Below are 57,338 nucleotides of genomic sequence, written 5' to 3'. Positions count from 1 at the left end.
CGATGAAACGTCGCTGGGTACGCGAGGTCTCTCTCCAGATGGCCAGATCCAGGAGCACGTGCCGGCATCGACGATGGCCCCCGCGGACCGGAAGCGGCATTGACGACGACCGGTCGCACCGCTCAGAAAGATCCACGGCCGCTGCAGCGGTGACTGTTCGATTGCGAGCGCAAAGCTCAGCGCATGATGTTCGTTGCTGTGCCCTTTTCCCGTCCGGCCGACGATGATTGCAACAGGCCCTTCCAGGTGAGCAGCATTTCTTGCGCGTGCGACCAACTCTGTTGCAGAGGCCGATGTCGCTGGCGCCAGGGATGCGTAGGGCGCCAATACGGTCTGGCAATACCTGAATGCGGCACGGCTGACCGCACCAAGACAGGCAAGCTGGGCGGTCCGCGGATGAAGGTGAACCGGGCCCGTTACGGCCGACGATAGCGCATTTACACCAGCCGCAAACAGTTGCTTCGCGATCAAGCGCATTTCGATGATCGTCTGCGCCGAACTCTGGGGGGATGTCATACCTGTTCCTCTCGCAGAGTGGCGTCCTGTTTCATGGATCCGGACTACTGGACAAGGATGGCGCGAAAGTCGTTGACATTGGTGCCGGTCGGTCCTGGTAGGAAAAGATCCCCGAGTGCGTGGAAGGCAGACCAGCTGTCATTGTTGGCGAGGAGCTGGGCTGGATCCCTTTGTTTTTCGAGGAGTCGCCTCACCGTTGTACCGTCGGCAAAAGCTCCCGCATTGTCTTCGGAACCGTCGATACCATCGGTATCGGCGGCAAGTGCCGAGATGGTTTCCAGACCATCTATGCGACGAGCCAGGGACAGCAGAAACTCGCTGTTGCGCCCACCTTTTCCGTTACCTCTGATCGACACGGTGGTCTCGCCACCGGAAAGAATGACGATCGGCTTTCGAAACGGGCGGTTCCGGCGCGCGACTTCGGCGGCAATCGCTGCATGCACCGCGCCAACGACCGAAGCTTCCCCTTCAATCGCGTCAGAGAGGATGACAGCCTCGACCCCAGATCTGCGCGCTGCCTCAGCGGCGGCTTCGAGCGAGGTGGCAGCGGATGCAACGAGCCTTGTATCATTCCGGGCATAGCGGGGATCGTTGGGCAGCGGCGCATCGTCCTTGCCGTTGCGGATATGGCGGAGAACGGCCTCAGGCAAATCGAGGCGATATTGATCGATGAGACGGAGTGCGTCGAGGCGGGATGTTGTGTCAGCGATGGTCGGTCCAGACGCGACAAGAGCGAGGTTGTCGCCTGGAATATCGGACACAACCAATGAAACAACACGTGCCGGATAGGCAAGTGCAGCAAGGCGGCCCCCCTTGATGCGTGAGATCTGCTTGCGGATGGCATTCATGGCGCCGATCGGGGCACCTGAGGCAAGCAATGCCTTGTTGACCGCCACTTCGTCGGAAAGCGTCAGATCCCCGGCAGGTGCTGGAAGGAGAGAAGAACCGCCACCGCAAATCAGCGCGACGACCAGGTCGTCCTCCGTCAGCCCACGGACAGTCGACATCAGTCGGGCCGAGGCGGCAAGCCCGCCCTCATCCGGTACCGGATGAGCCGCTTCGAGGACCTCGATGCGATCACATGGAACGGCAAAGCCGTAACGCGTGACCACGACACCAGAAAGCGGCCCGTCCCACAGCTTCTCGAAGGCGCGCGCCATCTGCGCGGCTCCTTTGCCGGCTCCGATCACCACGGTCCGCCCTTTCGGCGTTTCCGGCAGGCAGCGTTCGAGCATCCGGTCCGGATCGGCGGCCGCGACCGCGGCATCGAACAGTCCCTCCAGAAAGGCGCGGGGGTCGGCAATGGCCGGCATCGGGATTCTCCACTGGTCAGAACGGCCGGGAACCTCGTTCCCCGGCAAGGTCACGGTCACGCGACAGCGTGGTTCGCCATGCGCTCGAGCGCCCTGACGAGCCCGGAATGATCGAGCCCGCTGTCACCATTTGCGACGCACTGGTTGAAGAGTTCCTGTGTCGCGGCGGTATTCGGAAGCGAGATGCCGAGTGCCTTGGCGCCTTGCAGCGCAAGATTGAGGTCCTTCTGATGGAGCGAGATGCGAAAGCCCGGGTCGAAGGTTCGCTTGATCATCCTCTCTCCATGCACTTCAAGGATGCGCGACGACGCAAAGCCTCCCATGAGGGCTGACCGGACACGTCCAGGGTCCGCTCCCGCCTTCGACGCAAAGACGAGCGCTTCAGAAACGGCCTCGATCGTCAATGCGACGATGATCTGATTGGCGACCTTTGTGACCTGGCCATCGCCGCAATCGCCGACAAGGGTGATGTTCTTTCCCATCAGCTCAAATAACGGTAGCGCCCGCTCGAAGCTTGCCTCCGAACCACCCGCCATGATGGAGAGCGTGGCGTTTTTCGCGCCGACCTCGCCACCTGAGACGGGGGCGTCGATGTATTCGGCACCTGTCTTGCGTATCTTCGTCGCGAAGTCTTTCGTTTCGATCGGCGAGATCGAACTCATGTCGATGACAAGCTTGCCGGCCGACAGACCGAAGGCAACGCCGTTTTCTCCGAAGAGCACATCCTTGACCTCGGGCGTATCAGGCAGCATCAGGATGATCGTGTCGACGGCTTCAGCAAGCGCCCGCGGTGTTTCGACGAACTGCAGGCCGTTATCGACGAGTTCCTGTCGCGGCGGGATGGAAAACCTTGAGGTGACGATCGTGTGCCCGGCGTCCTGCAGGTGACGTGCCATGGGGGTGCCCATGATGCCCAGGCCAATAAATCCGATTGTTGCCATTTTCTAGCTCCTGATCTTAAGAATGCTTGCGCTTTCGGTCGCTTTGCTTGCAGTGGCGAGCCATGCCAGGCCTGCCTCGGTAGTTGTGCGCGGTTTGTATTCGCAGCCGATCCAGCCGTCGTAGCCGAGGCTGTCCAGCGCATCGAAGAGGAAGGGGTAGGCGATCTCGCCCGTGCCCGGTTCATTACGGCCTGGATTATCGGCCAGCTGGACGTGGGCTATCCGTCCCTGGTGTTTCCTGAAGGTGGCGATCAGTTCACCCTGCGTGCGTTGCTGGTGATAGAGGTCGTATTGAATGAAGAGATTTTCACTGTCGACTTCAGCGATGATCGATGCCGCCTGATCGGGCGTATTGAGGTAGAAGCCCGGAATATCGAAGCGATTGATCGGTTCAATCAGAAGCCGGATTCCGCTTTTGTCCAATTCGCGGGCAGCGAAGGTAAGGTTTTTGACAAAGGTCGCCCGAAGCACGTCGTCAGGTACGCCAGCTGGAATGATGCCAGACAGGCAGTTCACCTGCCTGCATCCGAGCGCAGTCGCATAGTCGATCGCAGAGGCGACGCCGCGACGAAACTCGTCCATGCGATCAGGCAGGATCGCAATGCCGCGCTCCCCAGCCGCCCAGTTGCCAGCTGGCAGGTTGTGCAGCACCTGGGTCAAGCCATGACGGGTAAGAGCACTGCGAAGCGTCTCCTTGTCGAAGTCATAAGGAAAGAGAAACTCGACGCCCTCAAATCCTGCTTTGGCGGCATGCGAAAAGCGTTCGAGGAACGGCACCTCGTTGAAGAGCATGGTTAGATTGGCCGCAAATCTCGGCATGGGTCGTCTCTCTGTTGGAGGCAATTTGATGCGGCGGTCTCACTGCATCTGGTTTTGGTTGATCGCCTGTTTCAATCCAGGAGGGCAAGCGTGGCAGTCGGCGCATCCTCGCCCCGCTCGGCGAGTTCCTCGAATTCGACGACCGCATTGATGTCGGTGCCCATGGCGATGTTGGTCACGCGCTCGAGGATGAACTCGATGACAACAGGGACCCGATGCTCCTTCATCAGTGCCTTTGCCGCGGTGAACGCTTCCTGGAACTCGTTCGGACTGCGAACACGGATCGCCTTGCAGCCCAGACCCTCGGCGACCGCTACGTGGTCGACGCCGTAGCCTGGTTCGGCATCGTCTAAAGCGTTGATGTTTTCGAAGGCAAGGCTCACCTCAAAATCCATGTTGAACCCCCGCTGGGCCTGGCGGATCAGGCCGAGATAGGAGTTGTTCACGACCACGTGCAGGTAGGGCAGCTTATGTTGCGCTCCGACCGCAAGCTCTTCTATGAGGAACTGGAAATCGTAGTCGCCGGAAAGTGCGACGATGGGTCGATCGGGATCGGCAGCCCGGACGCCGAGCGCTGCCGGCAACGTCCAGCCAAGCGGGCCTGCCTGGCCGCAATTGATCCAGTTGCGCGGCTTGTAGACATGCAGGAACTGAGCGCCGGCGATCTGGCTCAGACCGATGGTCGAGACATAGCAGGTGTCGCGATCGAACGCCTTGTTCATTTCCTCGTAAACGCGTTGCGGCTTCAGTGGCGTCTGATCGAAATGGGTCTTTCGCAGCATCGTGCGCTTGCGTTCCCGGCATTCTTCTGCCCAGGAAGACCAGTCACGCAACTTGCCGGCAACCTTCCACTCCGTCGCCACATCGAGGAGGAGCTTCAGAGCGGCGCCCGCATCGGACACGATGCCGAAGTCCGGAGCAAAGACGCGGCCGATCTGCGTGGGCTCGATATCGACATGGACGAACGTCCGCCCTTCGGTATAGGTCGCAACGTTGCCGGTATGCCGGTTTGCCCAGCGGTTGCCAATGCCGAAGACAAAATCGGAAGCAACAAGCGTGGCGTTGCCGTAGCGATGCGACGTCTGCAGGCCGCACATGCCGGCCATCAGGGGATGATCATCCGGTATCGTACCCCAGCCCATCAACGTCGGGATGACAGGAACACCGATTATCTCGGCGAACTCGACAAGGAGATCCGAGGCGTCGGCGTTGATGATGCCGCCGCCGGCGACAATCAAGGGTCGCTCGGATGCATTCAACATCGCAAGGGCTTTTTCGGCCTGGGCACGCGTCGCAGTTGGCTTGTAGGGCTCGAGCGATGCGTAGGTTTCGATATCGAACTCGATTTCGGCGAGCTGGACATCGACTGGCAGGTCGATGAGAACCGGACCCGGGCGTCCGGACCGCATGACGTGGAACGCCTTCTGGAAGACGAAGGGGACAAGCGCCGGCTCCATGACTGTCACCGCCCACTTGGTGACGGGCGCCGCGATCTTTGCGATATCGACCGCCTGAAAATCCTCCTTGTCGAGCCGGGCGCGCGGCGCCTGGCCGGTGATGCAGAGAATTGGAATTGAATCCGCCGATGCCGAGTAGAGACCGGTAATCATGTCGGTCCCGGCCGGTCCTGATGTCCCGACGCAAACGCCGATGTTGCCAGCGCGGGCCCGGGTGTAGCCCTCTGCCATATGGCTTGCGGCCTCGACATGGCGAGCCAGGATATGGCGGATCGAGCCGCGGGCCTTCAGGGCGGAGTAGAAGGGGTTGATTGCCGCGCCCGGAACACCGAAGGCACAGTCGATGCCCTCCTTCTCCAGAACCAGAACCGCTGCATCGACAGCTCGCATTTTCGCCATGGGAAATCCTCCATTTCTTGACTGCAAGCGTAGCCGATCGGCCTGAGGAAGCAACCCAGAAATGGAAATCATTCCCACTATGCGGAAATAAACATATTCAATAAAACCGAAACAATCGGCTCGCGGCTTGCTTGTTTGGGCCAACAGGAATCTTTTGCTTCAGATGCACGCCGCTGCGTGACACAGGGATGGCGTCGCGTGACCTCGCCCGAAGCGCTTTTGCGAAGGTGACGCCCCCGCGTTATGGCTGTTCCACTACCTCCACCGCTATATTAGTGATATCTGTATTAGCGGCCATAATGACCGTTTGTGGAGGCAATCATGACACCTTGGGAGATCGATGCCCTCGAGATCGCGAATTGCAATTGCAGCTTCGGATGCCCCTGTCAGTTCAACTCGTTGCCGACGAACGGCAATTGCGAGGCAGCAGTAGGATTTGTCATAAAATCCGGCTTTCACGGCGATGTCCGCCTTGATGGTGTGAAGATGGCGATGACCGCCAAATGGCCGGGTCCGATCCATCTCGGCAACGGAACGATACAGCTCGTGGTGGATTCGAACGCGACCCCGGCGCAACGCGATGCGGTCGCGACGATTGTCTCGGGCGGCGATACCGAAGACATGGCGACCATGTTCTGGGTGTTCAGCAAGATGTCTCCGACCAAACTCGACGTGTTGTCCAAGCCGATCGATCTTGAGGTGGATGTCGACAAGCGCACGGGTCACGTCCGTGTGCCCGATTTCTTCGAGATGGAGGTTCAGCCGATCCGCAATCCCGTGACAGGGGCCGAGCATCGCGCGCGGATCAATCTTCCGCACGGATTCGAATATCGGGTCGCCGAAATGGCTAGCGGCACGACTCGCACCTCCGGTGCGATTTCACTCGAGAACAACAAGGACACGCATGTTCATATCTGCCGGGTATACATGAACGGCAAGGGTGTCATCGAACACGCCGCCTGAGAACCGCCATGCAACGATCGACCGTCGAACGCCTCCTCGCCCGCGACCGGATGATCGTGGTCGCGGCGCTTGCCCTTTCCGTGTTCATATCTGCCTGGTACATCCTCCAGGGCGCGGGAACGGGCATGTCCCCGACAGACATGTCGGCCGAAACCGGCCCAGCGGGAGCGCTTCTTGCGGGCATTCCGGATATGATTGGCCCTCATATGTGGTCGCTTCGATACGCGGTAACCGTCTTCATCATGTGGTGGCTTATGATGGTCGCCATGATGGTGCCAAGCGCCGCGCCAACCGTACTTCTCTACGGAGCGCTGCAACGGGAACGAGGTGCGGGGCCACCCCTGGAATTCCTGGCTGGATACCTCGCGATCTGGGCCTTGTTCAGCTTTGCGGCGACGATAATCCAGGCAATCCTGGGCGCGGGAGGCATGATTTCCGTGATGTACATGAGCCTGGCAACGGCCTTCATGGGAGCGGTGGTGCTTATTGGCGCGGGGCTGTTCCAACTCTCACCTTTGAAATCAGTCTGTCTTGACCACTGCCGGAGTCCGGTCGCTTCTCTGACCAAGCATCGGCGGACCGGCAGAGCGGCCGCATTCCGCATGGGTCTTCTCCACGGCAGATATTGTCTAGGGTGTTGCTGGGCACTGATGGCGCTTCTGTTCGTCGGCGGCATCATGAACATCTGGTGGATTGCAGCCATCACCGCCTACATCGCCGTCGAGAAACTCGCTCCGGGCGGAAAGTGGGTCTCACGGATCATGGGCGGAGCGCTCATCGTCTGCGGACTTGTACTTCTTTTGAAAACGGCCGAGGCCGTTTGAAACAAGCACTCGAATGCATTCCTGACGGAAGTTCGAACTGCCTGACGCTTAAACCTCGCAGAGCCAACAATGGGCGAAAGGCTCCGAACGACGGGCAGTGTTGCCGGGCAAATGCTGATCATCAACAGCAATGAGGGCAACGCATCCTCTGAAAAAAAGCGTCGCGCGACCGACGATCCGTCGGACTTCGCAGCTGCAACGGCCAGCCCCGGTTGGCTTCGACGATTTGTCGCCACCGTCTGTCGCGCTTCCCTGACGATTTGCATTCTCTTACAATTCCGGCCAATCAAGAGGAGTTCCCGTCATGAGCGACGACGCTTTCAACATGTCGATCCGGAAGTTCTTGAAGGAGGTCGGCGTGACCTCACAGCGCAAGATCGAGGAGACCGTCCGCAATGGGAGAATCGGCGGCAAGACCCTGAAGGTTCGAATGACGTTGACTGCGGATGACACCGATCTAAACCACGTGGTCGAGGGCGAGATCGAATTACCCTAGTCCGACGACCCGACCGTGTCTCGTTGATCGAGAACGACCTTGGGGGTGAAGGATGGTTAGGTCACCCGCTTACTTCTCCTTCGCAGGTGTCACGCTGCCCATAGAATTACCAGGACCCTCATGCCAAAGAAGCAGAGCGCTCATCCCAAACCCATTCAAGACCCTACGACAGGACAGTGGCGAGCAAGGAGTGCGTGAGTCCGAAGCAATAACATGCGCCAGTCAGGATCATCAGGAAGCAGACGACGTTTGCTCCGATCCTCATCATCGCTAGGTCCTATCATTGTCTGGCCACTGGCGATTTTCATCGTGCCGGGCAGAGGTCTCGTTGGCTGTTCGTGTTTCTACTTACCTGGGACGGTAGCGCTCCCGGCAGGCCGTGCGCGATATTAACGGTCGCTGCGCTCTTCTTTCTCGGCCACCAAGAGCGCCAGCTCCGCAGCCAGTTGTCCAAGGCTGAAAGGCTTCAGGAAGCATCGAACGCTGCTGAAACGGTCCGGAATGTCGTTTGGATTTCCACCTGAAGTAAACACGAACGGTACCCGCGCTTGATCCAGCTTGTCTGCGACCTCGTAAACCAGCTCGCAGCTGCCGAGACGGATATCCAGGACGGCAAGATCGACGGTCGTAGCCTCTAGGTTCCGCAGCCTGGTTTCCAGATCAGGGTATGGCCCGACAACCTCGCTGCCCTGCTCTTCGAGCGTCAGGGCTACGTCGCTTGCCTGCAAGTAATCGTCCTCAACCACGAGCACACGCTTGGAGAATAAGTCCGCAAACTGCATCTGAACTCCCCCAGTGTTTGTGTGTTGTTCAAAAAACCGGCGGTGCTGCAGGAGGCTTAGACCTCGCCCTTCCGATGCCACCGAGACCCACTATCGTCGTGCTGAGATCAATACGCAATCGGCTTTTCCTCCGCTCAAAGGAGTTCCGCTCGATGGAGTGAGAACAGGCATAGGCGCGATGTCATCTGGACGCATTGATACAGAAACGAAAGATTTCAGCCTGGTGCACGAGGATGCGTCGTGCGGAGGGATCGAAACCGTCGCCCCACGATGGTGGATCAGTGTGGTTGCGCACAGGTTAGAGCCTCGCCCAGCCATTTTGCCGCATGCTCAGCGGCAAACGTTCTTCTCGTCCTTAATGGCAAAAGGACGTTGTATCGATCCGCCGTCGGTAGTTCATCTGCCTCAAGCGCGACCAGCGTGCCATCGTCGAGGAAGGTTTGGATCAGGAGGCTCCACCCGAGTGCTACGCCCTGCCCGGCGCGGGCGGCCGCGATCGACTCGGTGTAGTGATTGAAGCGTAGCGTTGGCTTTACCCGCAAATTCCGGCCCGTTTCGTCCGACCATTGCGACCAGGAAAGCCATGACCGGTCCTGGGCATCGGTTTCGATAAATTCGTCGGCATCAGAAAGTGCGGGCGCGGCACGGCGCGCGAGGTAGTCCGGGGAGCACACCGGGATAATGACATCAGCCTGCGAGGCGACAACCTTTGCATCAGTGAACGGCGGTATTCCATAACGAATGGCAATGTCGATGCCGCCGGCATCAAGGTCGATCCTGGCGTCCTGGGAGACGACCCTGATTTGAACGCCAGGGTTCTGTCGTCGGAGGTCTGCCAATCGGGGGAGTAGCCAGAAGGAGGAGAACGCAACCGTCGCGCCAATCGATACGACGTCCTGCTGCGACGACCTGACCACATCGACCGTGTCGGCGATGTTGGAAAGACTTTGTGCAAGTGTTGCTCCCAAGATCAGGCACGCAGGGGTCGGCTCGATCGCGCGGTGCTTGCGGACGAACATCGGAACCCCGAGTTCCTGCTCCAGCGCCGCGATCTGTCGGCTGACCGCGGCTTGAGTAACGCCCAGTTCTGCGGCCGCCGCGGTGAAGCTCCGATACCGAAGGACGGCTTCGAGCATCATCAGGCCCGTCAGCGACGGTATGCGTCTGCGAAAACTCATGATCGTCCCTACGCATTACACAAAGTTATGCATGCGTGAGAATTAATGCCGTTGAGGGCCATGCGATGCAAGAGCAAACTGCCACGCATCGAACCATAAGAGGTCATCATGCTAAACAGGCTCCCATCCGACATCTCTGCACTTCTCGAAGCACGTGCCGATGGATATTCGCTGCCGGCCGGCCTCTACACGCGAGAGGACGTCTTCGAGGCTGATATCGACGTCTTCTTCCACAAACACTGGATCTGCGTCGGTCTTGACTGCGACGTCCCCGAGCCGGGCGATGCGACGGTTGTCGACATCGGCAAGACAAGCCTCATCCTGCTGCGCGACGACGACGGCGAACTGCGCGTGCTTCACAATGTCTGCCGTCATCGCGGCTCGCGCCTGCTCGGCGCCGGAAAGACAATCGTTTCGAAGCTCGTCTGTCCCTACCACACCTGGACCTATGAACTGACGGGCGAACTGAGCTATGCCCCGCACATGGGCAAGGAGCTGGACAAGCGGTGCCACAGCCTGAAGTCGGTTAACTTCAAGTCGATCGGTGGCTTGATCTATGTATGTTTGTCCGACAATCCGCCGGAGGACATCGCAGGTCTGGAAAAGGCGATGATCGAGCGCCTTGCACCTTATGACATTCGAAATGCCAAGGTCGCGCATCAGACCGACATTGTCGAAGATGGCAACTGGAAGCTCACGTTGGAAAACAATCGCGAGTGCTACCACTGTTCGGCCAATCATCCTGAACTGTGCGTATCCTTCGTCGATCTCGACTTCGGCTTCGACCCCGAGACGCTGAGCCCCGAGGACCGCGAGCAGGCCGAGGGACACTTCCGGCTGTACGAGGAGCGGACGAAAGCTTGGGAGGCCGACGGCTTCCCGTCGGCTGCAGTCGAACAGCTGGTCGATTGCGCCACCAACTTCCGCACCCAGCGGCTCATCATCGCAGGTGCGGGCGAATCCCAGACCCACGATGCGACCGCAGCGTCTTCCAAGCTGCTCGGTCAGATGACACGCAAGGATCTCGGCGACACGCATCTGTGGGGTCACAACAGCTGGAACCATTTCATGGGCGACCACGCGGTCGTCGCGATCGTTATCCCGCTCTCCGCCGGGCAAACGCTCGTCAGAACCAAATGGCTCGTGCACAAGGACGCCGTCGAAGGCAAGGACTACGACCTCGACAAACTGACCGATGTCTGGATCGCAACCACTGACCAGGACGCGGATCTAGTCGCCCGCTCACATGCAGGCGCCCTCGACCCGGCTTACCAGCCTGGGCCCTATTCCAAGTTCTCCGAAACCAACCTCGACAAGTTCGCCACCTGGTACATTGATAGGATGCGCGCTCATGGGTATTGAGTTCCAAAAGATGATCCCCGCCGAAACCGTCGTTTGGGACCCTGAGACCGACGAGACGCTTGTCTGTCTCGATGTCCATCAGGAGACGCACGACGTGAAGAGCTTCACCTTCGCGTCTCCGGAGGGCAAGCGTTTCAACTTCGACGCCGGGCAGTACTTTCTGTTCGACTTCCCGATCGGCCCGGACGGGGAGTCTCGCTGTTACAGCATCTCGTCATCGCCTCATCGCGAAAATGCGTTCACCGTGACGGTCAAACGAGTGCTGGGCGGCAAGGTCTCGAACTGGCTGCACGACAACCTGGTCCCCGGCACGACGGTCAAGGGACAGGGGCCGCTCGGTCATTTCATCCGTCCGAAGGGGCAGAAGACGAAGCTTTTGCTGCTCTCCGGCGGCTCGGGCATCACCCCGGTCATGTCGATCACGCGTGATCTGGCAGACCGCTACGAACCCTTGGACATCGTTTTCCTTCATGCAGCTCGCACCCCTGCAGATCTCATCTTCCGCAATGACCTGTCTGGGCTTGCTACGCGGATGAAAGGACTGCGCCTGCAGTTGCTGCCGGAAACGGTTGCTGGTGAACTCAGCTGGCCCGGATTGACCGGACGGATCTCTCCGGAGTTCATGAAGTTGGCAGTTCCAGATATCGCCGAGCGCGTGGTCATGTGCTGCGGGCCTGCACCCTTCATGGCGGCTGCCCGTTCGATCACAGCCGCCCTGGGTGTCCCCTCATCGAACTATATCGAAGAGAGCTTCGACGCAGCTGTCATCGACGAGCCGGGCCTCAACGTCGAGGTGCAGCCTGCCGGAAAGATCTATCAGGTCGAGTTCTCTAAGCAGAAGAAAACCTTGGCAGTCTGTCCAGATCAGACAGTGCTTGCTGCTGCGAAAAAGGGCAGCATCAGGCTTCCGTCCTCCTGTGCGAACGGCGTCTGCGGCACCTGCAAGTCGAAGCTGGTCTCCGGTTCGGTCGAGATGAACCATAATGGCGGCATCAGGCAGCGCGAGATCGACGCGGGGATGTTTCTGCCGTGCTGTTCAAAGCCACTGAGCGATCTTGTGATCGAACGGTGATAGAGGCTTGATCCGAGGGCATACAGATGCTGCGTAGCGAGGAGAAGTCGTCGCAATCATCAGCCGCGCCCGTCTTCAAAGACGATCGCAAGCTGACCTATCTCAACCCAGAGGGAGCGGACCGTCCGCTGATCAGTCCGATCCCTCCATCGACCCTCGACAGCGCCAGGCGGTATCGTCTCGGGCGCCTGCGAGCGAAGATGGAGGAATCGGATTGTGCAGCCCTTCTGCTCTACGATCCCGTCAACATTCGATATGCGTTCGATTGTTCGAACATGAGCATCTGGACCATGCATAACCCTTCTCGATATGCGCTCATCCTCGCGAACGGACCGGCGATCATGTTCGAATTCGAAGGATCGGAGCACGTCAATGGTGGGCTGCCTGGCATCGACGAGGTCCGGACGTCAAAGTCCTTCCTCTTCTTCACTTCGGGCAATCTTGTCGAAGCCCGGATGAAGGCGTGGGCGGAGGAGATTGCCGACACCGTTCGCTCTCACTGCAGCAACGGCCGGATCGGTGTGGATCGGCTCGAACCGGCGCCTGCCCACGAGCTTCAGAGCCATGGCTTTACCTTGCTGGACGGTCAGGAGCTTGCGGAACGCGCACGTTCGATCAAGAGTGCGGAAGAAATTGAGCTCATGCGGTGGACGATCCGGGTCTGCGAGGCCGGCATGGCACGAATGTACGAGGTTTCCGAACCGGGGCGCACGGAGCGTGAGATCTGGGCCGAACTTCACTTCGAGAATGCGCGCAGCGGCGGAGAATGGCTCGAGACAAAGCTCCTGACAGCGGGACCCCGCACGAACCCATGGTACCAGGAATGCTCCGATTACATCATAAAACGCGGTGACATGATCTCCTTCGACACGGACATGATCGGTCCGTACGGCTATTGCGCCGATCTTTCCCGCTCATGGACCTGTGGGCACGCTGCGATGAATACAACGCAGAAGGAACTCTATTCGGCAGCGAGGGACCAGATCGACCACAACCTGTCGATCATCCGAGCCGGCATGTCCTTCGGCGAATTCAACGACAAGAGCTGGCGCATTCCAGAGACGTACATTCCTTATCGCTACACTTTGGCGGCGCACGGAACCGGCATGGCCGACGAGTGGCCCGGAATCCTTCTCCATCCCGACTACGATGACGCATTCAGCGGCTTGATCGAAGAAGGAATGGTCCTCAATATCGAGAGCCTCATTGCCGAGGACGGTTCCGAGAGCATCAAACTCGAGACGCAGGCGCTTGTCACACGCCATGGCGCGGAACGTCTGGATAGCTTTCCGTGGGAGGATCTCTGACGTCGCGACGGCAGGGCGTGCGGTCATATCTCGACGACTGTCGGAAACGGACTTAGTCCATCATTCCGGTAGGTAGCATGCCTCCAGGGTGTAGGAATTAGCGCATGACGATCGAAGAGTTGTTAGACCTTCAGGAGGCAGGCTCAAGAGCCCGGATACTCTGTCTTAAGGCACATGAAAATCCATACCTTCAGCAGGAGCGCTTGCCGAACGGGACGATAACTCTCCTGGAGATTGGACGGCGCGTCACGATGCCTGGAAATTCGGTTGGGAGGCCGAAGACGCCAGTCGCGAGGGCAAACTCTCGAAATACGTTCGCGAACTCATTCAATCGTCGGTCAAACCGCTTGGCGCGCGAACCTCACCGTCGAATACGTCCTGACAAATAACAGTTGCGTGATGCTCGTCCGTTGCCGGCACAGTTTTGGCGCTTGAAAAACGACCACCCGTTACGGCGAATAGCGGCAAGAGCAACGCAGGTTTAGGCTCTCCTGTAACTATCAGGGAAAACGCGACCGGAGCGTTACCCCCGCGCTTTGCACAGAGCAGATTTGACGACATGCGTCGCTAAGGGCTGCCCCGGTCGGCGGCGGGCCAATCGTTTGATGGTTCATCGATGACGTCAGATGCTAAAACATCGTCGGCAGGATCCGGATCTTGTTCGAGCTCGTCCCGAAGCCGTCCTACTTCCTTCATGATCTCCTGAAAAACATCCTGTTGCTTCACGCCCAGTGCGACGTACTGATCGACAAGATCTGCGATCTGCGTCGCAAGGTCGGCGCGCCATGTGGAGGGGGCGGTTTCAATATGATCGACCATCGCATCTATCCTGAAGTGCAAGACCAGGTCAGTGTACCGTGTTGGACGATGGCGCATTGATCCTGGTTGCCCATTTGCCGACGTACTTGCCGATCAGGAGCGTCGCAATGTCTTCACTGTCGAAGCCCTGTTCAAGAAGCCCTATCGCGGCCTTGCAGAGTGTTTCGGACGACGCCTCATCCGGCTGAATTTCGTAGAATGAATACCACTGTTTCACCGCTTTCGAGATCAAAGCTGACTGTCCATCACGTCTGGTCATGTGCGATCCATCCTTTTGGTGATCGTCAAGAATCTAGCGCTGCCTTTAGAGTTGTCCACGCGCTTCGTGTTTAGTCTTCTCAAGGAATAGATGAAGAATGGGCGTCTTCACCGACCTGGAAATAGTCCTTGTTTCAAGCTGGTGGTTCACCTGAAGTGAGGGGTGATCAATTCGCCAGCGTTAAACGACCGTCCTGCTCAATAAGCGTCGAATCGGGATAGCATCGCTTTTAGTTGCTCGTTCTGGATACGAAGCTTTTGAGCCAGCTGCTTTCTCAGTTCGTTTATCTCATCTTCCAAGCGTATTGGTTCGACGATGGAATCCATCTTCGGCAATACCTTGGCTGCTCCGCGCGTATTGCGCCGTCTCACCTTTATGGGAGGCTTCGCACCTGCTGTCTGATGCGCTGGCGCCTGTACGTCCGTTCGCTCGATTTGTGTTGTTTGGCCCGTGCCGTCCGGCTTGTTGCCCACATCAGTCTTCAACAACTCGGCGGGCTCGGACGGCTTTTCATCTCCATTGACATTGGCAATGAGAGAAATGTCGGGAGCATGCGTTTCAAGCGCGTCAAGGGCTGCGGTCGAAGCCGCCAGCTCCGCGCGCAAGCTCAACCTGTCCTTCGTCACCAACCTGATCGTTGTCGCCAGCACCGGCTCGATATCGTCCGTCGAGGCAAGCCCGGAAATCGGCCTCAACTCAGGTAATGACGTCAGTCGTGCAAGGCCATCGACTGAGCCGATTGAAGGCGCGACGGACGGCCCCTCCTCGGCGGGATGTATAATGGAATGTGGCGATGCCTGAGTTGCCGGAAGCGGACCGGCAGCCTCTCCCGCATTGGACCCTGGCAAAGCCTGGATTTCACGCTCGGCCTCATCAGACAGTTCCGGCTTGCCCCGGGATACGATCCCGGTGATCAGTTTCCACGGTGATCTCATCGATCCGCCTCCCGACTCGGTGCCCCACAAGTATGATACCGGGCGGGAGACCGGGCTTGCAATGCCAGCCCGGTCATCAGTCTGATCGCTGTGGAGAAGTTAGTATTCTATCACAGCTAAGACGTTCAAATCACGCAGCGCCGAGCCTCTTGCGCAGGTCTGCATTCTCCGCACGAAGTTTCTCGGCCAGCGCCTTGCGGAGCTTCTGATTTTCCTCTTCAAGCTTCAGCAGATCTGCAAAGTCGTCCGACGCAGGCGCAACTGCCTGAGCCTTGCGGGGCCCACGCTTTGCGGGTAGCTTCTTTTCAGCCGTTTTGACCGAAGCAGCTTTCTTCGCTGCCACAGGCACTACCGGAGCAACGGCCTCCGCCTTTTCTACGCTCTTTCGGCGACCCCGCGGCTTCTTCGCCGGTTCACTCACCGAAGTGGAGACGGCCGCTTCAGCGACCGTTTTCGGCTTACGCGGCGCGCGAGTCTTCTTTTCTTTTGGTGCATTTGCAGGTGCAGTAGCGCTGTTGGCAGTGGCATTCATTTCGTCAGCCATGTGAAACTCCTTGATAAGCGAAATGTCTTTTGACTGTGCAGTCGTGGTAAAGATACGCACAGTATTCTTTACAACTTGTTGACTATGGATTCTGCGCCTTGACGGCCCGTGTGAGACAAGACTGGTCGACCTCCACTTACCAGCTGTGAAGCAACAGCTACGACAACCGCCCTGACCGGATTACAATCGCGTATTTTCTAGGATCGCCGTTGCAAAGCTGAACAAGTGGTTGGCATCTCGCTCAGCGACCCTTTTGATTTTCGATAAGGTGTTTCAGTTTTTTTATGGAAGCCAACGGTTCCTTCTTACCCTACCGTTCAGTTTGTCCCTCGGGAGACGGGACATTTGCAGAGGTACGGAGGAGACGACCTTGGCAGCAATCATCGAGGAAAACGTAAGAAAGCCCAACCCGGAAGACGAACGGCTCAGCATTTGGGCAAATATAGCATTTGGCCTGCAACACGTCCTGACAATGTATGGCGGCATTGTCGCGGTGCCGCTGATCCTTGGTCAGGCGGCAGGATTGACGTCTGGCGACATCGGTCTGCTTGTCACGGCATCGCTTTTCGCCGGGGGATTGGCAACCATCCTGCAAACAGTCGGGCTTCCCTTCTTCGGCAGCCGCCTGCCGCTCGTCCAGGGCGTCTCGTTCTCGGGTGTGGCGACGATGATTGCCATCTCGGGCAATGGCGGCATTCCCTCCATCCTGGGTGCAGTCGTTGCGGCTTCGCTGATTGGCCTCCTGATTACGCCCGTCTTTTCGCGCATCACTCGCTTCTTTCCGCCGCTGGTGACGGGGATCGTCATCACGACCATTGGCCTGACGCTCCTGCCCGTGGCGGCGATGTGGGCGATGGGAGGCAATCGGAACGCGCCCGACTTCGGCAGTACGGCGAATATAAAGCTCGCAGCTGTGACACTGGTCATCGTGCTGGTCCTGAGCAAACTCGGAAGTGCATCGATATCACGGCTATCGATCCTGCTTGCCATTCTTATCGGCACGGGCATCGCCTACGCGGTGGGCATGACGGACTTCTCGCACGTGGGTGACGGCCCATTCTTCGGCCTGCCCCAGATCTTCCACTTCGGCTACCCGACCTTCGAACTCGCCGCCATCATCTCGATGTTCATCGTGATCATGGTGACACTCGTCGAAACGTCGGCGGACATTCTCGCTGTCGGCGAGATCGTTGGAACGAAGGTGGATTCCCGAAGGTTGGGCGACGGGCTCAGGGCCGATATGCTTTCGAGTATCCTTGCACCGATCTTCGGCTCGTTCACGCAGAGCGCCTTTGCCCAGAATGTCGGCCTGGTCGCCGTCACCGGCGTCAAGAGCCGGTACGTCGTTGCCACCGGTGGGATCTTTCTCGTTGCACTGGGCCTGCTTCCGGTCGTGGGACGCGTCGTTGCCTCAGTGCCGAGCTCGGTTCTTGGCGGTGCCGGCGTGGTATTGTTCGGAACGGTCGCAGCGACCGGTATCCGCACCCTTTCCAAGGTCAATTACGAAAACAACATGAACCTCGTCATCGTTGCGACGTCGATTGGGTTCGGCATGATCCCAATCGCAGCGCCCGGCTTCTACGAGCATTTCCCAGCCTGGTTCGCCACGATCTTCCATTCCGGGATCAGTTCTGCCGCGTTAATGGCGATCGCGCTCAACCTTCTGTTCAACCACCTGACGTTCGGGAATTCCGATCAGCAGTCGGTCTTCGTCGCCGCGACGGAACGCACAATCCGTTACCAGGACATCGCCCGTCTGCACGATGGCGACTATTTCCTCGACGGAAAACTCTACGACGCCAAAGGAAATGAGGTGCCGCTGGTCGTTGCAGAACCACATCACCGGAGCGGAAGGACAGACGGAAAAGCTATCGCCACACACGCTGTCTGACAGGAGACAACATGACACAGCCAATAGACCAATATGAACTTCTCTGCGCTCTTCTCAGCACCATGGAGAACGGCATCATTCCGTCGACGGAAGCAGGTGTTTCCGCCGGCAACAAGATTTTCGGCGCCGCGCTGATGAGGAAATCCGACCTTTCGACAATCCTTGTCGAGACGAACAACGAGACAGAGAACCCGCTTTGGCACGGTGAAGTCCACACGCTGAAGCGCTTCTACGAGATCACAGGCACAGATCGTCCCGATACGCGCGATCTGATCTTCCTGTCAACACACGAGCCGTGCTCGATGTGCCTCTCGGCAATCACCTGGGCAGGCTTCGACAATTTTTATTACTTCTTCAGTCACGAGGACTCGCGCGACGCGTTTTCGATCCCGCACGACCTGAAGATCCTGAAGGAGGTCTTTACCCTGGATCCTGGAGGCTACAACAGGACAAATGCGTTCTGGAAAGGCGTTTCGATCCATGGCCAGATTGAGAACCTTCCCGAGCCGCAGCGCTCTGAGCTGGCGGACCGTGCCGAGGCCATCCGGCAAAAATACGACGAGCTGTCCGCAATTTACCAGGCAAGCAAGGGTGACAATGCAATCCCGCTGAACTGAGAGGCTCTGCCTGGCGAATTGTTTCGATGGTAGAGATCTCAAACAGTCAGATGGCGACGCGCTTCCGGTGTGTCGAGTGTTTCGGCAACTCCCTCATGAACGATCTCGCCGCGATCCATGATGTAGACATAGTCGGCAAGCTCGCGGCAGAAATCGAGATATTGTTCGACGAGCAGGATCGCCATACCGGTCGTGTCGCGCAGGTAGCGGATCGCCCGGCCGATATCCTTGATGATGGAGGGCTGGATGCCCTCCGTCGGCTCGTCGAGCACCAGGATCTTCGGCCGCGTCACCATCGCCCGGCCAATCGCCAGTTGCTGTTGCTGCCCGCCTGACAAATCGCCGCCGCGCCGTCCGAGCATCGACTGCAGCACCGGAAACAGGCTGAAGATATCATCGGGAATGGAGCGATCCCGGCGTCCGAGCGGGGCAAAGCCGGTCTCGAGGTTCTCCTTGACGGTCAGCAATGGAAATATCTCCCGACCCTGAGGCACGTAGCCGATTCCCTGCTTGGCGCGGGCAAAGGGCGGCATTCCGTTAAGCTTCACATCGTTGAAGCTGACACTGCCGGCCGACAAGGGATGCTGGCCGGTAACGGCGCGAAGAAGTGAACTCTTCCCCACGCCGTTACGCCCCAGCACGCAAGTGATCTTGCCCAACTCGGCCTTGATGGAGATGCCGCGCAGCGCCTGTGCCGCGCCATAGTGAAGGTTTGCATTCTCGACTGTCAGCATCTCAGCGCCCCAGATAATTTTCGATGACCTTCGGATCGGCGCTTACGAAATCGATCGATCCCTCTGCCAGCACCGACCCTTCGGCAAGGCAGGTCACCTTGACGCCGAGGTCGCGGATGAACCCCATGTCATGCTCGACGACGACCACCGACCGCGTCCTGGCTATTTCCTTGAGCAGGATCGCGGTTTCCGCTGTCTCGGCATCGGTCATGCCGGCAACCGGCTCGTCGACCAGAAGCAGCTTCGGCTCCTGCGCCAGGAGCATGCCGATCTCCAGCCATTGCTTCTGGCCATGCGAGAGGTTGGCTGCGAGTTCGTCACGCCGATGGGTCAGCCGAACCGTTTCAAGGATCTCCTCGATACGTGCCTTGTCCTCGCTTGAGAGCCGGTAGAACAGTGTGGCAAAGACACTACGCTTGCGGTTCAGCGCCAGTTCCAGGTTGTCCCAGACCGTATGGCTTTCAAAGACCGTCGGCTTCTGGAACTTGCGGCCGATGCCAAGCTGGGCGATGTCGGCCTCGTCCCGCTTCGTCAGATCGACGTCGCAGTTGAAGAAAACCTCGCCTTCGTCAGGTCGGGTCTTGCCGGTTATGATGTCCATCATCGTCGTTTTGCCGGCGCCGTTCGGACCGATGATGGCGCGCAGTTCGCCGGGCTCGATGACGATCGACAGCGAATTGAGCGCCTTGAAACCGTCGAAGGAAACCGAGACATTGTTGAGATAGAGAACGCTGCTTGGTTTGACGTCAGGGATCATGATTGCTCACTCCGCCGGCTGGACTTTTGCATCGACGCGCTCGCCCTGAAGGACAGGCGGTGCGGCCTCCGTCATCGGCTTGCGGCGCGGGAGATACTGGGCGATCGTGCCGACGATGCCCTTGGGCAGGAACAGCGTGACGAGCACGAAGAGCCCGCCAAGCGCGAACAGCCAGAACTCGGGAAACAGACCAGTAAAGATCGTTTTGCCGCCATTGACCAGGATGGCGCCGATGATCGGGCCGATCAGCGTCGAGCGTCCGCCGACAGCCGTCCAGATGACGACTTCGATGGAATTGGCAGGGGCAAACTCACCAGGGTTGATGATACCGACCTGCGGCACGTAGAGCGCGCCGGCAACGCCCGCCATCATCGCGGAAACGACGAAGGTGAAGAGCTTGAAGTGTTCCACACGGTAGCCGAGGAAGCGCGTGCGGCCCTCCGCATCGCGCACGCCGACCAGCACTTTTCCGAATTTCGAGCGCACGATGGCCGAGGCAATCATCAGGGAGAGCGCAAGGAAGATCGCTGTGGCGGCGAAGAGGGCGGCGCGCGTTCCGTCCGCCTGGACGCTGAAACCGATGATTTCCTTGAAGTCGGTCATGCCGTTATTGCCGCCGAAACCCATGTCGTTGCGGAAGAAGGCAAGCAGCAGCGCGTAGGTCATCGCCTGCGTGATGATCGACAGATAGACACCGTTGACCCTGCTGCGGAAGGCGAACCAGCCAAAGACGAAGGCAAGCAGCCCCGGCACCAGGAGAACCATAAGCGCGGCGAACCAGAACTTGTCGAACCCATACCAGAACCAGGGCAGTTCCTTCCAGTTCAGGAACACCATGAAGTCAGGGAGGACAGGGTCGCCATAGACGCCGCGCGGACCGATCTGGCGCATGAGATACATGCCCATCGCATAGCCGCCGAGCGCAAAGAAAGCCCCGTGGCCAAGCGACAGGATGCCGCAAAAGCCCCAAACGAGATCGAGCGCCAGTGCCAGCAGCGCATAGGTCAGATACTTGCCGAACAGCGCCATGATGTAGGTCGGAATGTGCAGCGGATTGGCCGGGCCGGTCATCAGGTTGAGCACGGGGACCAGCACGGCCAGTCCAAGCAGAATGACGATGGCAACGATGATCTTGCGGTCGAGAGACCGGAGCAGGAAGGCCGTAATCATGCTTCCACCGCCCTTCCTTTGAGTGCGAAAAGCCCGCGAGGACGCTTCTGGATGAAAAGAATGATGAGGACGAGCACCAGGATCTTGCCGAGCACGGCACCCGCGAAAGGCTCGAGGAATTTGTTGAGGACGCCGAGTGACAGGGCGCCAACCAGCGTGCCCCAGAGGTTGCCGACGCCACCAAAGACCACGACCATGAAGCTGTCGATGATGTAGCTCTGGCCAAGGTTCGGCGAGACGTTGTCGATCTGCGAGAGGGCAACACCTGCGATACCCGCAATGCCGGAGCCGAGCGCAAACGTGAACGCATCAATCCAGCCGGTACGGATGCCCATCGATGACGCCATGCGGCGGTTCTGCGTGACCGCGCGCATCTGCAGGCCGAAGGCCGAGCGCTTCAGGAGAAAGAGCAGTGCAAAGAACACGGTGATCGAAAAGACGATGATCCAGAGGCGATTCCAGGTGATCGAGAGACCGCCAAGCTCAAATGCACCCGACATCCAGCTCGGATTGCGCACCTCGCGGTTTGTTGGCCCGAAGGCCGTGCGAACTGCCTGCTGCAGGATCAGCGACACGCCCCAGGTTGCAAGCAGCGTCTCAAGCGGACGACCATAGAGGTAGCGAATGACGACGCGCTCGATCACGAGGCCGACAAGCCCGGTAAACAGGAAGGCTGCCGGCACGGAGAAGGCGAGCGAGTAGTTTGCGAGCTCCGGAAACGCGGAGCTGATGTACTCCTGCACGACATAGGTCGTATAGGCCCCGATCATTACCATTTCCCCATGCGCCATGTTGATGACGCCCATGACGCCGAAGGTAATGGCAAGGCCGATCGCTGCCAGCAGCAGCACCGATCCGAGCGATAAGCCGTACCAGACATTCTGCCCGACATCCCAAAACGCCAGGCTGCGGTTGATGGCGTTGATATGTGCCTCGATTTCACCCTTCAGCTCCTCGGGGGCTGTCGCCATTGCAGAATTGAGGATGGTCAGGGCCTCACGCCCTCCGCGCGCCGTAACCGTGTCGATCGCCGCCTTTTTCTCTTCGGCGCTGACGTCGCTCTTCAGCACCATGACGGCCCGTGCGGCCTCCATGGCATTTTTGACCTCGGCGTCCTTCTCTTCGGCGAGTGCTGCGGTCAAGAGATCGAGGTTTGCCGGATCGGCGTCCTTGAGCAGGCCTTGGGCTGCCGCAAGCCGTGCGCCTCGATCGGGGCTCAGCAGCGTCAGCTGGCTCGTGACGGTGGCGATCACCGTGCGTAGCGAATTGTTGATCTTGACCTTTGACATGTAGTCTGGATCGACGTCGGAAACGACCTGGCCGGAAATCGGGTCTGCATAAGTCGGCTCGTCCTCGGAGCCACCTTGCACCAGCACAGGACCGCCGGTCTCGGAATTCACGTAGAGCTTTCCGCCGCTCAAAAGCTCGAGGATTTCGCCGACACGCGGGTCCTTGGAGGCAACCAGTGCCTTGATCGCGGCTTCGCGCTCGGGGAAATCACCGGCGCCCAAGGCATCGATCAGGGGATGGATATCGTCCTGCGCTTTCACAGCCGCAAGGGCCGGCAAGGCCAGGCACAGCGTAAGAAGCAGGATTTTGATGGCGCGATACATCGGCTTTCTTGCCTCGGTCATCATTGGCCTTCCGGCGCAATCGGGAACATCGTCCTTCTGTCGGCGCAATCCGACGGATCGATTGCCGCTCGTCTCGAAGGCTGCATGTCTGGGGATGAACCTTCCGCCCGGACAGGAGCCGCCGGGCGGAAGTCTTCAGGCGTCAGAGTGACGGGGTGGAACGCACTCAGGAGCCCTTGCCGCCGCACTTGCCCGAGGCAACGTTGAAGTTGCCGCAGTTCATGGGCTTGCGCCAATCGGAGATCAGGTCCTTGGAATCGGGCAGGTAGTCGGACCATTCGTCGCCAACGACCGCCGGGGTCTGCTGAACGATTTCGAACTGGCCGTTCGCCTGGATTTCACCGATCAGAACCGGCTTAGTGATGTGGTGGTTCGGCATGACGGTCGCATAGCCGCCCGACAGGTTCGGAACTGTCGTGCCAATGATCGTGTCGAGAACCTTGTCCGTGTCAGTCGTGCCGGCAGCCTGAACAGCCTTGACCCAGGCGTTGAAGCCGATATAGGCGGCTTCCATCGGGTCGTTCGTCACGCGCTTGTCGTTCTTGGTGAACTCGTGCCACTGCTTGATGAACTTCTTGTTCACAGGGCTTTCCACCGACTCGAAGTAGTTCCAGGCCGCGAGATGGCCAACGAGCGGCTTGGTGTCGAGACCGGCAAGCTCTTCTTCGCCGACCGAGAAGGCAACGACCGGAATATCTGTCGCCTTGATGCCCTGGTTGCCGAGCTCCTTGTAGAACGGAACGTTCGCGTCACCGTTGATGGTCGAGACCACGGCGGTCTTCTTGCCAGCCGAGCCGAACTCCTTGATCTTCTTCACTTCCGTCTGCCAGTCCGAGAAGCCGAACGGCGTGTAGTTGATGATGATGTCTTCCTTTGGAATGCCCTTGGATTCGAGATAGGCTTCCAGGATCTTGTTCGTCGTGCGCGGATAGACGTAGTCGGTGCCTTCGAGCACGAAACGCTTAACGCCTTCCTTTTCCATCAGATAGTCGACCGCCGGGATTGCCTGCTGGTTCGGCGCTGCACCCGTGTAGAAGATGTTGCGCGAGGACTCCTCGCCTTCGTACTGGACCGGGTAGAAGAGGATCGAGTTGAGCTCTTCGAAGACAGGCAGAACCGACTTGCGCGACGACGAGGTCCAGCAGCCGAAGACGGCCGCGACCTTGTCCTTCTCGATCAGCTCGCGCGCCTTTTCGGCAAACAGCGGCCAATCGGACGCCGGATCGACGACGACGGCTTCGAGCTTCTTGCCGAGAAGGCCACCCTTCTTGTTCTGCTCGTCGATGAGCATCAGCATGGCGTCTTTCAGTGTCGTTTCGGAGATCGCCATCGTGCCGGAGAGCGAGTGCAGGACGCCGACCTTGATGGTGTCGTCGGCGGCAACGGCTCCGTGGAAAGCGGCGGTGGCCGACATGACGGCGCCGAGTGCGGCGCCCGTGATATAGGACTTGAGATTCATCTGGTTGATCCCCTCTTCTTGTTCGACAACAGGCCGAAAGCGGCAGTTAACTGTTGCTTAGCGGACTATCCGGTGCTGCGGTGCGAAAGCGTATACGCAATATGACGTAGGAGACGGGGCGAAATGTGCAGTTTTGTGCTGCGCCGCACCTTAAGCCTCGTGTCATTCCGTGTTACGAACGCATGACAAGGGGAACAAAGGGGCTGGCACCAAGGCATGGCAGCGCGGCAACGCATCATTCCGGTCAGGCGCGAATACAATCGCTGGGTGGCAAACCAGACGCTGGAAGACTATGCGCTGCGCTTTACGGCAAAGAGCGCCCGGCAATTCTCGTCGCAACGCATCTCGCAAACGGCGATCGGCGCCATTTCATTTCTCGCGCTCGAAGCGATCGGCGGCGCGATCACTCTCTCTTATGGCACGACCAACGCCTTCTTCGCCATTGTCGTCGCCAGCCTTGCCATGCTTCTGATTGGCCTGCCAATCAGTCGCTATGCGATCCGGCACGGCGTCGACATCGATCTTCTGACGCGCGGTGCGAGCTTCGGCTACATCGGCTCGACGGTCACGTCGCTGATCTATGCCAGTTTCACCTTCATGCTGTTTGCGATCGAAGCCTCAATCATGTCCGGCGCGCTGGAGCTGACGCTCGGCATCCCGCTATGGATCGGGTACATCATCAGCGCCGTCATGGTCATTCCGCTGGTTACCCACGGCGTCCGGCTGATCAGCCGGTTTCAGTTGCTGACGCAGCCTTTCTGGATCGTCCTCAACGTCCTGCCCTTCCTCTTCATCGCCGCGATGGATTTTGAGAAATTCGACCTCTGGCGGGCCTTTGCCGGAATCCGCCATGCGTCCGGACCGCCGGGCACGATGGCACCTTTCGATCTCGTGGAGTTCGGCGCCGCCTCTGCCGTCATCCTGGCGCTGATGTCGCAGATTGGCGAACAGGCCGACTTCCTGCGCTTCTTGCCGCCGGAGAAGCAGCGGAACTGGCGACACCGCCTTGCCGTGTTTCTGGCGGGCCCCGGCTGGGTCATCATCGGGGCGCCCAAGCTGCTGGCCGGCTCCTTTCTCGTCGTCCTTACCTTCGCGTCCGGCGTGCCGGTCGATCGTGCCGCCGATCCGGCCCAGATGTATCTGACGGCCTTCGGCTACATGATCCCGTGGCACAACGCTGCGCTTCTGCTGATGGCTGCCTTCGTGGTCGTCTCGCAGTTGAAGATCAACGTGATGAACGCCTATGCTGGCTCACTTGCCTGGTCGAACTTCTTCTCCCGCCTCACCCACAGCCATCCCGGCCGCGTCATCTGGCTCGTCTTCAATGTGGCAATCGCGCTTCTGCTGATGGAGCTCGGCATCTACAAGCTGCTTGAGGAAACGCTCGGCATCTTCTCGATCATCGCCATGGCCTGGCTGTGCACGATCTCGGCCGATCTCTTCATCAACAAGCCGCTTGGCCTCGCCCCTCCGGGCATCGAATTCAAGCGCGCCCATCTCTACGACATCAATCCGGTTGGCCTGGGCGCCATGACGCTGTCGGCAGGCATAGCACTTGTCGCCCATTTCGGCGTCTTCGGCCCCGTCGCTGCCTCGCTTGCACCCTACATCACGCTGCTGGTTGCACTGATTGCCTCGCCGGTGATCGCGTGGGCCACGAAGGGCAAGTTCTACCTCGCTCGCAAGCCGCGTCACAGCTGGAAGAACCTCACCAACATCACCTGCTCTGTGTGCGAGCACCCCTTCGAACCGGAGGACATGGCCTGGTGCCCGGCCTATGCGGCACCGATCTGCTCGCTCTGCTGTTCACTCGACAGCCGCTGCCATGACATGTGCAAGCCGAAGGGCCGTTTCAACGCCCAGGTCGGCACGGTCGCGAAGGCGGTTTTGCCTGGAACGGTCGTCGAGAAGCTGACCACTCGCCTCGGCCGCTACGGGATAGCCGTGGTGCTGGCCCTGACGGCCGTCGGCGCAATCCTTGCGATGATTGCCCATCAGGTCTCTGCAGCCTCACCGGAAACCGCCGAGGTGGTCAACCGAACCATCCTGATTGTCTTCTTCGTCTTCGCCGTCATCGCCGGCGTCGTCTGCTGGTTTTATGTGCTGGCGCATGACAGCCGTGTCGTTGCCGAAGAGGAATCCTCGCGCCAGAATACCCTGCTGCTGAAGGAAATCGCCGCCCACAAGAAGACCGACGCCGCGCTCCAGACCGCCAAGGAGACCGCGGAAGCCGCCAACCGGGCGAAGAGCCGTTACGTCGTCGGTCTCAGCCACGAATTGCGCACGCCGCTGAATGCCGTGCTTGGCTACGCGCAGATCCTCGAGCGCGACGACACCATTCCCGCGCCACGACAGTCGTCGATCAAGGTGATCCGCCGCAGCGCCGAGCATTTGTCCGGCCTGATCGACGGTCTCCTTGATATTTCCAAGATCGAAGCCGGACGGCTGCAGGTCTATTCCAACGAGATCAATATTCACGATTTCCTGGACCAGATTGTCGACATGTTCCGTCCGCAGGCCGAGGTGAAGGGGCTGACCTTCCATCACGACCGCTCCCCCGTCCTGCCACACTTCGTTCGCACTGATGAAAAACGCCTGCGCCAGATCCTCGTGAACCTGCTCTCCAACGCGATCAAGTTCACTGACGAAGGCAGTGTCAGATTCGATGTCGGCTACCGCAGCCAGGTTGCAACCTTCACCGTTACCGATACCGGTCGTGGCATTGCCGAGAAGGATTTGGGCCGTATCTACGAGCCGTTCCAGCGTGGCGAGGCCGATAGCATCAGGCCGATGCCGGGCCTCGGTCTCGGGCTGACGATCACACAACTCTTGACCAACACGCTCGGCGGCGAGATTTCGGTGATGAGCGAGAAGGATCACGGAACGGTCTTCCGCGTTCGCCTCATGCTTTCCGCCGTGCTTCGCGAAATGACGGTGCCGCCACAGGAAAAGAAGATCGTAAGCTACGACGGTCCCCGGCGCACGATCGTGGTCGTGGATGACAACGAGGACCATCGCGAGATGATGCGCGAGGTGCTTGTCCCACTGGATTTCGTCGTGCTGACCGCGGCAAGCGGGGCCGACTGCCTGACGTTGATCGAGGGCATTCAGCCCGATCTGTTCCTCGTCGATATCTCGATGCCGGGCATGAATGGATGGCAGCTCGTTTCGCGGTTGCGAGCGAACGGCCAGATCGCGCCAATCGTGATGCTGTCGGCCAACATCGGCGACGCGGCCGCTCACCGCGACAGCGACGACAGCCACAGCGATGCCATCGGCAAACCGGTGGACATCAAGCAACTGCGTGACAAGCTTGCGGTGCATCTGGGCCTGAAATGGATTTATGCGGAGTCGGCTTCTCCCTCGGCACCTGCCGGGCGCGACCGACCGTTGATCAGTCCGGGTCTTGCCCACGTCCAGGAATTGTTGCGGCTCGCCGAAATCGGCTACATCAGAGGAATCGAGGCAAAGCTCGCCGACCTTGCCAAGGTGGAGGCAAATCAGCCATTTACGGAGGAACTCCGTTCCTTTGCGGCATCATTCGATTTGAATGGCCTCATGAATTTCCTGCACCGGTTTGACGAGAAGGTAGATACCCTTGGCTGAGCTCCCGCGCGATATTGTTCTCTTGGTGGATGACTCGCCTGATGCCCTGGGATTTTTGGCCGACGCTCTGGAGCAATCCGGTTTTTCCGTTCTGATCGCGACATCGGGCTCGGCTGCGCTGAGCATCGTGGAACGCATTACGCCGGACCTCATTCTGCTCGATGCAGTCATGCCATCCATGGACGGCTTCGAGACCTGCAAAAAACTCAAATCCAACCCGGCGATCAGCCAGATACCGGTGATCTTCATGACTGGTCTGACGGAAACCGAACATGTGGTTCGTGCCTTGGAATCCGGCGGCGTCGACTACCTGACCAAGCCGATCAATATAGACGAACTGCGTGCGCGGATCGGCGTGCACCTGCGCAATGCCCGTTCGACGCAAAGCGCACGTGTCGCGCTGGACGCCGCCGGCCGGCATTTGCTTGCGGTCAAGGGCAACGGCGACATTCACTGGTCGACACCACAGGCAACACGTCTCGTCAACGCGGCGATGGATCGAGACGATGCCATGGACACGGTTGTCGGCAAGATTGCCGATTGGATGAAGACAGGCCCAGCTTCCGGCCGCGACGGCGCGTTTTCCCTTTCGCATGCGGGCAAGGACGTGCTTCAGCTTGCCTTCCTGGGCGCGATCGGAGCGGATGAATATCTGTTTCGGCTCACCGCAAACAATGCGCGCGCCGATGACGAGGTGCTGCGCCGGCATTTCTCGCTAACGCAGAGAGAATCCGAAGTGTTACTTTGGATTGCAAAGGGCAAGGCCAACCGCGATATCGGCGAGATCCTGGGCCTCTCGGCACGCACCGTCAACAAACATCTCGAGCAGATCTATGTGAAGCTAGGTGTCGAAAACCGTGCCTCGGCAGCCGTCAAGGCAGCCCACGTCCTGCACGAGACATGACGGATCAGAGGGAGGGAGCCGGTGGACTGAACCATGCTCAGGGACAGACCCTGCGCCCGTTCAGGGGGCGGCACCGATACCGGCTTCCTGGCCACGAGATTGGTGATGCGAGCCATCGGCGCCAGGCGCAATAGGACTTAGGTCGTGCGGGAGGCTGTCGCAGGAACTCTCGGTTTCCTCGGCAGTTATTGCACGGTGGAGAACCCGCTCCAGTGTCGACAGAGGAGACGCTCTTGCGAAACGGCCTGGCTTTATCCCTGCTCGTCGGGTTCCCGGTTTGCGCCCTCGCGCAGTCGCCGGATCTGGAGGCTACCTGTCAGTTGGTCGCCAGGGGTTTCTTCATGACGGACAAACGTCCGGTCGGGACAATTCGGTCCTTTCCGGAACTGAAGCCACCCGGAGTGAGGATGACCTGTTGCGCGCGGGAAGGCGTGGCTGCGCCCGACATGACCGATACCTTGTGCGAATTCGGCAAGACTAACAAGCCGCACCATCTTGTCGGGTTTTGTGTGTCAAGCACATGCTATTCTCCGAACGAGGCCGATGGTGATCGAAATGGCCATTTTGACGAGGCCCGAATTCTTCTCGACCTGTCGGAAAAACAATAACGGTGCCCGTGGAGGGATACGATCATGGCTGCCCACCAGCGCGAATGGATCAATGAACACGACGATCGGCCTGCCTCGGATCTCCTGCGTGCAGTCAAGATCGCCTTCAAGGCCCATATGGGACAGACCGACAAGACCGGCGAGCCGTATTTCCTGCATTGCAAGCGGGTGGCTGACGCGGTGAGCGGTGGTGAGCGTGTCGTCGCCTACCTGCATGACGTCGTCGAAAAGGCACCCGAGTGGACGCTGGATCGTTTGCGGGACGAGGATTTCACGCCTGCGGTCATCGAGGCCGTCGACGCACTGACCAGACGATCCGAGGAAAGCGATGAAGAGTTCGTCACGCGTGCCCTGGCAAATGAGTTGGCCCGGCCCGTCAGGATCGCCGATCTGAAGGACAATCTCGCCCAAGCCAAGGAGAGCGGGATGGACCCCTCCAAGTATCAGGAAGGCCTCAGACTGGCCGCGCAGATCTGCTGCGAGCCAACCAGACCCGCCAAGGATCCCCCTTAACGCCGTTCTCGATGTAAACCGAAGCCCGCCGGTCTGGCGAGCGCTACGAACCGACGAAGCGCGGTTCAATTTTGTACGCGATGGGAGCTTAGGAAGGCTTTTCAAGAGGCGGTCTATCTCAAGACTTGGAAGAACATCGAGAAAGCGCCTCAAAAGCCGTTTTCTGGCGAGATGATGCGACGCGTTGCTCCCGAACTCCACCGTCGAGCAGCTCTTGCTGCCGAGCGGGAAGAGTCATGCCCAAGGGGCCGAGGAGATCCTGCAAGAAGCCCGCCGCGCATGATACCCCTTAAAAGCTTGCCTCGTCGCACGCCGCGGCCTTCGGCAGCGCTCCGGCGTCGGCAATTGGCTGTAAGCCCCATTCTCCTTCCTGCAACCTTGAATTCCCGCCGTGATCAGCAAAAGAACCTGTTCCCTGGTCGGGGAAGACCGAGATGTTCACGCAGCGTCGACCCCTGATAGTCATGGCGGAATAGGCCCCGGCGTTGCAGTTCGGGAACAAGCTGTTGCGTCACGTCATCGAGGCCTTGCGGGAGAAACGGAAAGACGACCGTGAACCCGTCTGCGGCCTGTTGTGTAAGCCAGGCCTCCATCTCATCTGCAATTGTTTGCGGCGTCCCCACGAAAGCAAGCCCGGCATAGCCGCCGTAACGCTGGGCAAGCTGGCGAACCGTCAATTTCTCTTCCTCCGCCAGACGAATTGCCTGCGCGCGTCCGGTCTTGCTGGCATTGGTCTCCGGTATCGTCGGCAGGGGCCGGTCTGGATCGAAGCCCGAGGCATCGTGTCCAAGTGCGATGGACAGTGAAGCGATGGCACTGTCGTAGTGGACGAGGCTGTCGAGCATGTCGCGCTTGGCCCTCGCCTCCTCGACCGTGTCACCGATCACGATAAATGCCGCGGGCAAGATCTTCAGGTGCTCAGGGTTGCGACCGAACGCCGGCATTCGTCCTTTGATGTCGGCATAGAGCAACTTGGCAGCAGCAAGGTCACGAGGGGAACAAAAGACGAGCTCAGCAGTCTCGGCGGCGAGCTGGCGACCAGGTTCCGATTGGCCAGCTTGGACGATGACCGGCCAGCCCTGGACGGGTCGGGCAATATTGAGCGGGCCACGCACATTCAGCTCGGCTCCCTTGTGATCGAGCACATGCATTTTCCCCACGTCGAAGAAGATGCCGCTCTCCTGGTCGCGTATGAAGGCATCATCGGCAAAGCTGTCCCACAGACCTGTTACGACGTCGTAGAATTCACGCGCCCGTGCATAGCGTTCGCCATGCTCGACATGCTCGTCCAGACCAAAATTTCGTGCCGCGTCGGGGTTGGAGGTGGTCACGATGTTCCACGCGGCGCGCCCGTTGCTGATGTGATCAAGCGAGGCGAAACGCCTCGCCACATGATAGGGCTCATCGAAGGTGGTCGACGCGGTGGCCGCGAGGCCGATCTTTTCGGTGACCGAGGCAAGAGCTGAAAGCAGCGTAAACGGCTCGAACGATGTGACGGTGTGACTGCGCACAAGCGCATCGACAGGCATATTCAAGACAGCCAGATGGTCGGCCATGAAAAAGGCGTCGAACTTTGCGGCTTCAAGTTTCTGGATGAACGACTTGATGTGGGCGAAATTGAAATTCGCGTCCGGATAGGATCCGGGATAGCGCCACGCGCCGGTGTGCAGGCTGACCGGGCGCATGAAAGCTGTAAGATGGAGAGATTCTGCCATGACGCGAAGCCTCTGATATCGATCGGTGTAGAGGTAACCCATTCATCTCTACCAGGCTAAGGCACATCATTGCGCCAATGACAGCGTGCGTGAAAAATCTGTTTGAAACAGACGCTGCAGGTTCATCATCTCCCGATTTCCACTCCATTTTTCGGCCAGGTCGCCTCCCCTCGCCTCGAGGGGCAACGACCTGGCCATCCTCACTTCGACAACAAACTGCCGGCAGCAGTCACGACGTAGGCGATATCGAAAAGTAATGAGGCATGGATCAGTCTTTGCGGCGACACAAGCGCAGTCGCATTGTGTGGTCTGCTTCGCCGTTGTATTCTCGAAGAACTCAGTGCATAGCCGGAGCCAAAGTCTGGTCACGTGTTTCAGCCATGAATATGTCGCTGCGGATCATGCAACTCATTGTCGCCCTCGGTATGATCGCCTTCACGGTCGCGTTGCTGATTGCGATGCTGCTGTTGCTGCCCTTGCGTCTGACCTGGCTAAAACGAAAGATCGCCGGTCACATGCAGCAACGAATGGGGCCCATGCGCGTGGGATGGCATGGGCTGCTACAACCGATGGCGGACGGCATCAAACTCCTGACGAAAGAGGACATCCGGTGGGAGCCGACCGATTCTTCTTCAAAATAGCCCCCATCCTCGCGCTTGCTCCTCCCTTCGCCGCGGACCCTTTATGAGAGAGCGCCGACCACTATTACCGCCTTCATGTCTGTCGGTCCGAAGGCCGCGGGCTTCGCAGTGATCCCGCGCGTCTTCCTCAACCCCCTGGTCGCAGCCTCGAGTTATTGCCCGTAGGGATCGAATATTCTCTTGGGGCTGAGCAAAACGATGCAGCAATGCCGCCACATCGCCGCCAGCCACCGAGTGCTTCGACATCCCGCCGTTTCCCGGCGACAACGATGTGATCAACCACGTTGAGCGAGAGAGTTCCAATAATACGAATATTGCGGCAAGATCAGTGCGGAGAGCGGCCGGCGCATGCGGTTGGGAAGTGACAGTTTCCATAACGGCGACGGCGTCTCCTATGAGGAGTGCGTTATCGCAGCCTCACTTTGCCAGAGCGACGACCGCTATTCACTCCCCATGGGATTTTAGCTTAGCTTAGCTCCTTGGGAAACAATGAGGGGTTCGAAAATACCGATGCTTTTGCGGTCATCACGCACTGCTTGGCCACCTTTTGCCCTAGTTCTATGGCCATACTCGATAACGCTATTTCTCCATATATAAAGGCAGTTGAGGGAAAATTGGCGGGGTGTTGTGGCCGGTTTTTTTGGCCGCTTTCGTCGCCGGAGTGAAAACTCGAGATTCGCACGGCCTTTGCTTCCTATCTATATTACAAAACAGCCAACGGACAGCTTCTCCAGCAATCGCCGAAAACTGGACTTGGGCCGCTCCTCGCCTATGTGCAGTGCGGGATCTAACAAATGGGAGTTGCCAAGTGAGCCGTATCCTCATCACCGGATCGACCGATGGCCTGGGATTGGCCGCAGCACGAGAACTCATCACAAATGGGCACGAAGTGGTGCTTCACGCCCGTTCTTCAGAGCGGACGAAGGCAATCGGCCAACTCGCCGCGAAGTCTCTTGGTGTCGTGGTGGGCGACCTTTCAAACGGCGCCGAAACAAGATCAATGGCCGATCAACTCAACACAATTGGCCGAATGGACGCTGTCATTCACAATGCTGGAATTTACTCCGAGCCTGCGCGCGGTGACACTCCCGAAGGGCATCCCAAAGTCCTGGCTGTGAATACGCTTGTGCCCTACATTTTGACGGCGCTGATCGAGCGGCCGAAACGGCTCGTCTACCTCAGCAGCGGGATGCATCAGAGCGGCGGAAGAGAAATCGAGGATATCGACTGGAGACGCCGACCCTGGAACACCGGTCGCGCGTATTCAGAAAGCAAGCTCCATGTTGCAGCGCTTGCTGCCGCTGTCGCACGTTACTGGCCCGAAGTGTTGAGCAACGCCGTCGATCCCGGGTGGGTCCCGACAAAAATGGGGGGTGCCGGCGCTCCCGACAATCTGAGGGAGGGCTATCAGACACAAGTGTGGCTGGCGACAAGCGACGATGAGAAAGCCAGGAGCAGCGGAGGCTATTGGTACCATCGCGAACAGCGGAAGCCCGCAGACGAAGTCACGGATCCAGATTATCAGGACGAGTTGATCAGGAAGCTTGAGACTCTGACCGACGTCAAGCTGTTCTAAATGGCCGGAGAGCCGACGCGACGTTGGCTGACGATACAAAGAAGATAAAAGCAGGGGTCTTCGTCCGCGACTGCCCTTCCGCCGTTGAAGGGAATGGACGAACTCACCCGAGCATAACTCTCGTCGGAACACATGTTCGCCATTTGAGTTACCTCAGCATGGAGGATTGACTCATGAGGAATGCGAAAGAGCATTCGGCCAGCGACGGGACCATCAGCGCGCATCGTCCTGGTTGTCGTATTTCGGCCGTCCGGATATTGATGTGGAAGCGCATGGTAATGGCGAATGTTCGCAACGGCTCTTCTACGTCCGAAGTACTCCGTCCACCTATCAGACGAACTCCATTGGCCGAGATGTAAATCTGGCGGCGCGTGGATTAAAACCAATTCATAGGCGGAAAATTCCTGCTCGGGCGCCCCATTCAGTGCTTAAGGATCTGGCGCAGGAACAGCTTTAACCGCTCATGCCGCGGATTTGTGAAGAAGTCGTCCGGATTTCCCTCTTCGACGATCTGGCCAGAATTCATGAAGATAACCCGGTCAGCGACAGCACGGGCAAATCCCATCTCATGAGTGACGCAGACCATGGTCATGCCGTCCCTGGCGAGACTGGTCATGGTATCCAGCACCTCCGACACCATCTCCGGATCAAGCGCCGAGGTCGGCTCGTCGAACAGCATGACGGCCGGCTGCATGCAAAGTGAACGGGCGATCGCCACTCGCTGCTGCTGACCGCCAGACAGCTGGATCGGGAACTTGTTTGCCTGCTCGGGAATACGGACCCGTTCCAGAAACTCGATCGCCGTCTTGCGTGCCTTTGCCTCGGATTCGCCCTTGAGCCACATTGGCCCGACCATGCAGTTCATGAGCACAGTCATATGCGGGAATAGATTGAAGTGCTGGAACACCATGCCGACATTTTTGCGCACATCTCCAACATTGCGCATCCTGTCGTGCAGTGTGATGCCATTGACGGTAATTTCGCCCTGTTGATGCGCTTCGAGGCGGTTGAAGCAACGGATCAAGGTCGATTTTCCCGATCCCGACGGACCGCAGACAACGATGCGTTCGCCCTTGCTGACCGTCAGATTGATATCCGTCAGCACCTGGAAACTGCCGTACCATTTTGACACGTTCCTTGCTTCAATGATGTTGTTGCCATTCATCGGATTTTGCTCCTGGCATAGTGGCGCTCGATGCGGGATTGGATGAGTTCCAGGCAGATCGACATGATCCAGTAAAGCATGGCGGCGGAGATCAGCATCTCCATGTGCTGGAAGGTCTTCTGGCCGAGCGTGCGGGCAAGGAACATCAGCTCCCAGACGCCGATGACCGAGACGAGCGAACTGTCCTTCAGCATCGAGATGAACTGGTTGCCTGTCGGCGGGATGATGACAGGAAGAGCCTGCGGCAGGATAATCTTGCGCATCGTGATGCCGAAACCGAAGCCGATCGAGCGTGACGCTTCCCATTGACCGCGATCAATGCTCTGGATCCCGGAGCGGAAAATCTCGGTCATGTAGGCGCCGTAGCAGAGCGATAGCGCGAGAATGCCGGCCGGAACCGCATCGATTACGAAGCCGAGCTGCGGCAGGCCGAGATAGATCAGATAGACCTGCATCAGAAGCGGCAGACCGCGAAAGAAGGAGGTGTAAAAGCTCGCGATTGCATAGGCAAAACCGTTGGTGGAAAGCTTGGCGACGGCGCCCAGTATCGCAATGGCCGAAGCAATGACGATCGATACAGCCGAGACATAGACCGTTGTCACCAACCCCTGTGTAATCAGGAACGGCAGCTTCTCCTCAATGAAGGGCAGGCTGAGATGAAAGGTTTCGAAGAAGGCCAAGAACAACAACAGCAGCTCGAACCAGACGATGGCGATCTGCACCCTGAGAGGTGCAAAGCCGATCAGCACCACGTTCAATGCAAACATCACCGCGACGACGAAGGCAATCGCAAACCGGCCATAGAGACCACTTGTCACCGGATCACCGATGACGGGTCGCATCAATTCCCCCATCGTCGTGCCGCTGAGGTTGAACATCAGGAAGACCGCAAGCACCAACGCAAACAAGGTCGCAACGAACCATGGTTTGTGGACGATTATCTCGGACTCAACTGTATCGGGATAAAGCATTTCCTGTCCCTTCGGCGGAAAAGACGGCCCGGCTTCCCGGACCGTCGGATGCACCAGTTATTTTATTACCGTGTAGTCGACGCCGTACCACTTGACCGACAGCTTGCTGAGCGTGCCGTCGGATTGCATCCCTTTGACGGCCTCGGCGATCTTGTCGTTGAAATCCTTGTCGCCGTGCTCGATCGCGACGGCGAGCGGCTCGTAAAATACGGGATCACCGATCCGCTTGATCGGATAGCCGGCCTTCTGTGCATCGAGGATGCTTGGCAACGAAGAGACGACGGCATCGAGACGGGTCCCGTCACCAAGACGCAGGTCGTCAAAAGCAGTTGTCGAGTTGGCATAGGACTTCACGTCCTTCGGTTTGAACTCGTACTTGAAGGGCGGCGCGCCGGCGGCATCGAGCGTTAGCTCGCCCTTGGCATAGGCTTCGAAGGTCGAGGTGGCAGTGGTACCGACAACCTTGCCATCGAGATCCGAAACCTTGGCCGCCTTGCTGTCGTTGTGCACGGCAACGGCAGCTGGGGTGTAATAGTAGACGGCCGGGAAATCGAAGATCTCGGCACGCTTCTTGGTTGGCGTCATCGAACCGACATGCATGTCCCAGCGGCCCGCCCAGTTGCCTGCCGTGATGATGTCCCAGCCCGGAGTGACGAATTCGACCTTCACGCCGAGGCGCCTGCCAATGTCCTTGGCAACATCGATGTCAAAGCCATCGAGTTCGTTCTTCTCGTTCATGAAGGATTGCGGTGCCCAGTTGGCGTCGGTCGCAACCTTCAGATCCTTGGCTGCCATGACGCGGTCGAGCACGGCACCGGCATTTGCCTGCATGGCACAAAAGGCAAGCGCAAGCGATGCTGCGGCTGCGGTAATCTTCGTCAGTCTAATCATGCGATGGTTCCCTTTGTTGTCATTCTTCGTTCCCGGCGCAGGGGGCCAGTACCCTGAGCCGATCTTGGGGCGGAGAGACCGTTGCGCCTTTCCGCAATGTGAAGCAGAGGCAAGCCGTCTCACCTCGGTCGATGGACGTCAGAGTTCTCCTTTTTGCCGCATCTTGTCGCGGGCCGAACCGGCCACCCGGAACGCCTCGACCCCGGCTGGAATGCCGCAGTAAATGGCAATCTGAATAAGCGCCGCGCGAAGCTCGTCGTCGCTCAACCCGTTGCGGATCGCACCACGGAAATGGATGCCGAATTCATGCATGCGATTAAGTGCCGCCAGCATGCCGAGATTGAGAAGGCTGCGCTGCTTTAGGTCGAGCCCGTCATCCGTCCAGGCCTTTCCCCAGCAATATTCGTTAAGAACGTCCTGAAGTGAGGCAGAGAAGCCGTCGGCGCTTTCAATTGCTCGATCGACATACTCGTCGCCGAGAACCTTTCGGCGGATCGCTTCACCGCTCTTTCGCAACGTTTCATCCATGGGCCGGGTCCTTGCGGTTGAAGAAGCCGCGCATCAGGTTCGCCACCATTTCCGGTGCTTCGATCAGAATGGAGTGGCGCAGGCCAGGCAGGATCGCGAGCGCCGAGCCCGGAATGCGCTCGTGCATGTAGCGCGCCATGCGCGGATTGGACCCGGCATCGTCCTCGCCGGTTGCAATCAGCGTCGGGCAGCGGATCTGATCGAGGAAGCCGCCGAAGTCGGTTTCTGCAAGCACCCGATAGGCCGCGGCGTAGCATTCCGGATCGTTTTCGGAGTCACGCAGCTGCAGCCGTTCAATCACCTTCGGGTTCATCGCCTGGAAATCCTCCGTCAGCCAGCGCGACAGCGACGCGTTGTGATGGTCGGCAGGCGTTCCGGCCCGCAAGGCTGCCAGCCGCTCAAGCACCCGCGTGCGTTCGTCCGGCGTGCGTCCGGCAATGGTCGACAGCAGGACCAGCTTGCGAAGCCGGCCGAGATTCGTCAGGGCAAGACGCTGGGCTATCAGGCCGCCGAGCGAAAATCCGGCAAGATTGAATGTCCCGAAGCCTGCCCTGTCGGCGAGCGCCAGTGCCTCGTTGACGAAATCATCGATCTCGTAGCGACCTTTGACCCTGCTGGACTGGCCATGGCCGCGCAGGTCAAAGGTCAGTATGGTGAACTGGTCCTTCAAACGTTCGACGACGCCGGACCAGGCCTCAAGGTAGGACCCGACGCCATGGATCAAGACCAGCGGCTCGCCGCGCCCCTCGATCCGGTAGTTGAGCGTCACATCTCCAACGGTATGGCGCAAAGCCTCTGTCATGTCAGCCTGCCGCCGTCTTGCGTTGCATGTCCTTCTCTCGCGCGGCGAAGAAGGGCATGATTTCCTTGATGAACAGCTCAAGCGTGCGCTTCTGCAATTCAAACGGAAGGTTGAAGGTCAGTCCGAGGCAGTATTGATCGACGCCTGCGGCTTCAAAGACGAGCAGCTTTTCGATGGCCTCTTCCGGCGTGCCGAACATCAGGTTTTTTCGTATATTGTCCGGGTTGTAGTTGTCCTTGCCTCTGACCGCTTCGTAGGGCACCGCTTCTGGAAAGCCATTGTGGACCCTGCCGATATTCTGCATCAGGTTCTCGAAGGCGCGGCCATAGTCCATGCTGTGCTTTACCGCAGTTTCCCACCCGTCGGGCTTGTCGTAGACGCAGGTGCGGCGCTGCATCATGAAGCGCGGACGCGGCACCTCCGGGTGATCGGCGACGGCCTTGTGGAACTTGTCGGACAGGACCTGGATTTCGGCGGCAGGTGATGAAAGCGGCGTCGACAGGATGCTCGCGCCGTTGGCGATCGCCCAGTCAAAGGTTCCCGGATCGCGCGCTGCAACCCAGATCGGCGGATGCGGCTGCTGCAGCGGCTTCGGGACCGAAGTGGCGGTCGGGAATTTCCAGTAGTGCCCGTCATGGGCATAGTCGCCGGCCCAAAGCTTTTTAACCGCGGGTACGATCTCCTTCATGTAGGCGACGCCTTCCTGCTGCGGCATGCCGCCTGCCATCCGGTCGAATTCGTACTGGTACGAACCGCGGGCAATACCGAATTCCAGCCGGCCGTTGGTCAGGTGATCGCAAAGCGCTGATTCACCGGCGAGACGGATCGGGCTCCAGTACGGGGCAACGAGGGTCGAGGTACCGAGGCGGATTTCTTCCGTATGCTGTGCAAGCCAGACGAGGGTCTGGAACGGATTGGGAGAGATCGTACATTCGATCGTATGGTGCTCGGCCGTCCACAGCGCCTCGAACCCGCCCTCGTCTGCCATCCGCGCCAGGTGCAGGAGGTTGTTCCTGGTCGTCGACATCGCCACGCCAGGCGAGAAGCGTTCCATGGTCAGCGATACTGCGAATTTCATTTGCTAGCCTCCCCTTGGGGTTCAGTTTCTGGTGACCGGTCACTTCAGGCGGATGACGAAGGGATCCTGCATGGCGCCCGAGTAGTCGATGATGACGTTCTTCAGGCGCGAGAACTCGTGCATGACCTCAAAGCCGCCACGCCGCCCATAACCGCTTTCCTTGAAGCCGCCATTGGCGGACATGAAGGAAGCCGAACGGTAGGTATTCACCCAGACCGTTCCCGCCTCGATCTGGTTGGCAAAGCGCAGTGCCCTGTCGATATCCTTGGTCCAGATGCCGGACGCGAGGCCGTAGGTGCTGTCATTGGCAAGGGCAATCATCTCCGCCTCGTCGCAAAACGGCATGACGCCGACCACTGGCCCGAAGATCTCGTCGCGCATGAAGCCCATGTCGTTTTGCGCCTCGACCATCACGGTCGGCTCGAAATACCAGCCCCCTCGTGCAAGCCCTTCCCTCTCCAGGCGCCGGCCACCGACAGCGATCCGGGCGCCATCCCTGAGGCCTGATGCCACGTAGCCTTCGACTTTCTTGAGTTGGTCGGCGAGCGCCAGGGGACCGATATCGGTATCGTCGATCGTCGGCAGACCCACCTGAATTCGCCGGGTGCGCTCTACAAGCGCATCGATGAACCTGTCGTAGATGCTGGCTTCGACGAAGCAGCGCGAACCGGCGACACAGGTCTGGCCCGCGGCGGCAAAGACACCGGAAACAACGCCGTTCACCGCATGCTCGATCTCGACGTCGCCGAAGACGACATGTGGTGACTTGCCGCCGAGCTCCATCGAGCATGGAACGAGGTTTTGCGCTGCGTTACCCGCTATGCGACGACCAGTGGCAGTGCTTCCGGTAAAGACATATTTCGAGACCCCGGGATGACGGGTCAGCGCCTCACCCGCACTCTTGCCGGTGCCGGTCACGACGTTGACGACCCCTGCCGGGAAGCCAGCCTCGTGGATCAGTTCGGCAAGCGCCAGCGTTGAAGCACTTGCATGCTCTGATGGCTTGATGACGACGGTGTTGCCGATGGCAAGGCACGGCGCAAGCGTGCCGGTCAAAAGCATCAGCGGCGAATTCCACGGTGTGATCATGCCAACGACGCCGAGGGGTTCGCGCAGATTGAGATTCAAGGTGTCGAGGCGGTTGATCGGGATCGTGTCGCCCTGCAGCTTGTCGGCCATGCCGGCGAAATAGTGATAGCTATCGGGCATCGAACGCATCTGCGCCCGGCTTTCCTTCAGGAGCTTGCCGTTGTCGCGCGTTTCGATCTCGGCAAGGATGTCGGCATTCGCCCCCACAAGCTCGGCGAGACGGCGGACCAGAGCGCCACGATCAGTCTGCGTCATGCGCCGCCATGAAGGATTGCAAAACGCGGCCCTGGCAGCGGCGACAGCCGCCCCCACATCGTCGGCTTCGGCATCGGCAAATTCGTACCAGGGGTGACCCGTCGTCGGATCATAGCTTGCGATGTAAGTGCCGTTCTTCGGGGCGACGAATTCGCCGTTGATGAACAGGCGCTGGCGCGAACCTTGGATGGAGGCGACTGTTGTCTTCATGTCATTGTCCTTGGTCTTGGGAGGCGTGGATCCAGGAACGGGCTTCGCCGTCGATCATCGCAATGCGGCCGCCATCGTCGGAATCCATGTAGATGCCGAAGCGTCCGGCCTGCCGTTCGCGCACAAAGCGCCGCAGCATCGAACGCAGTTCATGGGTGGCGATCGCCTCGTAAGGCAGATCGTCGATCGCAAAGAAGCGGAGGTCGGCGGACAGGTTGCTGCCAGCCCCCTCGCCTGCCAGTCGGGCGCGGTAGACGAGATAGCCGGGATCGCTGTCGGCAACGTCGAAGACGGAATAGAGGAATGTCTCTTCCGGCACGAGGCGAAGAGCCTCACCACCTTCGACCACCAATTGGCTATCGGCCTTGCGCCGGCGGGCGGACGGCAGCACCCAGCCGCCCTTTCCATTGGAGCGTAGCAACAGACTATCGCCCGCTTCGATCAGATAGCCGATGATCATTCCATGCGAGGCAAGCCAGCCGGCAGGCAGCGGATCCTTGACGCTCGCATAACGACCCCGGCAGAAGCCGAGCGGCGCTGTCGGGCTCGTACCGAACGCACGAACCTCCCCGATCAGAACCGCGTGATCTCCAGCATCGACCGTGTTGTAGGTAGTGCAATCGAACCAGGTTAGACTGTCGGTCAGAACGGGTGCGCCGGTATGGATATGATCGTGGGTGACCGACTGGAATTTGTCCGGCGACTTCGATGCAAAGGTACCGGATACATCGACCTGGCCCTCATGCAGGATATTGACTGCGAAGCAGCCAGCATTGGTGAAAGCCTGGTAGCTGGAGGCGGATTTGGCGACGCAGACCAGAAGCAGGGGCGGGTCAAGCGAGACCGAGGTGAAGGAATTGGCGGTCATGCCACGTGGCGTGCCGTCTTCGTCGCGGGTGGTGATCACGGTCACGCCCGTCACGAAGGTTCCGAAAGCCCGTCGCAACGCGATCGGGTCAATCGGCGCATCCGCCCTTGCCGTTGTCTCCGCCATTCCGTTGCGCCTCCTCCGTTGGTTTCAGGAGAAGCTACCGTTGCCGTCGTCGACGTTCTTCCGTCGCTTCGCTGGAACAGATGAAAAGCCTCTCCTGCGAAACGCAGGAAGTGAGTGGACGGCGCAAAGCGACAGCGTGCAACAGCTGTGTGGTGTTTGCGCAAAGCGCAGGGGGTCTATTTTTCGGTGGCCACGCGGTTGTCGATAACGCCGTAGAGCCGGATCGCCAGCTCGATGGCGAAGCGCTTTTCAGGTGTCTCGACATCGACCCCAAAGAGATCCTGGATGCGCGACAGCCGGTAGCGGAGGGTCGTCACATGCAGGCCCATCGTATCGGCACAGGCCTGGCTGCGACACCCCTCCTGCAGATAGGTGGAGAGGGTTTGGAGATAGGGAGTTCCGTTCTCGCGATCATGCTCTGCAATCTGGCCGACGCTATCATGAACAAAGCTGCGCACATCGCCTGCTTCCGACGCGGCAACCAGCATCGGCAGTGGCCCGAAGTCCTGTGCCGAAACCGCACCGGTCAGACCAAAGGACCGACCAATGCGGATCATCCGGCTGCAGCGTTCCCAGGCGGGGGGATAATCGGATAGCGCGGCACAGCGGTTCCCCGCCACGACAACCGGCGCTTCGTCGAAATAGCGGGCGAGTTCTTCGGCGATGCGACGCGTGAGTTTTGCGGTCCGCTCCTGCCTTTTGCCCGCATCATAGGGCACGAGGCAGACGACACCGCCATCGATGGCGATCAGGTTTGCCTGCACCGATGCCTGCTGCATGATGCGCGCCAGCGTATGCTCGACGTCGATGGACGCACCGCCGAAGGTCTTCGTCTTTTCCGGAAAATCGACAACGATCATCTGCTGGGGTGTCGCGAAATTAAGCCCCAGCCGCTGGGCGCGTTGGGCGACATCACCGGCATTGCGCCATCGTGCCTCGACAATTTCGAAGAACAGCTCCGTCTGGGTGCGGGTCTCGAAGCGGAAACGGATGAAGCTGCGCATCATCTGGACGCTCAGGGCAAACTTGGCGCTGTCGAGCATCAAATGGTCGAGATCGCTGAACTCACGCAGGGTTGGGAAGATGATCAGCGCCCCGACGAGCTGGTTGTCGACCATCAGCGCCTCGATGCGGGCGGAGATCTTGAAGCGCTGGTTACCGTCATCGAGAAAGATGCTCGCCGCATCCGACGTGCCCTGCCCGATCGCCTCCCGCGCCGCCTTCATCAGCGGGCGCGCGAAAACAGTAGACGCTGCCTCCTGCCATGCCGCCTCATCATAAAGCGCGTTTGGCGGGCGTCCGGCGATGACCTGGTTGGCCGTGAAATCGACGACGATCGTCGGGTTCGAAAGCATCATGCCCACCATCGCCGAAAGCGGTGCGACCGACCCGTCGCTCAACACATGCTCAAGGAGTGATGTATGCGCCTGCAGCGCGCGCTCCAGTCGCTGCGCGGAGCGCTTTTCGGCTTCGAGACGATGCTCGCGGTCGACGGCAATGGCACCCATGTGAATGATGGCGCTTAGGAAGGCAAGGTCATCCTCGCAAACCTCGGTGATCTGGCGGGATATGACACTGAGCACCATCGGACGGCCCTCGGCGTCCTTGCAGTTCATCGGCAGGACGACCACCGTCCGGTAGTCACGCTCGAAGGCCTCCTTGCGATAGCCTGGAAACTCGACGGATTCGCGGGCGTCGCGAATATAGACCGGCTCGTTGCGCTGTAGGGCGATCAAGGACGGACTTGTCGCCAGCTCCCATTTGTCCGGAAGCTGCCGCTCGATCAGCGTCGGGTCATAGCGCACGATGACATGCGCATAACCATGGGCAGCGTCAATGCCCATGATAGAACCGAGCGCCCAATTGGCATGGCGACAGGCTGACGCGATGAGTTGCTGCAGCACGGTCTGAAGATCGCCGCCGCTGTTGATTTGGCTGGCGACGTCGCGGAGCGACAATATCCGGGATTTCTGTTCCAACTCAGCTCGTCTCTCCAGATTGACCATTCTTTGCGAAGGCGGGAGTGACAAGTCTACTCGGTTTCAATGAAACCTGCAGCGAATCTTTCCGCCAAACTGAGGAAGACCCCGCTGGTGGCCGCGCTAATGTTGGGCGCAATCTCAACAATTCGAATTGGCGCATCTATGACGATCGGCATCCGGAAGATCTCAACGTTCCTGGAAGAAACGCTGGTGGAGGGCGGCAGGGCGGCACCACGCCCCGCCAATGTTGTCGTGGTGGCGGCGGTGATCAGGAACCCATGGGCTGGCCGCGGCTATGTCGAGGATCTGAGGCCGGAAATCATCCGCATTGCCGGCGAGCTCAGCCACGAGATGACGGATCGGCTGTTACGACAGATGCGACCTGAGGCGATCGAGGCCTGCGGCAAGGCCGCAGCAGTTGGCATTCATGGGGAGATCGAACATGCCTCGGCAATGATCCACACGCTCCGTTTTGGAAATCCATTCCGTGAAGCGATCGGTGGTACCAACTATCTCGAGTTTACCAACACCCGCAATGCCCCGGGAGCTCTGCTGAGCTTGCCGATGATGCACAAGAGCGAGAACGGCAAGCGCTCCCATTTTCTGACCGCCAACTTCCAGATTGCCGATGCGCCGGGACCGGACGAGATTATCGTCGCGATCGGTGCGTCCGACAGCGGACGAGCCCACGCGCGCATTGCCGATCGTTTCCAGGATATCGCCGAAATGGAAGCAGAGAAGGGCGCTTGGCTCCATAATGCCCGATGAGCTCGCCCATAAAGCTTGATGCGATCGACCTGCGCATACTCGACGCAATCCAGCGCGACGGTCGCATCACGAAACTGGCTCTCGCCGAAAAGGCGGGGCTTTCTGCCACCCCCTGCTGGATGCGCCTACGAAAGCTGGAGAGGGCTGGCATAATCATCGGCTATCATGCACAGCTGTCGCTGCGCCGGGTTGCACCCATTAGCAACGTCATGGTCCAGTTGACGCTTTCAAACCATCGGCAAGCCGATTTCGATCGGTTCGAACGAGCAATCCGCGAGATCCCGGAAATTGTCAGTTGCTGGTCGGTCGGCGGCGGTATCGATTATATCCTGAAGATCGTCGCGGCAAATATCGATGCCTATCAGCGACTGATCGATGAGCTTCTCGACCGGGAACTTGGCATATCCCGCTACTTCACCTACATCGTCACCAGGACCGTCAAGGAAGGTCCTATTGTTCCGGTATCGCTGCTGCTGGTCGACGACACTTGTACGGCCGCGGCTTTGTGATAGCTAGCACCTAAAAACCCGCCTGCATTCCCACCACTGCTGCAACCAACCTCGGCGCGTCGCGTTCTTCACGTGCAAATCCGAGATGCGACAATGAAAACCATTCTGCCTGTTGCGGCCGTAACCATGGCTTTGTCTGCTGGCGCCACTCTCGCCCAACGCAAAGAGGTGCGCCGTCGGCGCCCAGCAGACGCGCCAATTGAAACGGGAAACTGGCCGATGGCTATCGAGCACTCGTCCGTCGACGAGGAGGAGTCGCCAATCCAAACCGTCCGTATCATCGGCCAGACCGCCAGCTCCGCCGCCTGAGGCAGCGTTGGTGCACAAGCTGCCGAGATTCTTGAACGCGTTGATGCTCTCCTCTCAGCGGAAGGCACAGACAAGTCAGATCTGATCCAGGCCAATATTTGGCTCCGCGATCTCCGGTCATTTGCCGAAATGAACACCGTTTGGGAACGTTGGGTGCCTCCAGGCATAACCCCTCGCCGAACAACGTTCGAAGCTCACAAATATGCCCCCAATGCGATCTTCGGATCGACATCATCGCCTGGCGGAGGAGCCAGGAACCTTAGTCATAAAGCCGTTGAGGATGGCCATTGAACAGACAGCGCAGCCTCTCCTGAACTCGCTAAACGTGGTGCGGTTCTGCAATGCTTGGCGTTGCCTCCATTACGAGATTGCGGACGCCACGGATTCAGCCAACTGGCTCTGTGTAAAGGGTTTCGCCAGTCTGGGCAGATCACGGGACACGCCGCCTGGAATTTCCGCATATCCGCTGGCAAGAACGACGGGCAGGCCGGGTAGCCGTTTGCCTATTTCCGCGGCAAGCTCGCCACCAGTCATTCGGGGCATGGCATGGTCGGTTACGACCAGATCTGGCAGCGGCCCTTGTTCCAGGAGCCGAAGCGCCTCCTCGCCAGAATACGCCTGCAATGTCTTATGACCGAGATCCTCCAGCATCAGGACGGTATTCATCAGGACAAGCGCATCGTCATCGACGACAAGCACGGTGAGTTCCCGCAGTAAAGGCACGCTGGAAGTATCAGGGTGCACGTCCGGCTCGATCGCCTCCCCTTCCTCTGCCAGAGGCACCCATAGTTCGGCGGTGGTTCCTCCTCCAGGGGACGACTTCAGAGCGAGCGCACCTCCGCCCTGAGCCATCAGTCCTTGGACCATCGACAGACCCAGTCCGGTGCCTTTGCCTATTCCCTTGGTGGTGAAAAAGGGCGCCGTCGCCTTCTCCAAGGTCTCAGCATCCATCCCCTCGCCGTCATCCGTCACGCTCAGGCATACGAATTCTCCTTGAATACCTTTCCCCTCAGCTTTGCGAACCGACTGCTTTCTGGCCGAGAGCATGATGACGCCACCACGAGGCATGGCGTCGCGCGCGTTTACCACCAGGTTCAGGAGTGCGGTCTCCAATTGGTTGCCGTCGGCTTGAACTCTCGGCAGCACAAGCGGAAAGCTCGTGACGATTTCGATAGAGGGGCCAATCGACCTCTGAAGCAGGCCGGCCATTCCCTTCACGAGGTCGGACACGTCCACAGGCTCGAGCTTGAGTTCTTGCTTGCGGGAGAAGGCAAGCAACCGCTGTGTCAGGGCGGCACCGCGCTTCGCCCCTTGGAGGGCGTTCTCGATCAGATCGGCATTGTCCTGACCCGCAAGAGCCCGTTTCTTCGCGATCTCGAGGCTGCCCAGTATGGCCATCAGCAAATTGTTGAAATCATGCGCGACACCGCCAGTGAGCTGGCCTACGGCTTCCATCTTCTGAGCCTGAAAGAGTTCGAGCTGTGCTCGTTCGAGAGCTTCCTGCGACTGCCGCTTCTCGGTGATGTCGCGTGTGATCTTGGCAAAACCGATAAGCGTGCCATCTTGGGCAAGGATTGCATCGATGATTACATTCGCCCAGAAGCGCGTCCCGTCTTTTCTGACCCGCCAGCCTTCCCTTTCGAACCGGCCCTCGCATGCGGCGATTTCTAGCGCCCTTCTTGGCAGGTCATCGGCCTTGTCCTCGTCGGTGTAGAACTGCGAGAAATGCCTTCCGATGATCTCCTCTGGCTCGTACCCCTTGATGCGGCGAGCCCCTGCATTCCAGCTCGATACGTGACCATTCGGATCGAGCATATAGATCGCGTAGTCGGTCACGCCTTCGACTAGAAGACGAAACTGCTCCTCGCTCCGGTTCAGATCTTCGGTCTGCCTACGCTTTAAAGGGTCGATGGCCATGTGGAATTCCAATTGCGTGTTTTTCGGGTAACTAGACCTCTGTCGTTCATTCGCAAGTCCAGCAGGCTCGACGCAAGCGCAATGGCTCGTTTACCCCCGGCCGATCGAAGGTATCGGCAAAAGAATCAATGGCCTGCCTAGGTGGCTTGACCGAGCCTTCGAGGCGCGCGCCAGTCGACCCTAGTGCATCCCGTTTCCGCTGCAAACCTTCCCCCGACTTCGCAGTAAGCTCGATTACGTTGGCGGCAGGTACCGCCCGGTGACCTCTCCCTGTCCGCGAAACGATACGCGTCCGCGTTTGTTCCACCACGTCATCGGCTCCACCAGATGATCACGACCAGCACTTTGGTCTTGACCGTGCTTGGGCCCAACGCTGTGCAGCGGACCAGCGGCGTTGCCCGACGTCCCGCCCGCACGATTCAACGCGTTCGTCAGGATGAGGCTGCAGGCGCGTTCGACGAAGGGCAGATTTTGATATGAACAAGCGGCACCCGTGTGTCGCGACTATCATAACGGGATCATGGCAACCGCCGTTGCTCGTCATGCGATGTTAGGTATCGGCGACTGTGTGTTGTCTCCGCAGCTCACCGAGAGCGATCGGTCGTGGGGAGATTATCTCGTATCGCATTCACGAACGACTTCGGGGACACTGTCAGTGTGGGGACCAGCCGTCGGCTGGTGAACGATGGCAGACTTCTGCTCGAGATAGAGGAGGTTGAGGAGGTCCACCAGGTCGTCAGCTTCTTCCCAATCGAGCGAATTGATCCGCACGTCGCCGACGACCGCGACCAAGCCCGTCGTCCTGTCAACGATGGCCCAACGATTTGTCCCATCCCGACTGGCTTGAATTTCGAATCGTGTGAGCATGGGCGCCTGTTTAACGAAAGCTCTGGCCGTTGGGAATTGTTCGCTATCGAGCTGAACGCGATGAGACAGCCAGTCTCATAAGGCCTTTCGGCTTCTTCGACACCTTCAAACTGCCACTGCAGTGTTTAAGTGCACCGTCTGTTACCCTCAGATCTGCACTAATCCCCGAGATCGTCGCCCAACTGTCCGGGAAACCCGAAGCGAAACGGCCACGCGGCGACGCGGACTTCCCACAAGGACAATAGATCCGCCAAAGGAGCACCGATTCCAACCACGCCGTCCGTTCCGTTTGCAGCCGGGGATCGGCATAGACATAGCTGATCTGGTTGCTGCGCGTGCTTTTGACAAAAGTATTCGGCGAAAGGCGTTTGATTGTCGCCAAACGCTTGAGCGTGTTGGCGCGCTTAGCCACAAAGCACGCGGCTGCCAGGTTACTTCCGTTGGTTGCGACCGAGCCCTGGGCTGTCGTACAGCCACAAAAGGGCGATCGCCAGTAATGTTGCAAGCACCGCAACCGGAGCTGCGCGTCCAGCACGACCTACAATTAGATCGATGTTCATGTCATGGCCTGAGATAGATCCATTGGCACTCGCCATTCGACATGTGTGCTATCTGCAAAATCACGATTGCAGTGCCTTGTTGATCGCGGCGACGAGAGCGGCTCCTGCAAACGGTTTTTGCAAATATGCAATGCACCGCGTCCGCTCGGCGGCCTTCTTCAGGAGCTCGTCCTCGAGGGCAGTGATAAATATGACGGGCAGCGTTGAACCAGCCATGTCCAACTTCGACTGCAATTCGAGACCGGTGATCCCCTCCAGATCGATATCCAACACGAGACAATCAATCGCAGCCTCCGGATCTCTGTTGAGAAAGGCCTCAGCCGATGCGTACTCGACGGCCGAAAACCCGTAAGCATTTACAAGCCGTGCGACGCTTCGGCGAAGACTCCCGTCATCATCGACGACAGCCACTGTACGGCTCTTCTTTCCCACCTCAGGCCCTCCACGTGAAAGTGCGCGAGATCCGATGGGTCACTGTAGGCGTGTTGGCGGTTGGGGGATATTGCCCTAAGGGGAAAACCCATCGATCATGGCTCTGAACCTCCCGCAGGGCGGTCGACGAAACCCGCATTTGCCGCAATCAACACTACGTCGGCCAGCGAGCGTGCTCCGAGCTTCTCCATCACCTGGTGGCGGTGAACCTTGACGGTTCGCTCAGATATGCCAAGCGCGAACGCTATCTGCTTGTTAAGCTGCCCACGCACGATCATCTCGAAAACGCTGGTTTCCCGCAGGCTCAAGCTCTTCACCCGCATTTGCTGCGCCTTGATATGCTCGCGCTGCGCCCGCCGCTTTTCAGATCGATTGAGCGCACGCTCGATCGTCTCAAGCAGGACCGCTGCAGAACCTGGTTTCTCCAGAAAATCCTCGGCACCTGCCTTCATCGCCTCAACGCTTGCCTTGATATCTCCTTCTCCGGTGAGAAAGACGATCGGAAGCAGCGGCGCCCTGTCCCGCAATTGCTGTTGAATTTCCAAACCGGACAGCCCAGGCATTTGCAGGTCAAGCAGAACACAGCCCGTCGCGCCGTCTTCCACGCAAGCCAGGAACTCGTCTCCGGACCCGTACCCCCTGACTGTGCGCCCATAAGCCGAAAGCAGCCTCTCGGTCGCAATACGGTAGGATTGGTCATCATCGACAATATGGATGATCGGTTTCATTCCGGTTCCTCCTGCCGCTTGACCAGAGGCAGGTCTATACGAAAAATCGCGCCACCCTCAGGCAGGTTGTAGGCTGATATCGCGCCACCATAGGTCTCAACAATGGCCCGCGCTATGGAAAGGCCAAGGCCTGTCCCTGCCTGCTTGGTTGTATAGAAAGGCTCAAATATACTGGGCAGACAGTCTTCTGGTATTCCTGTGCCGGTATCGGCGACACACAGGGCCGCCCTGTCATTTGATACGCCCGTTATGAAGGTCAAGGTCTTTCGCACCCGTGCAACCTCCGACATGGCGTCCATTGCGTTGGCTGCAAGATTGAGGACGACCTGCTGCACGTGGACCTTGTCGGCGCGGACCATGAGCTTGTCGGCCGCCTCGGTCGCCTTCAACGTGACCCCTCGCCGTTCCGCCTCCCCGTGGATGATTTGAATGGCACTCCAAGTAACGTCGTTGAGGTCGAACTCCTGCCAATCGATGTCGCTTCTCTTTTTCAGAAGCCCCCTCATCCTGCCGATGATGTCGCTTGCCCGCTTGTCGTCTTCCTGGATGTCGACCAGAATCTGCTGGATCAATTGCAGGTCCGGGCTCCTCCCCCGGAGCAATTCGGACGCGGCCTCAGCGTTGTTGCGAATGGCTGACAGCGGCTGGTTCAGCTCGTGGGCGATCGACGAAGACAGGGCTCCCGCTGTTGCCGACTGGTTCAGGTGAACGGCTTCGAGCAGGTGAATGCGGGCCCTGCTCTCTGCTGCACGACGACGGCGCCGCTCCAGCAACAGAATGGCGATGACGGTTGCCTGCATCGTTACGACACCGAATGTCGCTGTCACCACCAGCCAGTGCTCCTGCCAGAGGCTCATTTTCTGGTGCATTATGATTGTGCCGGCTGGCAGGTTCTGCAGCGAAAGGCCCCAGCGCTGCAATTGCCGCGCATCGGCAAAATAGGTCTGAGGTGCGTCGACATCCTGCCCCGGTCTGCCGGCAATCGCATTGAGGACCAGATCGGCAACGGTTTGACCGAGGCTATCGAATGTGACGGTGTTGCCTCCGACAACACCATAGTCGACGTAGGTTTGATAGGGCCCGTAGATTGGTGCACTGGCAGTCGCTGCGATCTGCCTGACGGCCTCGCGTGGGATGAAATTGCGGCCGGTCCTGTCCTTGAAGATCGTCAGCATAAGGATAATGCTATCCCTTGGCACGTGAGCTGATCGGTCGACAAACTCGTCAATCGTCAGATCTTCCAAATATGTCGTGTCATAACGGGCGGCGAACTCGCCAAGAGCGGCGCGCGCCGATGCCAGCCATCCCCGGTCGAAGTCTGCCGATCCGCCGATGATATAGAGGTGACGGGCGTCTGGCTGGAGGCGGCGGGCCATCTCCGCGGTTTTCAGAATGTCGAAGGTTGAGAAGGCACCGATCACCTCCTGCGGCAGGCCGATCTTTTCTGCAGTCGAGCTGCCGAAACCGGCCGCGACTATTTTCGCACCGGGAGCAATCGCGTCCCGATTCGCCGTTATGAAGATGGCGGCTTCTTTTCCGAGGGCAACGACGACATCGGGGCGACGAGCTTCGTATTTTCTGGCGAGGTACTCTCCCATGCGTTTGGCATGCTCGGTTTCCGGAAACCTTGATAGATCCAGGAACTCGGAAAACAGGTCGATCCTGCTGTTCGTCGCCTCGATCAGGCGGCTTCGCAGTGCTTCTCCGGCAACGGTCGTTGCCACGATCCTCTCGTCATAGGGGTAGACAATAAGGATGCGTGGTGCCCGGCCTGCAACGGGGGGGAGTATTTCGGAGGCGGCGGGAAAGCAGTTGAATGCAACGAACAAGATCGTCGCCAGCCAAAGCCTGGTATATTGAGTTCGAACCCGTGCTTCGCCCCAACACATTTGTCCGCCCCCCAAAGGCGGGCAAACAATAACAGCTGCCCGCTGTAGTGTCACCTACCGAAATACTACTGATGATTGCCCGGATTCCCTAAAGGGCAATTTCGGCGGATTCCTGCATCGAGTAGGATCTGCTCCGGTCGGCTGGAGCACACTCCCCTTATCATTCGACCGCTTGAAGCCCCGCCCGGGTGAGTTGATGCGGGCGTAGCCACCGTCGTCAATCCAGGCATCAATGGAAGGATTTGAGATGAGTAGCAGAACCTATTTTGTCTGCATCGGAGCCCTTGCATCTCTCACGATGCTATGCGGGACCTCTCCCGTGCAAGCTCAGGAGCCTCAGCGTAAACCAAATATCCTGTTCATCGTTTCGGATGATACCGGCTTGGGCGATCTCGGCCCTTATGGCGGCGGCGAAGGCCGCGGCATGCCAACCCCCAATATCGACCGGCTCGCCGATGAGGGCATGACCTTCTTTTCCTTTTACGCGCAACCCAGTTGCACCCCTGGACGCGCCGCGATGCAAACGGGGCGGATCCCGAACCGCAGTGGCATGACGACGGTCGCGTTCCAGGGCCAGGGCGGCGGCCTGCCTGCGGCAGAGTGGACACTCGGATCGGTATTGAAGCGCGGTGGCTACCACACCTATTTCACCGGGAAGTGGCATCTCGGAGAGTCGGACTACGCATTGCCCAATGCCCAGGGCTACGACGAAATGCGCTATGCGGGCCTCTACCACCTCAACGCCTACACTTACGCCGATCCGACCTGGTTCCCCGATATGGATCCCAAATTGCGGGAGATGTTCCAGAAGGTCACCAAGGGGGCATTGTCGGGAAAAGCCGGTGGTCCGGTGACGGAAGATTTTAAGATCAATGGCCAGTATGTCGATACACCTGTCATCGACGGCAAGGAAGGCGTGGTCGGCATTCCGTACTTCGACGGCTATGTCGAGAAGGCTGCGTTGGAGTTCCTCGATGAGGCCGCCAAGAAGCCGGACGAGCCCTTCTACATCAACGTCAACTTCATGAAGGTCCACCAACCGAACATGCCGGCGCCGGAATTCGAGCACAGGTCGTTGTCGAAGAGCAAGTATGCGGATTCGGTCGTCGAACTCGACACCCGAATTGGCCGGATCATGGACAAGTTGCGTGAAACCGGAATGGACCGCAACACATTGGTTTTCTACACCACGGACAATGGGGCCTGGCAGGATGTCTATCCCGATGCCGGCTATACCCCATTGCGCGGCACAAAGGGTACGCTGCGTGAAGGGGGAAACCGGGTTCCGGCCGTTGCCGTGTGGCCCGGCAAGATCAAACCGCGAAGCAAAAATCACGATATCGTAGGAGGCCTCGATCTGATGGCGACCTTCGCCTCGGTCGGCGGTGTTCCCTTGCCAGACAAGGACCGCGAGGACAAGCCGATCATTTTCGACAGCTACGACATGTCGCCAATCCTGCTCGGTACAGGAAAGTCGGAGCGCAAGTCATGGTTCTACTTCACGGAGAACGAGCTTTCGCCCGGCGCGATACGCGTGAACAACTACAAGTTTGTGTTCAATCTTCGTGGCGATGACGGCGCCCTGACCGGTGGTTTGGCGGTCGATTCAAACCTCGGCTGGAAGGGACCGGACAAATACGTCGCCACAGTGCCGCAGGTGTTCGACCTCTGGCAGGATCCCCAGGAACGCTATGACATCTTCATGAACAACTTCACCGAGCGGACATGGATGGGCGTCGTCATGGGTGAAGAACTGAAGAAAATCATGGCGACCTATATCGAATATCCGCCGAGAAAACTGCAAAGCATGGGCTACACCGGTCCGATCACGATCTCTAACTATCAACGGTTCCAGTGGGTACGAGACGAGCTTGCGAAGGAAGGCGTATCCATCACTTTGCCGAGCGGCAACTGAATTTGATCTGGCGGCCTACCCCGCCGCCACCGCACAACATCGGTAATGAAAGGAGGCTGTCGGGGGCACGCATCGGAAATTCCTCTTATCTCGGCGAATTGGCATCTCCGGGATCGTCCTGTTCAATCGTCACCCTGGAATTTCTTCGCGCGTCTTCGCGTCCAGGGTGCGACGAGGACTGGATCCTTATGTCAAGTGGGGCGACGGAAACTCAAGGGAGAAATGCGATGAGACAAGGCATTCTGGCGACCGTCCTGCTATGTGGCAGTGCGCTGTTGTTCGGCGGGCAAGCGCCCGCACGGGCTCAAGAGCAATCGAAACCCAATATCCTGGTCATCATGGGCGATGATATTGGCATGTGGAACATCGGAGCCTATCACCGCGGCTTAATGGCCGGCCGCACCCCCAATCTCGACAAGATCGCCAAGGAAGGCATGCTGTTCACGGACTATTATGCCGAGGCCAGTTGTACGGCGGGTCGGGCCAACTTCATCACCGGCGAGCTGCCGATCCGAACGGGCATGACAACCGTTGGGCAGGCCGGCGCCGCGACTGGCCTGCCGGCGGAGGCGGTGACTTTGGCCACTGTCTTAAAGTCAATGGGCTACGCCACCGGCCAATTCGGCAAGAACCATCTCGGTGACAAGAACGAGTTCCTGCCGACCGTTCACGGCTTCGATGAGTTCTTCGGCTACCTCTACCATCTCGACGCGATGGAGGATCCGGCTCATCCGAACTATCCGCAGGATCTGTTGAACGTGGTCGGGCCGCGCAACATGGTTCACAGTTGGGCGACTGACACGGATGATCCAACCGAGATGCCGCGTTGGGGTAAAATCGGCAAGCAGAGGATCGAGGATGCAGGCACTCTCTATCCCAAGCGGATGGAAACGGTCGACGACGAGATCCGCGACTTCGCAACAAGCTTCATGGCGAAGGCCAAGCAGGACAACAAGCCCTTCTTCGTCTGGCTGAACCCCACCCGTATGCACATCGTCACCCATCTCTCTCCGAAGTACGAGGCGATGCGAAATGCTGAGAACGGCTGGTCGGAAGAGGAAGCCGGGATGGCACAACTGGACGACGACGTTGGGCTCGTCATGCAGAAGATTAAAGAGCTTGGCGAGGACGACAACACCATCATCCTGTTCACGACCGACAATGGAACGGAAGTGTTCACGTGGCCCGATGGGGGACAGACACCTTTTGCGCAGTCAAAGGGTACCGTTCTGGAAGGTGGATTCCGCGTGCCTGCACTTCTACGCTGGCCTGGACATGTCCCGGCGGACGTGGTGCAGAACGGCATTTTCTCCGGTCTGGACTGGTTGCCGACCTTTGTTGCGGCAGCCGGCAATCCCAACATCACCAACGAATTGCTGCAAGGCAAAACGATAGGAGACCGGACATACAAGAACCATCTTGACGGCTACGATCAGACGGCCGCTATCACCGGCAAGGGACCGTCTGCACGTCACGAGATCTTCTACCTCGGTGAAAGCACGGTCGGCGCGGTGCGCATCGACGACTACAAGTTCCGTTTCATCGACCAGCCCCAGGGATGGGTTGGCGAAAAGACCCATCCTGACGTTCCCTACATCACTAACCTGCGACTCGACCCGTTCGAGCGGACTGGTTGGCCCAACAACGGAACGAAAGAAGGCGGGCAGCAGTACTTCGACTGGTTCAAATACCAATTCTGGCGTTTCGTGTTCGTTCAGCAATTGGTCGGAAAGGAACTCCAGACCTTCCTTGACTTTCCTCCAATGCAGCGGGGCGCCAGCTTCAATCTGGACGCCGTCAAGGCCGAGATGCAGACACGCATGGCCCAGGCTGCGGCGGCGGCAAAGGGTACCGGCAACTGATGGAGCCGATCTTGCTGCAGGCGGTCTCACCAGACTGCCTGCAGGCGGAAGGTGCCGACAAAGCACGCAACAACCGACTGTGTTGACAAGGTGACTTTGTTTCTAGCGAGAAGCCGGTTCGTCGTTACCCGACTGAGGCGCAAGTTCTTTCAGCGTCAGCCATAATAGCGGCAAAACTGCATCCTTCATCCTGTCGTCCGACTGGCCTGTCTCCCTCGGCGGCGAGGTAGTGCCACCGACGAAAACACTGCCGTTGATTGCTCGCGGGCTTTGATTCCCGAAAGGGCAATATCGAAAAAAAAACGCCATGGGATACGGTTTTATGGCAGCGGGAGCCCCTCGCCGCGCCATGCGGTCTTTTCGAAAAGAGGTCGTGTTCCGCCCCATGCGACACCCGTATCAACCGACATCCAATGGAAGGATTTGAGATGAGTAGCAGAACCTTTTTTGGCTGGATCGGGGCGGTGGAGTTGGGGCTGCACTCGTCCGATCACGATTTCGAACTCTCAAAGTATCCAGCGGGTACACACGAGCTTGCGGTCGCATCCACCACCTTGCCGAGCGGCAACTCATCCCGATGTGGGGCCAACAAGGCCGCCACTTCCCCAAGTGACATAAGCAATTCAGGAGGATGCCGAAATGGAGGCCACGCGTCGCAAATTCCTCACAAGTTCACGAAATGGCATCCTCGCGATCGGTCTTCCTCTGTGGGCCGGGCCGACAACCGCCTGGGCACAGAGTGACCCGTTGCCTTCCTGGAACGAGACCGCGTCAAAGGCCGCCATCGTCTCCTTCGTTGGTAGGGTGACAAAGCAGGGCTCTGCGGACTTCGTAACGGAGGCGGAGCGGGTCGCGGTGTTTGACAATGACGGCACTCTTTGGGTCGAGCATCCGATGTACACGCAGCTTGCCTTCGCCCTCGATCGCGTGAAGACGCTCGCTCCGCAGCATCCGGAATGGAAAGATACACAACCGTTCAAGGCCGTGCTTGACGGCGACATGAAGGCTCTCGCCGCGTCAGGCGAAAAAGGCCTCGTGGAACTCATCATGCTGACCCATGCGGGAATGACGACAACCGAGTTTAGAAAGGTTGTCACCGACTGGCTTTTCACCGCACGAGATCCGAAGTTCAAGCGTCCTTACACGGAACTTGTCTATCAGCCGATGGTCGAACTGATGGCCTATCTTCGCGCCAATGGATTCAAGACCTTCATTGTTTCGGGAGGCGGCGTGGAATTCATGCGGCCGTGGACAGAAAAGGCCTATGGCGTGCCCCCGGAACAGGTGATCGGTTCCTCTATCAAGACCGAATTCAGGATGCAGGACGATATGCCGACCTTGTACCGGCTTCCGGAGGTCAATTTTATAGACGACAAGGCCGGGAAGCCGGTTGGGATCAATGAAGCGATCGGGCAAAGGCCGATTGCCGCCTTCGGCAACTCGGATGGCGACCTCGAAATGCTGCAGTGGACAACCATGGCAGGGGCGCCCGCGCGCCTTGGCATGCTCGTTCATCATACCGATGCCGACCGTGAATATGCATATGACCGCGAAACGGACTTCGGGCGCCTGGACAAGGCCCTCGACGCAGCCGCGATAACTGGTTGGACCTTGATCGACATGAAAGCCGACTGGAAGCAGGTTTTCAAGGATTGAGACCGGGCGACTTGCGTCAGGACGACAGCAACAGTGTCGAGCTGAGCTCCATCATCACGTCAAGTATGGACAGGGCTTTTACCTGTCCCCACCTTGGAGGCTACCGCCATGAACGTCTTTCAGATTGCCAGCCTGATCGTTACTGCAGGC

52 protein-coding genes and 3 pseudogenes (2 of these 55 running past the window's edge) are annotated in these 57,338 nt (G+C 58.9%); 23 read left to right on the top strand and 32 right to left on the bottom strand.

The genetic code is table 11. The features are described from left to right. From FHT77_RS20060 to gcl, 5 genes are all read right to left on the bottom strand, one after another. Positions 1 to 516 carry the 5' portion of a hypothetical protein gene (locus tag FHT77_RS20060; protein WP_183756666.1) on the bottom strand. Its footprint begins 84 nt before the window's first position, so the window shows 516 of its 600 coding nt (coding positions 1–516); its start codon is at positions 514 to 516; its stop codon lies beyond the left edge, outside the window. A gap of 44 nt (positions 517 to 560) precedes the next feature. Then, positions 561 to 1,829 carry a glycerate kinase gene (locus FHT77_RS20055; RefSeq protein WP_183756665.1) on the bottom strand — a complete coding sequence of 423 codons (1,269 nt, stop codon included), beginning with the start codon at positions 1,827 to 1,829 and terminating at the stop codon, positions 561 to 563. 56 nt (positions 1,830 to 1,885) lie between these two features. Continuing rightward, the gene (locus tag FHT77_RS20050; RefSeq protein WP_183756664.1) at positions 1,886 to 2,770 is read right to left on the bottom strand and encodes a 2-hydroxy-3-oxopropionate reductase; all 885 of its coding nucleotides are present in this window, start codon (positions 2,768 to 2,770) and stop codon (positions 1,886 to 1,888) included. A gap of 3 nt (positions 2,771 to 2,773) precedes the next feature. Then, complete coding sequence (hyi, locus tag FHT77_RS20045) at positions 2,774 to 3,589, bottom strand: hydroxypyruvate isomerase (protein ID WP_183756663.1); 816 nt, start codon at positions 3,587 to 3,589, stop codon at positions 2,774 to 2,776. Positions 3,590 to 3,660: 71 nt separating this feature from the next. Continuing rightward, positions 3,661 to 5,445 carry a glyoxylate carboligase gene (gene gcl / locus FHT77_RS20040; RefSeq protein WP_183756662.1) on the bottom strand — a complete coding sequence of 595 codons (1,785 nt, stop codon included), beginning with the start codon at positions 5,443 to 5,445 and terminating at the stop codon, positions 3,661 to 3,663. A gap of 321 nt (positions 5,446 to 5,766) precedes the next feature. Here gcl and FHT77_RS20035 point away from each other — a divergent pair, with 321 nt between their 5' ends. The 3 genes from FHT77_RS20035 (at position 5,767) to FHT77_RS20025 (ending at position 7,728) form a co-directional block, all read left to right on the top strand. Beyond that, positions 5,767 to 6,408 (top strand): DUF1326 domain-containing protein, encoded by a 642-nt coding sequence (locus tag FHT77_RS20035; RefSeq protein WP_183756661.1) that lies wholly within the window; start codon positions 5,767 to 5,769, stop codon positions 6,406 to 6,408. Positions 6,409 to 6,416: 8 nt separating this feature from the next. Continuing rightward, a complete protein-coding gene (locus tag FHT77_RS20030) occupies positions 6,417 to 7,232 on the top strand; it encodes a DUF2182 domain-containing protein (RefSeq protein WP_183756660.1) in 816 nt (271 codons plus the stop codon). A gap of 304 nt (positions 7,233 to 7,536) precedes the next feature. Then, a complete protein-coding gene (locus tag FHT77_RS20025) occupies positions 7,537 to 7,728 on the top strand; it encodes a DUF6494 family protein (RefSeq protein ID WP_183756659.1) in 192 nt (63 codons plus the stop codon). A 389-nt stretch (positions 7,729 to 8,117) separates the two neighbouring features. Here the strand turns inward: FHT77_RS20025 and FHT77_RS20020 are convergent, their stop codons facing one another. Both FHT77_RS20020 and FHT77_RS20015 read right to left on the bottom strand, forming a co-directional pair. Next, on the bottom strand, positions 8,118 to 8,510 hold the full coding sequence (locus FHT77_RS20020) for a response regulator (RefSeq protein ID WP_183756658.1): 393 nt from the start codon (positions 8,508 to 8,510) through the stop codon (positions 8,118 to 8,120). Between the two features lie 278 nt (positions 8,511 to 8,788). Then, complete coding sequence (locus tag FHT77_RS20015) at positions 8,789 to 9,688, bottom strand: LysR substrate-binding domain-containing protein (RefSeq protein WP_183756657.1); 900 nt, start codon at positions 9,686 to 9,688, stop codon at positions 8,789 to 8,791. Positions 9,689 to 9,796: 108 nt separating this feature from the next. On the opposite strand from FHT77_RS20015, the gene FHT77_RS20010 reads away from it, so the two are divergent. The 4 genes and pseudogenes from FHT77_RS20010 to FHT77_RS31435 all read left to right on the top strand — a co-directional run bounded on the left by FHT77_RS20010 (position 9,797) and on the right by FHT77_RS31435 (position 13,811). Further along, a complete protein-coding gene (locus FHT77_RS20010; protein WP_183756656.1) occupies positions 9,797 to 11,050 on the top strand; it encodes an SRPBCC family protein in 1,254 nt (417 codons plus the stop codon). Then, positions 11,040 to 12,122 (top strand): FAD-binding oxidoreductase, encoded by a 1,083-nt coding sequence (locus tag FHT77_RS20005; protein WP_183756655.1) that lies wholly within the window; start codon positions 11,040 to 11,042, stop codon positions 12,120 to 12,122. Before FHT77_RS20010 ends, FHT77_RS20005 begins: the two co-directional genes overlap by 11 nt. A gap of 26 nt (positions 12,123 to 12,148) precedes the next feature. Further along, positions 12,149 to 13,429 carry a M24 family metallopeptidase gene (locus tag FHT77_RS20000; protein WP_183756654.1) on the top strand — a complete coding sequence of 427 codons (1,281 nt, stop codon included), beginning with the start codon at positions 12,149 to 12,151 and terminating at the stop codon, positions 13,427 to 13,429. Between the two features lie 104 nt (positions 13,430 to 13,533). Continuing rightward, positions 13,534 to 13,811 (top strand): annotated as a pseudogene (locus FHT77_RS31435) (CrpP-related protein). A gap of 185 nt (positions 13,812 to 13,996) precedes the next feature. Here the strand turns inward: FHT77_RS31435 and FHT77_RS19995 are convergent. The 4 genes from FHT77_RS19995 to FHT77_RS19980 all read right to left on the bottom strand — a co-directional run bounded on the left by FHT77_RS19995 (position 13,997) and on the right by FHT77_RS19980 (position 15,986). Beyond that, positions 13,997 to 14,248: a hypothetical protein gene (locus tag FHT77_RS19995; protein ID WP_183756653.1), complete on the bottom strand. Its 252-nt coding sequence runs from the start codon at positions 14,246 to 14,248 to the stop codon at positions 13,997 to 13,999. Positions 14,249 to 14,276: 28 nt separating this feature from the next. Beyond that, on the bottom strand, positions 14,277 to 14,507 hold the full coding sequence (locus FHT77_RS19990; protein WP_183756652.1) for a hypothetical protein: 231 nt from the start codon (positions 14,505 to 14,507) through the stop codon (positions 14,277 to 14,279). A gap of 197 nt (positions 14,508 to 14,704) precedes the next feature. Further along, a complete protein-coding gene (locus FHT77_RS19985) occupies positions 14,705 to 15,133 on the bottom strand; it encodes a hypothetical protein (RefSeq protein ID WP_183756651.1) in 429 nt (142 codons plus the stop codon). Between the two features lie 439 nt (positions 15,134 to 15,572). Continuing rightward, on the bottom strand, positions 15,573 to 15,986 hold the full coding sequence (locus FHT77_RS19980) for a hypothetical protein (RefSeq protein ID WP_183756650.1): 414 nt from the start codon (positions 15,984 to 15,986) through the stop codon (positions 15,573 to 15,575). Between the two features lie 370 nt (positions 15,987 to 16,356). On the opposite strand from FHT77_RS19980, the gene FHT77_RS19975 reads away from it, so the two are divergent. Both FHT77_RS19975 and FHT77_RS19970 read left to right on the top strand, forming a co-directional pair. After that, complete coding sequence (locus tag FHT77_RS19975; protein ID WP_210280974.1) at positions 16,357 to 17,877, top strand: nucleobase:cation symporter-2 family protein; 1,521 nt, start codon at positions 16,357 to 16,359, stop codon at positions 17,875 to 17,877. 11 nt (positions 17,878 to 17,888) lie between these two features. Continuing rightward, a complete protein-coding gene (locus FHT77_RS19970; protein WP_183756649.1) occupies positions 17,889 to 18,494 on the top strand; it encodes a deaminase in 606 nt (201 codons plus the stop codon). Between the two features lie 38 nt (positions 18,495 to 18,532). Here the strand turns inward: FHT77_RS19970 and urtE are convergent, their stop codons facing one another. The 5 genes from urtE to urtA form a co-directional block, all read right to left on the bottom strand. After that, positions 18,533 to 19,228, bottom strand: a complete 696-nt coding sequence (gene urtE, locus FHT77_RS19965) for an urea ABC transporter ATP-binding subunit UrtE (protein ID WP_183756648.1) — start codon at positions 19,226 to 19,228, stop codon at positions 18,533 to 18,535. Position 19,229: 1 nt separating this feature from the next. Next, complete coding sequence (gene urtD / locus FHT77_RS19960; protein WP_183756647.1) at positions 19,230 to 19,985, bottom strand: urea ABC transporter ATP-binding protein UrtD; 756 nt, start codon at positions 19,983 to 19,985, stop codon at positions 19,230 to 19,232. A gap of 6 nt (positions 19,986 to 19,991) precedes the next feature. Then, positions 19,992 to 21,155, bottom strand: a complete 1,164-nt coding sequence (gene urtC, locus FHT77_RS19955) for an urea ABC transporter permease subunit UrtC (RefSeq protein WP_183756646.1) — start codon at positions 21,153 to 21,155, stop codon at positions 19,992 to 19,994. Then, positions 21,152 to 22,768, bottom strand: coding sequence for an urea ABC transporter permease subunit UrtB (gene urtB / locus FHT77_RS19950; protein WP_183756744.1), 1,617 nt, complete (start codon positions 22,766 to 22,768; stop codon positions 21,152 to 21,154). The genes urtC and urtB overlap by 4 nt, the downstream gene beginning before the upstream one ends. 187 nt (positions 22,769 to 22,955) lie before the next feature. Next, positions 22,956 to 24,248 (bottom strand): urea ABC transporter substrate-binding protein, encoded by a 1,293-nt coding sequence (gene urtA / locus FHT77_RS19945; protein WP_183756645.1) that lies wholly within the window; start codon positions 24,246 to 24,248, stop codon positions 22,956 to 22,958. A gap of 216 nt (positions 24,249 to 24,464) precedes the next feature. On the opposite strand from urtA, the gene FHT77_RS19940 reads away from it, so the two are divergent. The 4 genes from FHT77_RS19940 (at position 24,465) to FHT77_RS32285 (ending at position 30,338) form a co-directional block, all read left to right on the top strand. After that, complete coding sequence (locus FHT77_RS19940) at positions 24,465 to 27,854, top strand: ATP-binding protein (RefSeq protein WP_183756644.1); 3,390 nt, start codon at positions 24,465 to 24,467, stop codon at positions 27,852 to 27,854. Next, positions 27,847 to 28,758: a response regulator transcription factor gene (locus FHT77_RS19935; RefSeq protein WP_183756643.1), complete on the top strand. Its 912-nt coding sequence runs from the start codon at positions 27,847 to 27,849 to the stop codon at positions 28,756 to 28,758. Before FHT77_RS19940 ends, FHT77_RS19935 begins: the two co-directional genes overlap by 8 nt. A gap of 632 nt (positions 28,759 to 29,390) precedes the next feature. After that, positions 29,391 to 29,879, top strand: a complete 489-nt coding sequence (locus tag FHT77_RS19930) for an HD domain-containing protein (RefSeq protein WP_183756642.1) — start codon at positions 29,391 to 29,393, stop codon at positions 29,877 to 29,879. Between the two features lie 33 nt (positions 29,880 to 29,912). Next, a complete protein-coding gene (locus tag FHT77_RS32285) occupies positions 29,913 to 30,338 on the top strand; it encodes a toxin-antitoxin system HicB family antitoxin (protein ID WP_348649635.1) in 426 nt (141 codons plus the stop codon). On the opposite strand, the gene FHT77_RS19920 is transcribed toward FHT77_RS32285, so the two are convergent. Then, entirely contained in the window at positions 30,275 to 31,594 is a 1,320-nt protein-coding gene (locus FHT77_RS19920; RefSeq protein WP_183756641.1) for an LLM class flavin-dependent oxidoreductase, read from the bottom strand. The genes FHT77_RS32285 and FHT77_RS19920 overlap by 64 nt on opposite strands. Positions 31,595 to 31,995: 401 nt before the next feature. Here FHT77_RS19920 and FHT77_RS19915 point away from each other — a divergent pair. Continuing rightward, positions 31,996 to 32,264: pseudogene (locus FHT77_RS19915) on the top strand (NADH-quinone oxidoreductase subunit H); the annotation flags it as partial. Between the two features lie 139 nt (positions 32,265 to 32,403). On the opposite strand, the pseudogene FHT77_RS31430 reads toward FHT77_RS19915, so the two are convergent. Next, positions 32,404 to 32,610 (bottom strand): annotated as a pseudogene (locus tag FHT77_RS31430) (IS110 family transposase); the annotation flags it as partial. A gap of 433 nt (positions 32,611 to 33,043) precedes the next feature. Here FHT77_RS31430 and FHT77_RS19910 point away from each other — a divergent pair. After that, positions 33,044 to 33,811, top strand: coding sequence for an SDR family NAD(P)-dependent oxidoreductase (locus FHT77_RS19910; protein WP_183756640.1), 768 nt, complete (start codon positions 33,044 to 33,046; stop codon positions 33,809 to 33,811). Between the two features lie 421 nt (positions 33,812 to 34,232). Here the strand turns inward: FHT77_RS19910 and FHT77_RS19905 are convergent, their stop codons facing one another. From FHT77_RS19905 to FHT77_RS19865, 9 genes are all read right to left on the bottom strand, one after another. Next, entirely contained in the window at positions 34,233 to 34,976 is a 744-nt protein-coding gene (locus FHT77_RS19905) for an amino acid ABC transporter ATP-binding protein (protein ID WP_183756639.1), read from the bottom strand. Then, complete coding sequence (locus FHT77_RS19900) at positions 34,973 to 35,947, bottom strand: amino acid ABC transporter permease (protein ID WP_183756638.1); 975 nt, start codon at positions 35,945 to 35,947, stop codon at positions 34,973 to 34,975. The genes FHT77_RS19905 and FHT77_RS19900 overlap by 4 nt, the downstream gene beginning before the upstream one ends. Positions 35,948 to 36,004: 57 nt before the next feature. Further along, entirely contained in the window at positions 36,005 to 36,838 is an 834-nt protein-coding gene (locus FHT77_RS19895) for a transporter substrate-binding domain-containing protein (protein WP_183756637.1), read from the bottom strand. Between the two features lie 138 nt (positions 36,839 to 36,976). Then, positions 36,977 to 37,366, bottom strand: coding sequence for a carboxymuconolactone decarboxylase family protein (locus FHT77_RS19890; protein ID WP_183756636.1), 390 nt, complete (start codon positions 37,364 to 37,366; stop codon positions 36,977 to 36,979). Beyond that, positions 37,359 to 38,168, bottom strand: a complete 810-nt coding sequence (locus FHT77_RS19885) for an alpha/beta fold hydrolase (protein WP_183756635.1) — start codon at positions 38,166 to 38,168, stop codon at positions 37,359 to 37,361. Before FHT77_RS19885 ends, FHT77_RS19890 begins: the two co-directional genes overlap by 8 nt. 1 nt (position 38,169) lies before the next feature. Beyond that, positions 38,170 to 39,246 (bottom strand): LLM class flavin-dependent oxidoreductase, encoded by a 1,077-nt coding sequence (locus FHT77_RS19880; protein ID WP_183756634.1) that lies wholly within the window; start codon positions 39,244 to 39,246, stop codon positions 38,170 to 38,172. Between the two features lie 39 nt (positions 39,247 to 39,285). Continuing rightward, positions 39,286 to 40,800 (bottom strand): aldehyde dehydrogenase, encoded by a 1,515-nt coding sequence (locus FHT77_RS19875; protein ID WP_183756633.1) that lies wholly within the window; start codon positions 40,798 to 40,800, stop codon positions 39,286 to 39,288. A gap of 1 nt (position 40,801) precedes the next feature. Next, positions 40,802 to 41,794: a flavin reductase gene (locus tag FHT77_RS19870; protein WP_183756632.1), complete on the bottom strand. Its 993-nt coding sequence runs from the start codon at positions 41,792 to 41,794 to the stop codon at positions 40,802 to 40,804. Positions 41,795 to 41,970: 176 nt separating this feature from the next. Then, a complete protein-coding gene (locus FHT77_RS19865; protein ID WP_183756631.1) occupies positions 41,971 to 43,773 on the bottom strand; it encodes a helix-turn-helix domain-containing protein in 1,803 nt (600 codons plus the stop codon). Positions 43,774 to 43,938: 165 nt separating this feature from the next. Here FHT77_RS19865 and FHT77_RS19860 point away from each other — a divergent pair, with 165 nt between their 5' ends. The 4 genes from FHT77_RS19860 (at position 43,939) to FHT77_RS31420 (ending at position 45,653) form a co-directional block, all read left to right on the top strand. After that, positions 43,939 to 44,544 (top strand): amino acid synthesis family protein, encoded by a 606-nt coding sequence (locus FHT77_RS19860; RefSeq protein ID WP_183756630.1) that lies wholly within the window; start codon positions 43,939 to 43,941, stop codon positions 44,542 to 44,544. An 8-nt stretch (positions 44,545 to 44,552) separates the two neighbouring features. Beyond that, positions 44,553 to 45,053: an Lrp/AsnC family transcriptional regulator gene (locus tag FHT77_RS19855; protein ID WP_183756743.1), complete on the top strand. Its 501-nt coding sequence runs from the start codon at positions 44,553 to 44,555 to the stop codon at positions 45,051 to 45,053. Positions 45,054 to 45,146: 93 nt separating this feature from the next. Further along, on the top strand, positions 45,147 to 45,362 hold the full coding sequence (locus tag FHT77_RS31425; protein WP_246719950.1) for a hypothetical protein: 216 nt from the start codon (positions 45,147 to 45,149) through the stop codon (positions 45,360 to 45,362). A gap of 27 nt (positions 45,363 to 45,389) precedes the next feature. Beyond that, entirely contained in the window at positions 45,390 to 45,653 is a 264-nt protein-coding gene (locus tag FHT77_RS31420) for a Rid family hydrolase (RefSeq protein WP_312859764.1), read from the top strand. A 69-nt stretch (positions 45,654 to 45,722) separates the two neighbouring features. Here the strand turns inward: FHT77_RS31420 and FHT77_RS19845 are convergent, their stop codons facing one another. The 5 genes from FHT77_RS19845 to FHT77_RS19825 all read right to left on the bottom strand — a co-directional run bounded on the left by FHT77_RS19845 (position 45,723) and on the right by FHT77_RS19825 (position 51,755). Next, positions 45,723 to 47,279 carry a PAS domain S-box protein gene (locus FHT77_RS19845; RefSeq protein WP_183756629.1) on the bottom strand — a complete coding sequence of 519 codons (1,557 nt, stop codon included), beginning with the start codon at positions 47,277 to 47,279 and terminating at the stop codon, positions 45,723 to 45,725. 612 nt (positions 47,280 to 47,891) lie between these two features. Further along, on the bottom strand, positions 47,892 to 48,071 hold the full coding sequence (locus FHT77_RS19840; RefSeq protein ID WP_183756628.1) for a hypothetical protein: 180 nt from the start codon (positions 48,069 to 48,071) through the stop codon (positions 47,892 to 47,894). A 695-nt stretch (positions 48,072 to 48,766) separates the two neighbouring features. Next, entirely contained in the window at positions 48,767 to 49,138 is a 372-nt protein-coding gene (locus tag FHT77_RS19835; protein ID WP_183756627.1) for a response regulator transcription factor, read from the bottom strand. 95 nt (positions 49,139 to 49,233) lie between these two features. Continuing rightward, positions 49,234 to 49,866, bottom strand: coding sequence for a response regulator transcription factor (locus FHT77_RS19830; protein WP_183756626.1), 633 nt, complete (start codon positions 49,864 to 49,866; stop codon positions 49,234 to 49,236). Beyond that, positions 49,863 to 51,755 (bottom strand): sensor histidine kinase, encoded by a 1,893-nt coding sequence (locus FHT77_RS19825; RefSeq protein WP_183756625.1) that lies wholly within the window; start codon positions 51,753 to 51,755, stop codon positions 49,863 to 49,865. The genes FHT77_RS19830 and FHT77_RS19825 overlap by 4 nt, the downstream gene beginning before the upstream one ends. A gap of 298 nt (positions 51,756 to 52,053) precedes the next feature. Here FHT77_RS19825 and FHT77_RS19820 point away from each other — a divergent pair, with 298 nt between their 5' ends. The 4 genes from FHT77_RS19820 to FHT77_RS19805 all read left to right on the top strand — a co-directional run. Beyond that, positions 52,054 to 53,670, top strand: coding sequence for an arylsulfatase (locus FHT77_RS19820; RefSeq protein ID WP_246719968.1), 1,617 nt, complete (start codon positions 52,054 to 52,056; stop codon positions 53,668 to 53,670). A gap of 227 nt (positions 53,671 to 53,897) precedes the next feature. Continuing rightward, positions 53,898 to 55,532 (top strand): arylsulfatase, encoded by a 1,635-nt coding sequence (locus FHT77_RS19815; RefSeq protein ID WP_183756623.1) that lies wholly within the window; start codon positions 53,898 to 53,900, stop codon positions 55,530 to 55,532. A gap of 639 nt (positions 55,533 to 56,171) precedes the next feature. Further along, positions 56,172 to 57,188, top strand: a complete 1,017-nt coding sequence (locus tag FHT77_RS19810; protein WP_183756622.1) for an HAD family hydrolase — start codon at positions 56,172 to 56,174, stop codon at positions 57,186 to 57,188. A gap of 108 nt (positions 57,189 to 57,296) precedes the next feature. Continuing rightward, positions 57,297 to 57,338: the 5' portion of a hypothetical protein gene (locus FHT77_RS19805; RefSeq protein WP_183756621.1), read on the top strand. The gene runs 807 nt beyond the window's last position; 42 of the gene's 849 nt are visible here — the first part of the coding sequence; its start codon is at positions 57,297 to 57,299; its stop codon lies off the right edge, out of view.

The organism is Rhizobium sp. BK181, assembly GCF_014193305.1.
GTDB lineage: Bacteria > Pseudomonadota > Alphaproteobacteria > Rhizobiales > Rhizobiaceae > Rhizobium.
The sequence above is the reverse complement of the archived record's forward strand: the minus strand, read 5'-3'. Positions and strand labels throughout refer to the sequence as shown.

Bases quoted from the DNA above. Each gene is read 5' to 3' on its own strand.
- FHT77_RS19845 (WP_183756629.1), bottom strand. From the start codon at position 47,279: ATGGCCATCGACCCTTTAAAGCGTAGGCAGACCGAAGATCTGAACCGG.
- FHT77_RS19820 (WP_246719968.1), top strand. From the start codon at position 52,054: ATGCTATGCGGGACCTCTCCCGTGCAAGCTCAGGAGCCTCAGCGTAAA.
- FHT77_RS19890 (WP_183756636.1), bottom strand. From the start codon at position 37,366: ATGGATGAAACGTTGCGAAAGAGCGGTGAAGCGATCCGCCGAAAGGTT.
- urtD (WP_183756647.1), bottom strand. From the start codon at position 19,985: ATGATCCCTGACGTCAAACCAAGCAGCGTTCTCTATCTCAACAATGTC.
- FHT77_RS20015 (WP_183756657.1), bottom strand. From the start codon at position 9,688: ATGAGTTTTCGCAGACGCATACCGTCGCTGACGGGCCTGATGATGCTC.
- FHT77_RS31425 (WP_246719950.1), top strand. From the start codon at position 45,147: ATGAAAACCATTCTGCCTGTTGCGGCCGTAACCATGGCTTTGTCTGCT.
- FHT77_RS19970 (WP_183756649.1), top strand. From the start codon at position 17,889: ATGACACAGCCAATAGACCAATATGAACTTCTCTGCGCTCTTCTCAGC.
- FHT77_RS19895 (WP_183756637.1), bottom strand. From the start codon at position 36,838: ATGATTAGACTGACGAAGATTACCGCAGCCGCAGCATCGCTTGCGCTT.
- FHT77_RS19870 (WP_183756632.1), bottom strand. From the start codon at position 41,794: ATGGCGGAGACAACGGCAAGGGCGGATGCGCCGATTGACCCGATCGCG.
- FHT77_RS20010 (WP_183756656.1), top strand. From the start codon at position 9,797: ATGCTAAACAGGCTCCCATCCGACATCTCTGCACTTCTCGAAGCACGT.
- gcl (WP_183756662.1), bottom strand. From the start codon at position 5,445: ATGGCGAAAATGCGAGCTGTCGATGCAGCGGTTCTGGTTCTGGAGAAG.
- FHT77_RS20025 (WP_183756659.1), top strand. From the start codon at position 7,537: ATGAGCGACGACGCTTTCAACATGTCGATCCGGAAGTTCTTGAAGGAG.
- FHT77_RS20050 (WP_183756664.1), bottom strand. From the start codon at position 2,770: ATGGCAACAATCGGATTTATTGGCCTGGGCATCATGGGCACCCCCATG.
- urtA (WP_183756645.1), bottom strand. From the start codon at position 24,248: ATGAATCTCAAGTCCTATATCACGGGCGCCGCACTCGGCGCCGTCATG.
- FHT77_RS19980 (WP_183756650.1), bottom strand. From the start codon at position 15,986: ATGGCTGACGAAATGAATGCCACTGCCAACAGCGCTACTGCACCTGCA.
- FHT77_RS19815 (WP_183756623.1), top strand. From the start codon at position 53,898: ATGAGACAAGGCATTCTGGCGACCGTCCTGCTATGTGGCAGTGCGCTG.
- FHT77_RS19920 (WP_183756641.1), bottom strand. From the start codon at position 31,594: ATGGCAGAATCTCTCCATCTTACAGCTTTCATGCGCCCGGTCAGCCTG.
- FHT77_RS19995 (WP_183756653.1), bottom strand. From the start codon at position 14,248: ATGGTCGATCATATTGAAACCGCCCCCTCCACATGGCGCGCCGACCTT.
- FHT77_RS19990 (WP_183756652.1), bottom strand. From the start codon at position 14,507: ATGACCAGACGTGATGGACAGTCAGCTTTGATCTCGAAAGCGGTGAAA.
- FHT77_RS20035 (WP_183756661.1), top strand. From the start codon at position 5,767: ATGACACCTTGGGAGATCGATGCCCTCGAGATCGCGAATTGCAATTGC.
- FHT77_RS20030 (WP_183756660.1), top strand. From the start codon at position 6,417: ATGCAACGATCGACCGTCGAACGCCTCCTCGCCCGCGACCGGATGATC.
- FHT77_RS19860 (WP_183756630.1), top strand. From the start codon at position 43,939: ATGACGATCGGCATCCGGAAGATCTCAACGTTCCTGGAAGAAACGCTG.
- FHT77_RS19880 (WP_183756634.1), bottom strand. From the start codon at position 39,246: ATGAAATTCGCAGTATCGCTGACCATGGAACGCTTCTCGCCTGGCGTG.
- FHT77_RS19830 (WP_183756626.1), bottom strand. From the start codon at position 49,866: ATGAAACCGATCATCCATATTGTCGATGATGACCAATCCTACCGTATT.
- hyi (WP_183756663.1), bottom strand. From the start codon at position 3,589: ATGCCGAGATTTGCGGCCAATCTAACCATGCTCTTCAACGAGGTGCCG.
- FHT77_RS20005 (WP_183756655.1), top strand. From the start codon at position 11,040: ATGGGTATTGAGTTCCAAAAGATGATCCCCGCCGAAACCGTCGTTTGG.
- FHT77_RS19905 (WP_183756639.1), bottom strand. From the start codon at position 34,976: ATGAATGGCAACAACATCATTGAAGCAAGGAACGTGTCAAAATGGTAC.
- FHT77_RS20000 (WP_183756654.1), top strand. From the start codon at position 12,149: ATGCTGCGTAGCGAGGAGAAGTCGTCGCAATCATCAGCCGCGCCCGTC.
- FHT77_RS19810 (WP_183756622.1), top strand. From the start codon at position 56,172: ATGGAGGCCACGCGTCGCAAATTCCTCACAAGTTCACGAAATGGCATC.
- urtE (WP_183756648.1), bottom strand. From the start codon at position 19,228: ATGCTGACAGTCGAGAATGCAAACCTTCACTATGGCGCGGCACAGGCG.
- FHT77_RS19885 (WP_183756635.1), bottom strand. From the start codon at position 38,168: ATGACAGAGGCTTTGCGCCATACCGTTGGAGATGTGACGCTCAACTAC.
- urtB (WP_183756744.1), bottom strand. From the start codon at position 22,768: ATGTATCGCGCCATCAAAATCCTGCTTCTTACGCTGTGCCTGGCCTTG.
- FHT77_RS19940 (WP_183756644.1), top strand. From the start codon at position 24,465: ATGGCAGCGCGGCAACGCATCATTCCGGTCAGGCGCGAATACAATCGC.
- FHT77_RS19875 (WP_183756633.1), bottom strand. From the start codon at position 40,800: ATGAAGACAACAGTCGCCTCCATCCAAGGTTCGCGCCAGCGCCTGTTC.
- FHT77_RS20055 (WP_183756665.1), bottom strand. From the start codon at position 1,829: ATGCCGGCCATTGCCGACCCCCGCGCCTTTCTGGAGGGACTGTTCGAT.
- FHT77_RS19900 (WP_183756638.1), bottom strand. From the start codon at position 35,947: ATGCTTTATCCCGATACAGTTGAGTCCGAGATAATCGTCCACAAACCA.
- urtC (WP_183756646.1), bottom strand. From the start codon at position 21,155: ATGATTACGGCCTTCCTGCTCCGGTCTCTCGACCGCAAGATCATCGTT.
- FHT77_RS20020 (WP_183756658.1), bottom strand. From the start codon at position 8,510: ATGCAGTTTGCGGACTTATTCTCCAAGCGTGTGCTCGTGGTTGAGGAC.
- FHT77_RS19930 (WP_183756642.1), top strand. From the start codon at position 29,391: ATGGCTGCCCACCAGCGCGAATGGATCAATGAACACGACGATCGGCCT.
- FHT77_RS19825 (WP_183756625.1), bottom strand. From the start codon at position 51,755: ATGTGTTGGGGCGAAGCACGGGTTCGAACTCAATATACCAGGCTTTGG.